The following is a 56485-nucleotide window of genomic DNA, read 5'->3' on the forward strand; positions in this document are numbered from 1 at the left end:
GCCAATGCCGTGCGCGGGCTCGGCGGGCAGATGTTCGATCATTCGCCAGTGGCTCGCCTCGAGCGCATCGGGCAGAACTGGTCGGTGCAAACCGCCCAAGGTTCGGTACTCGCTGAACAAGTGGTCATCGCCTCCAATGCCTATACCGAAGGCGACTGGACCGAGCTCAAGCGCAATTTCTTTCCCGGCTATTACTACCAGGTCGCCTCGGTGCCACTTACCGAAGACGCTGCGCAAGAAATTCTCCCGGGCGGGCAGGGCTCGTGGGACACCCGTCAGGTATTGAGCAGCATCCGTCGCGACAAGGACGGGCGCCTGTTGCTCGGCAGCCTCGGCAATGGCAACCAGAAACCGACCTGGTTTCTCAAGGCCTGGGCTGATCGGGTGCAGCAGCATTACTTCCCCAATCTGAAGCCGGTCGAGTGGCAGTGCACCTGGACCGGGCGCATTGCGTTTACCCCCGATCACCTGATGCGCCTGTTCGAGCCGGCGCCGGGACTGGTGGCCGTCACCGGTTATAACGGTCGCGGCGTCACCACCGGCACGGTCGTCGGCAAAGCCTTCGCCGATTACCTGTGCAACGGCGATCCGCAGGCACTGCCGATTCCCTTCGCACCCATGCAGCCCCTGGCCGGTGTGGGCTTGCGCAGTTGCCTGTACGAGGCCGGGTTTTCCCTGTATCACGCGGGCCAGTGCCTGCGCATCGTTATTTGAGTGTTGAAATTTGTTGCCGCAAGCGGCGCTTTTGCATCCAGCGACTAGCCTGTAATGGTGCGGGTTGTAGCAGTCCCGCACCAGCAGTGTGCAGTTCGGTGACGCGGGCTGTTACAGGCTGGTTGCACGTCGTTTGTCGCTGCGGTTGCAATGATGGCGCGTGCGGGTTGCGCCTGAAAAAACAAATGGTTTCACCTTCCGCGGTTTAGACGGTTGCACGCCCAATGAAAATGGGACCGAAACAGTCGAAATAACAACAATGCAGCGACTTTTTGAAGAATAAAAAACCGATGGCACGGGCCTTGCTCTGAGCTTTGAGTGAAGTGAAGTCGCAGTGCCAACTAAAAAAAACCTTGGAGCACCACCTCATGTCCCAGACGTTTTACAAGAAAGGCTTTCTGGCCCTCGCAGTCGCTACTGCGCTGGGTGTTTCTGCGTTTGCTCAAGCTGATATCAAGATCGGTGTAGCGGGTCCTATGACCGGTGCCAACGCGGCATTCGGCGAGCAGTACATGAAGGGTGCACAGGCGGCGGCCGATGCGGTCAACGCGGCGGGTGGCGTCAACGGGGAAAAAATCGTCCTGGTCAAAGGCGACGACGCCTGCGAACCGAAGCAGGCAGTGACGGTCGCCAAGGACCTCACCAACCAGAAAGTCGCCGGCGTGGTCGGTCACTTCTGCTCCTCTTCGACCATTCCAGCGTCGGAAATCTACGACGAAGCCGGGATCATCGCGATCACTCCGGGCTCGACCAACCCGCAAGTGACCGAACGCGGCCTCAGCGCCATGTTCCGTATGTGCGGACGTGACGACCAGCAAGGCATCGTTGCCGGCGACTACATCGTCGACATGCTCAAGGGCAAGAAAGTCGTCGTGCTGCACGACAAGGACACCTACGGCCAAGGCCTGGCTGACGCCACCAAGGCTCAGCTGGAAAAACGCGGCGTCAAGCCTGTGCTGTACGAAGGCCTGACCCGTGGCGAGAAAGACTTCAGCACCATCGTCACCAAGATCCGTGGCGCCGGCGCCGATGTCGTCTATTTCGGCGGCCTGCACCCGGAAGCCGGTCCGCTGGTTCGTCAGCTGCGTGAACAAGGTCTGAAAGACGTCAAGTTCATGTCCGACGACGGCATCGTGACCGACGAACTGGTGACCACCGCTGGCGGCCCGCAATTCACCGATGGCGTGCTGATGACCTTCGGCGCCGACCCGCGCCTGTTGCCTGAAAGCAAGACCGTAGTGGACGCGTTCCGCAAGGCCGGCACCGAGCCTGAAGGCTACACCCTGTACGCTTACGCCTCGGTTCAGACCCTGGCGGCAGCGTTCAATGGCGCGAAGAAAAACGACGGCGAAGCCGCTGCCAAGTGGCTGAAGGCCAACCCGGTGAAAACCGTGATGGGCGAGAAGACCTGGGACGCCAAAGGCGACCTGAAAGTCTCCGACTACGTGGTTTACCAGTGGGACAAGGACGGCAAATACCACCAGCTGGAAAAGCAGAAGTAAGGGCTGAAGCGATCACTCGGCTCACTTGAAACCCTGTGGGAGCGGGCTTGCCCGCGATGGCGTCAGGTCAATCGACACACAAGTTGGCTGATCCACCGCTATCGCTGGCAAGCCAGCTCCCACAGGATTCAGTGGCGATCGGGCTGATCACGCTCCGACATTGCTCCGACGTACATCTGTATTTTTCCTAGAAGAACCGCGCGTCATGGGCGCGCAGGTTCTCACTGCGTGAGATTGCGTTATGGATGGTATTTTCCTGCAGCAACTGGTCAATGGCCTGACCCTCGGGTCGGTCTATGGCCTGATCGCCATCGGCTACACAATGGTCTACGGCATCATCGGCATGATCAACTTCGCCCACGGCGAGGTTTACATGATTTCCGCTTACCTGGCGGCAATCAGTCTGGCTCTGCTGGCTTACTTCGGTATCGAATCCTTCCCGCTGCTGATGCTCGGCACGCTGATCTTCACCATCGTCGTCACGGCGGTATATGGCTGGGTCATCGAGCGTGTTGCCTACAAACCCCTGCGTAACTCGACCCGCCTGGCGCCGCTGATCAGCGCTATCGGTATTTCGCTGATTCTGCAGAACTACGCACAGATCGCTCAGGGCGCCAAACAACAGGGCGTGCCTACGCTGCTGACCGGTGCCTGGCGTGTTGAAGTCGGCACCGGCTTCGTGCAACTGACCTACACCAAAGTCTTCATCCTGATCGCCGCGTTTGTCGGCATGGGGCTGCTGACCTACATCATCAAATACACCAAGCTCGGCCGCATGTGCCGTGCGACCCAGCAAGACCGCAAGATGGCCTCGATCCTAGGGATCAACACCGACCGGGTGATTTCCTACGTGTTCATCATCGGTGCAGCCATGGCGGCACTGGCCGGTGTGCTGATCACCATGAACTACGGCACGTTCGACTTCTATGCCGGCTTCATCATCGGCATCAAGGCGTTCACCGCAGCGGTGCTGGGCGGCATCGGTTCACTGCCCGGCGCGATGCTCGGCGGGATCATCCTCGGCATCTCCGAGTCGCTGTTCTCCGGTCTGGTCAACTCCGACTACAAAGACGTGTTCAGTTTCTCGCTGCTCGTCCTCGTACTGGTCTTCCGGCCGCAGGGCCTGTTGGGCCGTCCTCTTGTGTCGAAGGTGTAAGCGATGTCTGCAACCACTGAAAAATCCATCGATATCAAAAAAAGTCTGGTCGAGGCGATTCTTGCCGGCCTGATTGCGCTGATCGTGTTCGGGCCGATTGTCGGCGTGGTCCTCGACGGCTACAGCTTCAACCTCGAAGCGACTCGCGTGGCGTGGATCATTGCCATCGTCATGGCCGGTCGCTTTGCCCTCAGCCTGTTCCTGCAAACACCCAAAGGCTTGAAGATCCTCGACGGATTCGAGAGCAGCGGTTCCGGTGTGCACGTGCTGCCGGCGGATTACAAATCACGGCTGCGCTGGATCATCCCGCTGATTATCGTGCTGGCGATCATCGTGCCGTTTGTCTCCAACTCCTATCTGCTGGGGGTGGTCATCCTTGGTTTGATCTACGTGCTGCTGGGGCTGGGGCTGAACATTGTGGTCGGTCTGGCCGGGCTGCTCGATCTCGGTTACGTGGCGTTCTACGCCATCGGCGCCTACGGTCTGGCATTGGGTTACCAGTATCTCGGTCTGGGTTTCTGGACCGTGCTGCCGCTGGCGGCAATCACCGCAGGCCTGGCTGGCTGCATTCTCGGTTTCCCGGTGTTGCGTCTGCACGGTGACTATCTGGCGATCGTGACCCTGGGTTTTGGTGAAATCATTCGTCTGGTGCTGAACAACTGGCTGTCCCTGACCGGCGGCCCGAACGGCATGCCGGCGCCATTGCCGACGTTCTTCGGTCTGGAGTTCGGCAAGCGGGCGAAGGATGGCGGGGTGCCGTTTCATGAGTTCTTCGGCCTGACCTACAACCCCGACGTGAAGTATTACTTCATCTACGCGGTGCTGTTCCTGGTGGTGCTGGCGGTGTTGTACGTCAAGCATCGGCTGGTGAAGATGCCGGTCGGTCGCGCCTGGGAAGCCCTGCGTGAAGATGAAATCGCCTGCCGCTCGATGGGCCTCAACCACGTACTGGTCAAGCTCTCGGCGTTCACCATCGGTGCGTCGACGGCGGGTCTGGCCGGGGTGTTCTTCGCCACCTATCAAGGCTTCGTCAACCCGACCTCGTTCACCTTCTTCGAATCGGCGCTGATCCTCGCCATCGTCGTGCTCGGCGGCATGGGTTCGACCATCGGCGTGGTCATCGCCGCATTCGTGCTCACCGTCGCCCCGGAACTGCTGCGTGGCTTCGCTGAATACCGCGTGCTGCTGTTCGGCATCCTGATGGTGTTGATGATGATCTGGCGACCACGCGGGCTGATCCGCATCAGCCGCACCGGGGTCAAACCACGCAAAGGTGCCATTCACTACGAGAGGACTGCGCCATGAGTGAAGTCGTACTCTCTGTTGAAAAACTGATGATGCATTTCGGTGGCATCAAGGCTTTGAGCGATGTCAGCCTGAAGGTCAAACGCAATTCGATCTTCGCCCTGATCGGCCCCAACGGTGCTGGCAAGACCACGGTGTTCAACTGCCTGACCGGTTTCTACAAGGCCACGGGCGGCAAGATCGAACTCAATGTGCGCGGCCAGCAGACCAACGTCATCCAGTTGCTGGGCGAGTCGTTCAAAGCGACCGATTTCGTCTCGCCGAAATCCTTCCTCAGCCGCATGTACTACAAAATGTTTGGCGGTACTCACCTGGTGAACCGTGCCGGTCTCGCCCGTACGTTCCAGAACATTCGCCTGTTCAAGGAAATGTCGGTGCTGGAAAACCTGCTGGTGGCGCAGCACATGTGGGTCAACCGCAACATGCTCGCCGGCATCCTCAACACCAAGGGCTATCGCAAGGCCGAGAGCGATGCGCTGGATGTCGCGTTCTACTGGCTCGAAGTAGTCGATCTGGTGGACTGCGCCAACCGTCTCGCCGGTGAACTCTCGTACGGCCAGCAACGGCGTCTGGAGATCGCCCGGGCCATGTGCACGCGGCCGCAGATCATCTGCCTCGACGAACCGGCCGCCGGCCTCAATCCTCAGGAAACCGAAGCGCTCAGCGCGATGATCCGGCTGCTGCGCGACGAGCACGATCTGACCGTGGTGCTGATCGAACACGACATGGGCATGGTCATGAGCATTTCCGACCACATCGTGGTGCTGGACCACGGCATCGTCATCGCTGAGGGCGGACCGGAAGCGATCCGTAACGATCCAAAAGTGATCGCGGCCTACCTGGGCGCCGATGAAGAGGAGCTGGTATGAGCCAACCGATCCTCGAACTGCGCAATCTGGACGTGTTCTACGGCCCGATTCAGGCGCTCAAAGGCGTTTCTCTGCAAATCAACGAAGGCGAGACCGTCAGCCTGATCGGCTCAAACGGCGCCGGCAAGTCGACCTTGCTGATGTCGATCTTCGGCCAGCCGAGAGCGGCGGGCGGGCAGATTCTCTATCAGGGCGTCGACATCACGCAGAAGTCCTCGCACTACATCGCCTCCAACGGTATCGCGCAGTCGCCGGAAGGGCGGCGGGTTTTCCCCGACATGACCGTCGAGGAAAACCTGCTGATGGGCACCATCCCGATTGGCGACAAGTACGCCAAAGAGGACATGCAGCGCATGTTCGAGCTGTTTCCACGGCTTGAGGAGCGGCGCAATCAGCGGGCGATGACCATGTCTGGCGGTGAACAGCAGATGCTCGCCATCGCCCGTGCGCTGATGAGCCGGCCGAAGCTGTTGCTGCTCGATGAACCGAGCCTGGGTCTGGCGCCGATCGTGGTGAAGCAGATCTTCGCCACGCTGCGCGAGCTGGCGAAAACCGGGATGACGATTTTCCTCGTCGAGCAGAACGCCAACCATGCGCTGAAGCTGTCGGACCGGGCGTATGTGATGGTCAACGGCGAGATTCGCCTGACCGGCACCGGCAAAGAACTGCTGGTGAATGAGGAGGTGCGTAACGCCTATCTTGGTGGGCACTGATTCTTCTCGCGGTTGCACACAGCCCCGGCGACAAGAGTCCCGGGGCTTTTTTATCCTTCAAACTCACTGTGTAGGAGCTGCTGAAGGCTGCGATCTTTTGATCTTAAAAAAATCAGAAGATCGCAGCCTTCGGAAGCTCCTACATGGAATCAAGACATGACATCAAGCGGAATTCAGAATTGTGGAAAACAAATTCCCCAAGCTGCCAAAGCGCGACATATAGACGCTGCAAATGGCTGTTTTTCCACAGTTTTGACTTGTCCCCGGTTACTGTGGAGCTGGCTGTGAATAACGTGGGTGTATCTGGCTGCAAGCCTTATGAAACGTGGCTTGCAGGGATGTGTTTGTTTTTTGATCAGGCATTTTTGCTGGAGCGCGCGGCGTCGTTGTCAACCTTTTTCTGGGGAGGAGAGACATGGCAATTCCATGTGCGCAAGCCTGTGGATAAGTCTGTGACTAAACTCTGGAAAGACCTCGCGGAGCACCGTAATTGCTGGCCTCGCGCAATCACCCGGTGATACCGTCCGTCGTGCAAAATGCCCTGTCCCGCACATCGCCCGCCTCACGGTCAAGCAAAAAACTTTCCATTTCGCCCGCAAAGCCTTGTGTGGCGCGGCTTTGAACGTTTGAACTTGCCCCCGGAAACTGTGGAGCAGATTGTGGATAACATGCGTGCACATGGCTGCAGGCCACGCAGGCTAAGGTCTTGGCGCACTTGGTTGATTTTTGTACAGCTGGCAAGTGTTGCCCGTATTCGCGAGGGCGGGCATGCTGCCTGCTGATTTTCTATTCCAAGGGCTGCCGTGGCGGCCGAAGCAAGGAGAACACGATGTCCGACACCCTGTTTATCACCGGCGCGACGTCCGGTTTTGGTGAAGCCTGTGCCCGGCGTTTTGCCGAGGCTGGCTGGAAGCTGGTCCTGACCGGCCGTCGTGAAGAACGCCTCAATGCCCTGTGCGCCGAACTGTCGAAGCAGACCGAAGTGCATGGTCTGGTTCTCGATGTGCGCGATCGCAAAGCGATGGAGGAGGCTATCGCCAACCTGCCGCCGTCGTTCGCCAAACTCCGTGGCCTGATCAACAACGCCGGCCTGGCGCTCGGCGTCGATCCGGCGCCCAAGTGCGATCTGGATGACTGGGACACCATGGTCGACACCAACGTCAAAGGCCTGATGTACGCCACTCGCCTGCTGCTGCCACGGCTGATTGCCCACGGCCGTGGCGCCGGTATCGTCAACCTCGGTTCCATCGCCGGTAACTACCCGTACCCGGGCAGCCACGTGTACGGCGCGAGCAAAGCCTTCGTCAAACAGTTCTCGCTGAACCTGCGTTGCGACCTGCAAGGTACTGGCGTGCGGGTCAGCAACATCGAACCCGGCCTGTGCGAAAGCGAGTTCTCGCTGGTACGTTTTGCCGGTGACCAGGAACGCTACAACGCCACTTACGCCGGCGCCGAGCCGATCCAGCCGCAGGACATCGCCGAGACGATTTTCTGGGTGATGAACACCCCCGCGCACATCAACATCAATAGCCTCGAACTGATGCCGGTGAGCCAGACCTGGGCCGGGTTTGCCATCGAGCGTAACAAGGCTTGATACCGCGCTGAGGCCATTCGCGAGCAGGCTCGCTCCCACAGGAGAATGCATTCCAAAATGTGGGAGCGAGCCTGCTCGCGATAGCAATTGTTCGGTCAGCGAAGATACGCAGCCAAGCCGTGGTAGCAAGTCGCCAAATGATAAGGCGTGGTCGAAGGCATGTCCTTGCGACTGACCTCTCCATTCTCATCGCGACACTCATGCCAGCCGCCGGCATGCAGAAACCGCTGCTGCAACGCCTGCAACTGGCGCAGTACCACCGCTTCGCTGTCCGCCCGCAAGGTCAGCGCGCGCAGGTATTCGGCTTGAGCCCAGATCCGTTGGGTCGAATCCCTTGGCCGTCCATTGCTTTCCAGATCAAGCATCGCTCGCACCGCGCCGCAGGACTCCAGCACGCCGTACTGCTCGGTGAAGGCAAACGCCCGATCCAGCGCCCGGTGCAGTTTCGAATCGCGCAACAGCGCCGACGATTCGAGCAGGAAATACCATTCGAACTGGTGCCCCGGCTCGTACCAGTTATCCACAGCACCCAGTGGCTTCTCCATCAACACGCCATATTGCGGATCGACGAATTGCTTGTGCATGGCTGTGCATAACTCAAGCAGGGCCTTCTGCGTTTGCGGGTCTTCGCGCACCGCCAGAGTGGCCAGAAAGGCTTCGGCCAAGTGCATCAGCGGATTTTGCAGTGGCCCGGTTTGCAGGGTGAGCCAGTCACGCTCCAGGCAGGCTTCGTACAAACCGTCGCCGGTGGCGAATCGGCGGCCGATGATTTCCAGCGCGGCGTTCAATGTCGACTCGGCCAGCGAATCCCGGGACTTGTCCCAGTAATGCGCGCAGGCGAACAGGATGAAGGCGTGGGTGTAGAGATCCTTGCGCTGGTCCAGCGGCTTGCCCTGTGCGTCGATGCTGTAGAACCAGCCGCCGTGCTCGGCATCATGGAAATGCCGTTGCAGCGAACGGAACAACGCGGCGGCGCGGACTTCGGCGTTATCCACAACCCCGATCAGGCTGGAGAACAGATACAGCTGCCGTGCGCAGGCCATCGCCCGATAGCGCTGCACTGGCAACGGCTGGTGTGTAGCGTCCAGCGCCTCATAGGGCAACGCCATGTCGGCATTCCAGCCCGGGCCTTGCCACAGCGGCACGATCACGTTGAGGAAATGCTGCTGCACTTGGCCAAACAGGGCGGTCAATTCGGGCAGGGCGGTGGAGCGGGAAGCGTGGGGCATGGGCGGGCGTCACGGGCTGGGGCGATTGCGCGACATGGTAGCAGAGAGGCAGCCTTTAAAGGTTTGGTGTCTGATCGGCCGTCATCGCTGGCAAGCCAGCTCCCACAAGGAAATTGAGTGTTCACACAATTGTGGACTTACCCAATAACCTGTGGGAGCTGGCTTGCCAGCGATGAGGCCGGCTCAGGCGATAGAGATTAGCCTGCGAGCAACCACACCCCAGTCGCCGCCGAAGCCGCACCCGCCAACCGCACCAGCGGCGCCGCTGCCTGCGGAAGAACTCGCACCACGCCATAACCGAGCGCATGCAAAACCGCTGTCGCCGCGACAAACCCGGCCGCATACGCCCACGGGCTGCTCATTTCCGGCAGCTCCAGCCCATGCGCCACGCCATGGAACAGCGCAAACAGCGCCGTCGCTGCCACCGCCATCACCAGCGGCGGACGCACGGCCAGTGCCACGGCCAGGCCCAGCGCCAATACCGAAGCAGCAATCCCGCTTTCCAGCGCCGGCAACTCCAGCCCTTCAAAACCGAGCAGGCCGCCCAGCAGCATGGTGCCGACAAACGTGCACGGCAGCGCCCAGCGCGCCGCGCCTTGTTGCTGCGCGGCCCACAAACCGACGGCGAGCATTGCCAGCAAGTGATCGAGACCGCCGATCGGGTGGCTGATGCCCGCGACGAGGCCGCTGTCGCCATGCCCCGGGTGAGCGAAGGCCAGTGCCGGTGTCAGCAGCAACGCCAGAGCGCCAAGAATGCGTTTGAGTGTCATGGATAAGCTTCCTTGTTGATAAGTGGATCAGGCGGCGGTCAGCAGGCCCTGGCGTTCGATGAAGGCGATGATTTCTTCAAGGCCCTGACCGGTTTTCTGGTTGCTGAAAACGAACGGCTTGCCGTTGCGCATGCGTTTGGTGTCGCTGTCCATCATTTCCAGCGAGGCGCCCACCAGTGGCGCGAGGTCGATCTTGTTGATCACCAGCAGGTCGGACTTGCAGATCCCCGGGCCGCCCTTGCGCGGCAGCTTGTCGCCGGCGGAGACGTCGATCACGTAGATGGTCAGGTCGGACAGCTCCGGGCTGAAGGTCGCCGAGAGGTTGTCGCCACCGGATTCCACCAGAATCAGATCCAGCCCGGGAAAACGCCGGTTCAGTTGATCGACCGCCTCGAGGTTGATCGAGGCGTCTTCGCGGATCGCCGTGTGCGGGCAGCCGCCGGTTTCCACGCCGATGATCCGCTCCGGCGCGAGGGCTTCGTTGCGCACCAGGAAATCGGCGTCTTCGCGGGTGTAGATGTCGTTGGTGACCACGGCGAGGTTGTAACGCTCGCGCAGGGCCAGGCACAGGGCCAGGGTCAGCGCGGTTTTGCCGGAACCGACCGGGCCGCCGATGCCGACGCGCAGAGGTTGTGTATCCATTTCATTCTCCAAAATAAACAGCCCTAAGAGCGGAAGAGACGGCTGTACTGGCGCTCGTGGGCCATGCACGCCAGAGACAGGCCAAACGCGGCGCTGCCGATGTGTTCGGGGTTGAGGTGGGTCGCGTCGTGCTGCGCCTGTTGCAGCAGCGGCAGCAGTTCGCTGGTCAGGCGCTGCGCGGCTTGCTGGCCCAGCGGCAGGGTTTTCATCAGCACGGCGAGCTGGTTTTCCAGCCAGCTCCACAGCCACGCGGCAAGAGCGTCCTGCGGGGTGATGCCCCAGGCGCGTGCCGCCAGTGCCCAGCACAGGGCGAGATGCGGTTCTGTGGTCTGTTCAAGAAAGTCGCGGGCGGGCGCATCGAGTTCCGGCAAACCGTTCAACAACTGCTGCAGGGAGTAGCCCATCTGCCGGCTCTCCAGATGCAACTCGCGGGTTTCGCGACTGGCGCGGTGGCTCTCGCAGAGTTGTCGTAATTCGGCCCAGTTTTCATCTGCTGCGGCCTGGCAATGCGCCAACAGCAGCGGCGCTTCGAAGCGCGCGAGGTTGAGCAGCAGTTGATCGCTGATCCAGCGGCGGGCGGCGTCCGGGTTGTGGACCCGGCCATTATCCACCGCCATTTCCAGACCCTGGGAATAGCTGTAGCCGCCAATCGGCAATTGCGGACTGGCCAGACGCAGCAGCGCCCAGGCCGGATTCACAGGCGCACGCCGAACTGGTGGAGTTTCGGCGCGTAGTTGAAGTCTTCGTCGCCGTGGCGGGAATGATGATGGCCGCCGCCGTAAGCGCCGTGTTCCGGCTGGAACGGCGCTTCGATAGCCTCGACCTGCGCGCCGAGCTGTTCGAGCATCGCCTTGAGCACGTAATCGTCGAGCAGGCGCAGCCAGCCACCGCCGACTTGCAGGGCGACATGGCGGTTGCCGAGGTGATAGGCCGCGCGGGTCAGTTCGAACGCATTGGCGCAAGTGACATGGAGCAGTTGTTCAGGGCGGGCGCAGACGCGCACGACACGGCCGTCTTCAGCCTGCAGGCATTCGCCGTCATACAGCGGTGGCTGGCCGCGCTCCAAAAACAACCCGACGTCTTCGCCTTCGGCACTGAAACAGCGCAAACGGCTTTTGCTGCGCGCTTCGAAGGTCAGGTGCAGCTCGGCGGCCCAGACGGGTTGAGGGTCGATTCTGCGATGAATCACCAGCATCGGAAAGCTTCCAGCAATGAACGTTGAATGGGCTAGAGCAAGCGCCGCGCCAATCGGGTGATCTGTAGGAAATAGCTGTCGGCGCTTGCCTGATCTTTCAACAGGCGCGGCGATTCTGGAAGGTTTTGGTGCATGAAGGATTTGTCATGCACCAATTCGATGCCGTGACGGATGTTCAATGTGGGAGCGAGCCTGCTTGCGAATGCGCCGTGTCAGACAGATGTATTCAGCTGACCCAGCGCTTTCGCGAGCAGGCTCGCTCCCACAGAGGCTTTGCGCTGTGTCAGATAGAGAAGGGGATTACTCGGTACTGCCCAGCCCTTGCCAGTGCTTGAGGCCGATAAAGATGAAGCGCAGTTGCTGGGTGATCTTCGCCTGCGGCGTCAGATGCTCCGGCAAGGCCTCGGCGGGCGGGTCGATGATGTCGGGGAGGGTGGCGAACACCGATTTGACGATCAGGTCGGCGATCACGCTCAGACCGGCGATGTCCAGATGTTGCAGCTTGGGCATCAGCGCCAGGTCCGCCGCGAGGTCGGCGCTGATGTTCTCCCGCAGGCGTCCGATCGCCTGCCGCACCGGCAGCGAGCCGCCATATTGTTCGCGGGCGAGAAACAGGAATTGCGAGCGGTTGGCGTTGACCACATCAAGGAAGATGCGCACCGAAGCGTCGATGATGCCGCCCATGACGAATTCGTTGTGCCGCACCAGGCGGATGGTTTCGCGGAAGGTCTGGCCGACTTCGCTGACCAGTACCAGACCCAACTCGTCCATATCGGCAAAGTGCCGGTAGAAACCGGTGGGCACGATGCCGGCGGTCTTGCTCACTTCGCGCAGGCTCAGGCTGCCGAATCCTCGGCCGCTTTCCATCAGGTGGCGGGCAGCGTCCATCAGGGCGTTGCGGGTCTGTTGTTTCTGTTCGGCGCGGGGCAGCATCGCAGGGTGTGTTCTTCGGCAGGACAAGCGCCGCACTCTAGCAAATCGGCTTTGTCGGCGTCGAACGGGGAGTCATGCAGCGAGGGATTCACAGAAGCTGAAAAGTCAAAAGCCCAATCCGCTGATTGGGCTTTTTCGCTGGGCCGTCATAGGCTCAGCTCACGGCGCTGTTGCGTTCGATTACACGATCACCACCACCTTCGGCGAGGGCTTGACCTTGGGGAGTCTTGTCGTAGCCGTCTTCCACCAGACCTTTTTCTTCGAGACGATTGCGGCCGTTTTCAGCCAGGGTCTGGCCCTGTGGGGTTTTGTCATAGCCGTCTTCAGCCAGAGTCTGACCTTGAGGGGTCTTGTCATAGCCGTCTTCAGCCAGAGTCTGGCCTTGTGGGGTTTTGTCGTAGCCGTCTTCAGCGAGCGTCTGGCTGAACACCGAGTGGCTGTCTTTGACTTGCGGAGTGGCCTGATCGGCAGCGGGCAGGGCAAAAGCAGTGCTGGCTAGCATCGACAGGGTAAGGCTGAGCAGTAATTGGCGTTTCATGATAGTGGCTCCTTGGGAGGGCGATAAAGTGGGTACGAGGGCAATGCTACTCTCGATATGTCGATATAAAAGTTCATAAACGCAATGGTAATAATCAACAGAATTGATTGTTCGGCGCGAAGGCTCTAGATCGGGCCTTTGCGGGCGACGGTTTTGCACCGTCGTGGGTATTTTCGACTCACTCGTGCCTCGCAAAAGTGCGGGTCGCGGTAACACTGCTCGACCGATCGGTCAGTTTTGCTGCGCTTTTTATGGCTTAAACTGCCTTTCGATTAAACCTGCGGGCCTTTCGCCAGTCACAGACTGCATAGGGGCCGCTTAGGTCTGCCGTTTCAGCTGTGCGTCGGGTAATCGGCGTGCGGTCGTGATCAGGAGCTTTGTGCATGACGCGCACTGGAAAAATCTTCAGCTGGACCTTCGCCATCCTCGTGCTGCTGCTGGCAGCCTTGATTCTGATCATCGTGTTCTTCGACTGGAACCGGATCAAACCGACGATCAATGCCAAAGTTTCGGAAGAACTGCACCGGGCGTTTGCCATCAATGGCAACCTCGCGGTGATCTGGCAGCGCGAGCCGGAAGAGGGCGGCTGGCGCTCTTGGGTGCCTTGGCCGCACGTGGTCGCCGAGGATCTGAGCCTGGGTAATCCTGACTGGTCGAAGCAGCCGCAGATGGTCACTCTGAAACGTGTCGAGCTGCGCATTTCGCCGCTGGCCCTGCTGGCCCAGCGCGTGGTGATTCCGCGCATCGACCTGACCGAGCCGAATGCCGAGCTGCAACGTCTGGCCGATGGCCGCGCCAACTGGACGTTCAAATTCGATCCCAAGGACCCGAACGCCGAGCCTTCGAGCTGGGTGGTCGACATCGGCGCGATCGGTTTCGACAAGGGCCACGTGACCCTCGACGATCAGACCCTGAAAACCAATCTCGATGTGTTGATCGACCCGCTCGGCAAGCCGATTCCATTCAGCGAGATCGTCGGCGACAAAGCGGCGAAAACTGCTCAGGACAAGGGCGGCGCACCGCAGGATTACGCCTTTGCGCTCAAGGTCAAAGGCCAGTACCACGGGCAGAACCTCACCGGGCAGGGCAAGATCGGCGGGTTGCTGGCGTTGCAGGACGCGAGCAAGCCGTTCCCGTTGCAGGCCCAGGCGAAGATCGGCGATACCCGTATCGAACTGGCCGGCACCCTGACTGACCCGCTGAATCTTGGCGCTCTTGATCTGCGCCTCAAGCTCGCTGGAGACAGCCTCGGCAATCTCTACCCGCTGACCGGCGTGACCCTACCGGACACGCCACCGTATTCCACCGACGGTCACCTGATCGCCAGGCTGCATGACGAAGCCGGGGCGAAATTCACATATGAAAAATTCAACGGCAAGATCGGCGACAGCGACATTCATGGCGACCTGACCTATGTTGCCAGCCAGCCACGGCCGAAACTCAGCGGTGCGCTGCTCTCCAATCAACTGCTGTTTGCCGACCTCGCGCCACTGATCGGCGCCGACTCCAACACCGAGCAAAAGGCCCGTGGCGGCGCGAGCAAGCAACCGGCGGACAAAGTCCTGCCGGTCGAAGAATTCAAAACCGATCGCTGGCGGGCCATGGACGCCGATGTCGAGTTCACCGGCAAACGCATCGTCCACAGCGAGAAGCTGCCGTTCAACGACCTCTATACCCATCTGAAACTCAACGACGGCGAGCTCAGCCTGGAACCGCTGCGCTTTGGTGTCGCCGGCGGCACGCTGGATGCGCTGATTCGCCTGAATGGCCGCACCGAGCCGCTGGAAGGCCGGGCGCGTTTGACCGCACGCAAATTCAAACTCAAAGAGCTGTTCCCGACCTTCGAACCGATGAAAACCAGTTTCGGTGAGCTCAATGGCGACGCCGACATCAGTGGCCGGGGCAACTCCGTGGCCAAGCTGCTCGGTGGTGCCAACGGTAATCTGAAGATGCTGATCAACGACGGTGCAATCAGCCGTGAGTTGATGGAGCTGGCCGGGCTCAACGTCGGTAACTACGTGGTCGGCAAGATCTTTGGCGACAAGGAAGTGAAGATCAATTGCGCGGCGGCGGACTTCGACATCAAGACCGGCCTGGCCACGACACGGCTGTTTGTCTTCGATACCGAGAACGCAATCATCTACATCGATGGCACGGCGAACATGGCCACCGAACAACTCGATCTGACCGTGACCCCGGAATCCAAAGGCTGGCGTCTGATCTCGCTGCGCTCGCCGCTGTATGTGCGCGGCAAGTTCATCAAACCGGATGCCGGCGTCAAAGCCGTACCGTTGATGCTGCGCGGGGCGGGGATGGTTGCGCTGGGCGTGATTGCCGCACCGGCGGCGGGATTGCTGGCACTGGTGGCGCCGAGCGGGGGCGAGCCGAATCAGTGCGCGCCGTTGCTCGAGCAGATGAAGCAGGGCAAGGCGCCGGTGACCGTTAAACCCAGCAAGTAATGCGGCGTCTCTGAGGGCGCCTTCGCGAGCAGGCTCGCTCCCACATTCGAACGCGTTTCTTCAATCGAAATACGTTCCAGTGTGGGAGCGAGCCTGCTCGCGAAAGCGGTGTGACGGGATTATAGGTCGTTGAGGATATCCGCCATGTCGTCGGCGTGTTCTTCTTCCTGGGCGAGGATGTCTTCGAAGATGCGGCGGGTGGTCGGGTCTTTGTCACCGATGTACTGGATGATTTCGCGATAGCTGTCGATAGCAATGCGCTCGGCCACCAGATCTTCGTAAACCATTTCCTTGAGCGTGTTGCCAGCCACATATTGCGCGTGGGACATCTTGCTCAGCAGGTCAGGGTTGAACTCAGGCTCACCGCCCAGTTGCACGATCCGCTCGGCGAGGCGATCGGCGTGCTCGGCTTCCTGGTTGGCGTGTTCGAGGAATTCGTCGGCGGCGACGTTGGCTTTCAGGCCGCTGGCCATGAAGTAGTGGCGCTTGTAGCGCAAGGTGCACACCAGTTCGGTGGCCAGCGACTCGTTGAGCAAACGCAGTATTTCTTCACGGTTGGCGTTGTAACCCTCGGTGACCGCGCCGTTTTCCACGTGTTGCCGCGCGCGCTCGCGCAGGGTTTGAACATCAGACAAATGCACGTCACTCATTTCATTCTCCTGGAGGCTAATCCGATAGGCGCCACGTTCTGAAGACGCGGTCGCTACCCAGGTTGTGAGTCTTGAGCGAAGCGAAAAGTTTTATGCGATTTACGCCGGACGCGCTGCAGGAACTGCTGAAGACTGCTATGTCGGGAGAGTCAGACCGGTTTCGGTGGAGCGGGTGCTGGCGGACTGGAATAGGCTCATCGTTCAGTTGTCATCGTCACGTTGGATGCTTGGCGGGCGTCTTGCAGGTCTGGCATCCACTCACCGCGCACAAGGATGTAACCCATGTCGACACGTTATCCATTGGTGCTGGTGCCGGGCATGCTCGGCTTTATCCGGCTGGTGCTTTACCCGTATTGGTTCGGCATCATCAAGGCCTTGCGCCGTGGTGGTGCGACGGTGGTCGCGGTGCAGGTTTCGCCGCTCAACTCTACTGAAGTGCGCGGCGAGCAGTTGCTGGCGCGGATCGAGGAAATCCTGCGCGAGAGCGGGGCGCAAAAGGTCAATCTGTTCGGCCACAGCCAAGGCGCGTTGACCGCACGATATGCGGCGGCGAAGCGTCCGGATCTGGTGGCCTCGGTGACTTCGGTGGCCGGTCCGAATCATGGTTCCGAGCTGGCTGATTATCTGGAAAAGCACTATCCCGGTAGCAGTGCCAAGGGCCGCTTGCTCGAAGCGTTGCTGCGCTTGATCGGCTGGGTCATGGCATTGCTCGACACGGGTTATCACGGTCCGAAACTGCCGGTGGATATCCACGCTTCCCACCAATCGCTAACGACGGCGGGCGTTGCATTATTCAATCAGCGTTATCCACAAGGGCTGCCGGAAGTCTGGGGCGGCCAGGGGTCGGAAGAGGTCAACGGTGTGCGCTATTACTCCTGGTCAGGGACGCTGCAACCGGGCAAGACCGATCGTGGCGGCAATCTTTTTGACGGCACCAACCGCAGTTGTCGCTTGTTTGCCAAGACCTTCGTCCGCGAGCCGGGGCAGTGCGATGGCATGGTCGGCCGTTACAGCTCGCATCTGGGCACGGTGATCGGTGATGACTATCCGCTGGATCATTTCGACATCGTCAATCAGTCGCTGGGACTGGTGGGCAAGGGCGCGGATCCGGTAAGGCTGTTTGTCGAGCATGCGGCGCGGCTGGAGGCTGCAGGGTTATAGCCAAACAGACCGCGTCATCGTTCTTCGCGAGCAGGCTCGCTCCCACAGGTGTCTGCATTTCAATGTGGGAGCGAGCCTGCTCGCGAAGGGGCCTTATCAGGCAACGCTGACCCGGCGGCCCAACACGGTGGTCCAGCGCTCCGACAAAACCACCCCGCCCAAGGTCAGCAAACCGCCCACCAGGTGATACATCGCCAACTGTTCCTTCAACACCAGCGCCGCAATCAACGCAGTAATCAATGGCAGCAGATTGAAGAACAACGTCGTCCGGCTCGGCCCCAGTCGCTGCACCGCCTGCATCCACGCCAGCGGCGCGACCATCGAAGCCAGCAGGCATGCATAGAGCACCAGCGGCACGTTCTGCAGATTCAAACCGATCTTCGGCGACACCGCGAACAGCGGAAACAACACCACAATCGCCACCAGCACCTGCAAGTACAGCAGCACCAGCGGCGGCAGGCGCAGTTGCCACTTTTTAAGCAGCGTGCTGTAAACCGCGTAGGCCAGCGTGGCGATCAGCATCATCGCATCGCCCAGATTGACCCCGTGTTGCAGCAGCGCTCCGAGGCTGCCGGATGACACCACCACCAGCACGCCAGCGAACGACAGCACCGCACCGACCAGCGCACCAGCGGTCAGGCGCTGGCCGAGGCTGATGATCGCCATGGCCAGCGACATCAATGGCATCAACGACAGGATGATGCCCATGTTGGTCGCGGTGGTCAGTGTTGCAGCGAAATAGGCGAGGCTCTGATACACCGCCATGCCGAGCACGCCGAGGACGAAAATCCGCCCCAGGTTCGGCCGAATCTGCGGCCAGTGCGCGATGACTTTCTTCAGCATGAATGGCGTGAACAGCACGCCGGCCAGCAGCCAGCGATAGAAACCGATCTCGGCGGGGAAGATCGCGCCGACCGCCAGTTTGTTGATCACGGTGTTGCCGGCCCAGATGAAAATCGCCAGCAGGGGAAACGCGTATTGCATGGGACAAAACCAGAACGTTGATGAAGCGCGATTATCGCCTGTCTGGATGCAGGCCTATACTGCGATCCAGACAACCTGCCTCTGCATCCGGACAGCATGAACAGCAAACACATCGATCTGCTCGATTTCAGCGAACTGCCGTCAGCGGTGTATTTCCGCTACGCCGATTTCAATGCCCACGAATATGCCGCGCCACACCGGCATCCTTGGGGCACGCTGGAATACGCGGCCCATGGCGTGCTGCACATGGATGTCGACGGCAGCCGCTTCATGTCGCCGCCGCAGTACGCGGTGTGGGTGCCGCCCGAGGTCAAGCACAGTTTCTACAGCCATCAACCGGTCAACTACCGCGCGGTGTGTCTTGATCCCGACGTCTGCGCGCGATTGCCGGCGCGGGCCTGCACGCTGGCAATCAGCGACATTCTCAAGGCCATCCTAAAGGACTTCGCCGCCCGCGATGTGAAGATCCCCGAGCATGAAGCCGATCAGCGTCTGGCCCAGGTACTGGTCGATCAACTGCAACAGGCACCGGTGCAGGAATGTTATCTGCCGTACGCGAGCAGCCCGGGCTTGCTGACGATTCTTGACGCCTTGCAGGCCGCGCCGGGCGACAACCAACCGTTGGCGCATTGGGCCGCGCAAGTGCATGTCAGCGAGCGCACGCTGGCGCGGCAGTTCGTTCGTGAGCTGGGCATGAGTTTTGGCGAGTGGCGTCAGCGCTTGCGTTATCTGGCGGCGATCGAGGCGCTTGAGACCTCGCGTTCGGTGCAGGAAATCGCTTTCGACCTCGGCTACAGCAGCGGCTCGGCGTTCATCGCCATGTTCGCCCGCCAGGCCGGTTGCACGCCGGAGCAGTATCGGCGCAGCCACCTCGAGGGCAGGAAGGTGTAACAAGCTTTGACTACACTGCGACAGAGGCCGCATCCATCGGTGCGGCAACAAGGAGAAAACTCCATGAAGATGTTGCGTGTGCCGTTGTTGATGATCGGGCTGCTTGTGTGTTCCCAGGGTTTCGCCGCCACGGCGCAACAGAACAAGATGACCACCTGCAATGCCGATGCGACCGCCAAGAGTTTGAAGGGCGATGAGCGCAAGGCGTTCATGAGCACCTGCCTGAAAGCGGCACCAGCGGCCAACGATGGCAAGGAGCTGACCCCGCAGCAGCAGAAGATGACCACCTGTAATGCCGATGCGAAAACCAAGGCACTGACCGGCGATGCGCGCAAGGCGTTCATGAGTGAGTGTCTGAAGAAAAAATAAGGGGGCGCCATGGGTGTCCGATTGACTCGGTCGGCTTGAGATTTTCCCTCACCCTAACCCTCTCCCGGAGGGAGAGGGGACCGACCGCATTGATGCCGACAGGAACTGGGTCTGAAATACCGGGTCGATTGCGGATTCGGCACTGCACGTTCAGGTCGGAAAATTTTTCGAGCAACCCCCAATCGGTCCCCTCTCCCTCTGGGAGAGGGCTAGGGTGAGGGGGAAATTCGCAAGCCTTGCACGAAAATCCGAAACCCCGCATATCCCTAGTGCTAACCCAGGATCGCTGGCAGACTGCCCATCCTTTCACGCCGTTCGTTTTGAGGCTGTATGCCAACGTTTTCTCAGCGTCATGTTGTGTTCTGGGTCAGCTGCATCATCATTTTTGGCGGTTTGCTGCTGGTGCTGCCGCTGCGCTTGTTGCCCAGCCTTTTGGCCGGGTTGCTGGTGTTCGAGCTGGTCAACATGCTCACCCCGCAACTGCAACGGCTGATCGAAGGGCGCCGTGCGCGCTGGTTGGCGGTGGCGCTGCTCGGCACGCTGGTGGTGAGTGCGCTGGCGCTGATCTTCGCCGGGGCCATCAGTTTCCTCCTGCATGAAGCGGAAAACCCCGGCGCTTCACTCGACAAATTCATGGGCGTAGTCGATCGCGCGCGCGGGCAGTTGCCGCCGTTCATCGATGCCTACCTGCCGGCGAGTGCAGCGGAATTTCGCGTGGCGATCGGCGAGTGGGCGAGCAAGCATCTGGCCGACCTGCAACTGGTCGGCAAGGACGCCGCGCACATGTTCGTCACCCTGCTGATCGGCATGGTGCTCGGCGCGATCATCGCCCTGCAGCGCATCCCCGACGTGACCAAGCGCAAGCCGCTGGCCGCCGCCTTGTTCGACCGTTTGCATCTGCTGGTGCAGGCGTTCCGCAATATCGTCTTCGCGCAGATCAAGATTTCCCTGCTCAACACCGTGTTCACCGGGATCTTCCTCGCGGTGATCCTGCCGATGTTCGGCATCAAGCTGCCGCTGACCAAAACCCTGATCGTGCTGACATTCCTGCTCGGCCTGCTGCCGGTGATCGGCAACCTGATGTCGAACACGCTGATCACCATCGTCGGCCTGTCGCTGTCGATCTGGGTAGCGATCGCCGCGCTGGGCTATCTGATCGTTATCCACAAGCTCGAATACTTCCTCAACGCGCGCATCGTCGGCGGGCAGATCAGTGCCAAGTCGTGGGAGTTGCTCCTGGCGATGCTGGTGTTCGAAGCCGCGTTCGGTTTGCCGGGGGTGGTGGCAGGGCCGATTTATTACGCGTATCTGAAGAGTGAGCTGAAGCTGGGCGGGATGGTCTAAGGCCAAGCAACTGAATTGAATGCATCTGTGGCGAGGGGATTTATCCCCGTTGGCCTGCGCAGCAGGCCCCTGCTTTCATAAATCGGGGGCCGCTTCGCGACCCAACGGGGATAAATCCCCTCGCCACAAAGGCTCTTCGCCACAGAGATTGTGATCAGGCCATCGAACCGTAACGCTTCATCGCTTCGATCGCCAAACCGCTACCAATGCTGCCAAAGATGTTGCCTTCGACATGCCGGGCGTTCGGCAGCATTGCCGAGACGCTGTTGCGCAGGGCCGGGATGCCGCTGGAGCCCCCGGTGAAGAACACCGTATCAACCTGATCGACTGCTACGCCGGCGTCATTCAACAGCTGCGTAACGCTGCCACGCACGCGCTCGAGCAAGGCCTCGATCGCCGATTCGAATAGCGCGCGGCTCAGCTCGACGCTCAGCCCGGCTTCGATGCGGTCCAGCGGCACGTGGCGGCTGTCGGCGTGGGTCAGCTGGATCTTGGTTTCTTCCACTTCCATCGCCAGCCAGTGCCCGGCGCGCTGTTCGATCAGCTTGAACAGGCGATCGATGCCGCCGGTGTCTTCGATGTCGTAACGCATGCTGCCCAGCGCCAGCGTGGATTTCTGCGAGTACACCGAGTTGATCGTGTGCCAGGTCGCCAGGTTCATGTGGTGGCTGGTTGGCATGTACGCGCCGCTCTTCATGCGGCTGCCGTAGCCGAACAGCGGCATCAGGCCTTGCAGACTCAGCTGTTTGTCGAAGTCGGTACCACCGATGTGCACACCGCCGGTGGCGAGGATGTCATCGTGACGGTTGTCGAGACCACGACGCTCGGGCGACAGGCGCACCAGCGAGAAGTCAGAGGTACCACCGCCGATGTCGACGATCAGTACCAGCTCTTCTTTCTCGATGGTCGACTCGTAGTCGAACGCTGCCGCGATCGGTTCGTACTGGAACGACACGTCCTTGAAACCGATTTTGCGCGCCACCTCGACCAGTGTGTCTTCGGCTTCCTGGTCAGCCAGCGGATCGTCGTCGACGAAGAACACCGGGCGGCCCAGCACCACTTGCTCGAATTCCCGACCGGCGGCGGTTTCGGCGCGGCTCTTGAGCTGGCCGATGAACAGCCCGAGCAGATCCTTGAACGGCATCGCCGTGCCGAGGACGCTGGTGTCGTGTTTGATCAGCTTGGAGCCGAGCAGGCTTTTCAGCGAGCGCATCAGTCGGCCTTCGTAGCCTTCCAGATACTCGTGCAGGGCCAGGCGACCGTATACCGGGCGACGTTCCTCGATATTGAAGAAGACCACCGACGGCAGGGTGATCTTGTCGTCTTCCAGCGCAATCATGGTGTCCATGCCGGGGCGCAGCCAGCCGACGGTGGAGTTGGACGTGCCGAAGTCGATGCCGCAGGCACGGGCTGGAGAGGCGTCTTTCATGTCTTTCGGTTTCCGGTCAAAAAAACGGCCGCGCAGTGTATGTCAGTGCGCGGCAGATTCGAAGGCCGGTCATCCGCTATTTCGCCCCCAGACAGTTGAAAACCACCGCATCGCCCCAAACTTGCTGGCATGGGCCGGCAGACACACCGGCGGTCGCAAGAACCGTCGTCCACTGCCGATAAACTTCTGCGGCGCCACCCGGTCACAAACTTGAGATCGGTCAACCCGGCACGTGCCAATCGGCGCATGCTGGTCTCGGCGCGAAATCGATAACGGATGGTGATCCTTCCATGGACTTCAAAGACTATTACAAGATACTCGGCGTGGAGCCGACAGCCGACGACAAGGCCATCAAGGCGGCCTATCGCAAGCTGGCGCGCAAATACCACCCCGACGTCAGCAAGGAAAAAGACGCCGAGGCCAAGTTCAAGGATGCCTCGGAAGCCTATGAAGCGCTGAAAAGCGCCGACAAGCGCGCCGAATACGACGAACTGCGCCGTTATGGCCAGCACGGTCAGCCGTTCCAGGGCCCACCGGGCTGGCAGAGCCGTGGCGGTTTCGGTGGTGGCGGTGGCGACACGGGCGACTTCTCGGACTTCTTCAGTTCGATCTTCGGCAATCGCGGCCCCGGTTTCGGTGGCGCCGAGAGCCGCCAATCACGCGGACGCCGAGGGCAAGACGTGGAAATGGAACTGCCGGTCTTCCTCGAAGAAACCCTGTCGAACGAATCGAAGAAAGTCACCTTTCAGGTGCCGCAATACAACGCGCACGGCCAGCATGTCAGCAACACCAGCAAGAGCCTGAACGTGAAGATTCCGGCCGGCGTGACCGATGGCGAGCGAATTCGCCTGAAGGGCCAGGGCGCACCGGGCATCGGTGGCGGGGCGAATGGCGACCTGTACCTGACCATTCGTTTTGCGCCGCACCCGAAATTCGATGTCGAAGGCGAAAACCTGATCATCACCTTGCCCCTGGCTCCGTGGGAATTGGCATTGGGCACTGAAGTGGCCGTGCCGACCCTGACCGGCAAGATCAACCTCAAGGTCCCGGCCGGCAGCCAGAACGGCCAGCGCATGCGCGCCAAGGGCCATGGCCTGCTGAACAAGGCCGGCGAACGCGGTTACCTGTTCGTGCAGCTCAAGGCCGTGATGCCTAAAGCCTCCGACGATGAGGTCAAGGCGCTGTGGCAGGAACTGGCGAAGAAAGCCGCCTTCAATCCGCGAGAGAACTTCTGAACCCGACGACGGAGTAGCCCATCATGAGCAGCCCCCTGATCGTTCAACTGGACCTGGCAGAATTCTGTGAGGCGGCCGACTTGTCGGACGTCTACGTGATCGAAATCGTCGAGCACGGCATCCTCGAACCTCAGGGCGCGCAGCCCCGGGAATGGCGCTTCACCGATTACGAATTGGCCTTGGCCAAGCGTGCGGCGAAGCTGCGCCGTGATCTGGAACTGGAGTGGGAAGGCGTGGCGCTGGCGCTGGATCTGCTGGACGAGGTGAAGCAGTTGCGTGCCGAGAACCGCATGTTGCGCCAGCGTTTGGGGCGGTTGGTGGTCGAATGAATTGTTTGAGGCCGTGAGGTCCTAGCTGGCCTCATCGCGTGCCGGCCCGCTCCCGCCTGATTAATGTTTGCGGGTGTTTCGTCCGGTATGAACCGGCAGGATGGTCTGATAGTTTTCCGGGCACATGTTGGCAATGGATGCCGACGGTCGTAGCGCCAGCCAGACTGGCCAGCGCTGCGCAATCTTTGCAAGGAAGCCTGTCAATGCCAGTCAGACCCAAGCCGCCCAAGCCGGGCGCAGTCGATATCACCACCCCTGGGCGCACATCCCGGGATCCCGCCGCGCACGGGATCGAGTCGTCGCACCTGACCCCCGGTCCGTTCATTCGCAAGACCCCGCCCGATGCCAGTGAGCCCGGCAGCAACACGCAGCAAATGGAAACTGCAGTTGCCCCGCACAGCGTGCACGTCGACCCGACGCCGTCTACATCTGGTCCCGTCCCGAAGCTTAAAACCTCGGCTCTGGAGCGTTACCTGATTGCCTCGACAGCCCCTCTACCGCAAGCGGACGTTGACGGGTTTCGCGTATTCAAAGGACGCCAATACGCGGACCTGCAGGGCGGTGGTACGGTGCTGATCGGCGTCGATGCCGAGACCGGTCTGCATCGGGCCAGATTGTCCAGCGAGCTGCAGCCGTCCGGCCCTGTGCTTGCCTACGATCCGTTGAACAAGCACTGGTACGCGCTTGAAGAGTCCGGCGCGTCGCCGGACGCTGCCGCTGTCCCGGGTAAAAGCCGCAGGGTGGCGCGCCAGAGCGATGAAGACTATGAGTCTGCCGTTGAGGAGCTGCCCGACGATGGCGGTGTAACGCAGGAACATTTTTATCTGGCGTCCGAGTCGATGCCCGTCAAACCCTTCACCGCTGAGGAATTGCGTGCAATGCGCAGCGAAACACGGTTTTCGTTCCTCACCAATCGGCCCGGGGTCTACGACCGTGCCAATAACGGCAAATACCCTTTCCGGGACATGGCCGGCCGGCCTGTCAGGATAAAGAAGCTCCAGACCCTGGCGCGTTTCGAAGACGGCAGCCGTTATACCTCCGAGCAGATCAAGCCTTACATCAAGTTTGGCGCCTACGAGCATGTCGCGCGGTTGTATGAAGAAAAGCTGCAATGGCGATTGTTCACCGAGGCCGACATGACGGTGCCCGGAGAGCGGGCCCTGGTCGGCCAGTCAATGGTGGTCGCCAACCGGCGCATCACCCGAGGCGAGGTGGTCGGTGTCTATGCTGGCGCGATCATGCCGGGACGTCTTGTGCCGCTGCCCCAGCAGTCATACACCATGAAGGTCGGCGTCCGTTATCAGCCGGGACCTGGATATTTGATCCCCTACGAATTCGCGCTGGTCGGTGACACGATTATTTCCCGGATCAACACGCGCTTTTGGTATGACGCCACGGGCAAGCCGGTTCGTCAGGCTACGGAGGGTTACAACGTCGAGTTCGTACCGTTCGATGTCGAAGCGCAACAGTGGATAGGCAAGGAACTGGTCACCCGCGACTTCATTCTCAACGCTATCTTCGCTACCGAAGACATTCCGGCGGGAACCGAGTTACGCATCGATTACAACTACAGCGATGCGGACATCGCGAAACTGTTCGCGTGATTGCCTGAGCGATCGCGACTGAATACGGACCTGCGCGTCCGTATTCAGCGCACGCCTTCATCAGAACAGAAAATAGCGCTGCGCCATCGGCAGCGTTTCCGCCGGTTCGCACCACAGCAACACGCCATCGGCCTTGACCTGATAGGTCTGTGGATCGACATCGATGTTCGGCAGATAGTCGTTGTGGATCAGGTCGGTTTTCTGCACGTCGCGGCAGCCCTTCACCACAGCGATCTGCTTCTTCAATCCCAAGGCTTCCGGCAATCCGGCCTCCTGCGCCGCCTGGCTGATAAAGGTCAGGCTGGTGGCGTGCAGCGAGCCGCCGTAGCTGGCAAACATCGGGCGGTAATGCACCGGTTGCGGTGTTGGAATCGAAGCGTTGGCGTCGCCCATCAGGCTGGCGGCAATCGCACCGCCCTTGAGGATCAGCGTCGGCTTCACACCAAAGAACGCCGGGCGCCAGAGCACCAGATCGGCCCACTTGCCGACTTCGATCGAGCCGACTTCATGGCTGATGCCATGAGTGATTGCCGGGTTGATCGTGTACTTGGCGATGTAACGCTTGGCGCGGAAGTTGTCGTTGCCTGCGCCGTCCTGCGGCAGCGGGCCGCGCTGTTTTTTCATCTTGTCGGCGGTCTGCCAGGTGCGCGTGATGACTTCGCCGACACGGCCCATGGCCTGACTGTCGGAGCTGATCATCGAGAACGCGCCGAGGTCGTGGAGGATGTCTTCGGCGGCAATGGTTTCGCGGCGGATCCGGCTTTCGGCGAAGGCGACGTCTTCGGCAATGCTCGGGTCGAGGTGATGGCAGACCATCAGCATGTCGAGGTGTTCGTCGATGGTGTTGCGGGTGAACGGCCGGGTCGGGTTGGTCGAGCTTGGCAGCACGTTGGGGAAGCCGCAGGCCTTGATGATGTCTGGCGCGTGGCCGCCACCGGCACCTTCGGTGTGATAGGTGTGGATGGTGCGGCCCTTGAACGCGCCAAGGGTGGTTTCGACGAAGCCGGATTCGTTGAGGGTATCGGTGTGGATCGCCACCTGCACATCGTACTGGTCGGCGACGTTGAGGCAGTTGTCGATGCTCGCCGGAGTGGTGCCCCAGTCCTCGTGCAGCTTGAGACCGATGGCACCGGCCTTGACCTGTTCGATCAACGGCTCCGGCAGGCTGGCGTTGCCCTTGCCGGTCAGGCCGATGTTCATCGGAAAAGCATCGGCGGCCTGGAGCATGCGCGCCAGATGCCACGGGCCGGAGGTGCAGGTGGTGGCGTTGGTGCCGGTGGCAGGCCCGGTGCCGCCGCCGATCATGGTGGTGACGCCGCTCATCAACGCTTCTTCGATCTGCTGTGGGCAAATGAAGTGGATATGCGTGTCGATGCCGCCAGCGGTGAGGATCATGCCTTCGCCGGCAATCACTTCGGTGCCGGCGCCGATGGCGATGGTCACATTGGGCTGCACGTCGGGGTTGCCGGCCTTGCCGATCGCGGCGATGCGCCCGTCCTTGAGGCCGACGTCGGCCTTGACGATGCCCCAGTGGTCGATGATCAGTGCGTTGGTGATCAGCGTGTCGACCACTTCGGCGGCGAGCAACTGGCTCTGGCCCTGGCCGTCGCGGATAACTTTGCCGCCACCGAATTTCACTTCCTCGCCGTAAGTGGTGAAGTCCTTTTCGACTTCGATCCACAGCTCGGTGTCGGCCAGGCGCACCTTGTCGCCGACGGTGGGGCCGAACATGTCGGCGTAGGCTTGGCGGGAGATTTTCATGGGCATGCCTTGAGATTCAATTGGGTCTGAAATCGCTCGCATTACTCGCTTTCGCGAGCAGGCTCGCTCCCACATTTGATCGCGTTCTCATGTGGGAGCGAGCCTGCTCGCGAAGGGGCCAGAGCGGGCACCGTGTTGTTTAGAGATCACCCATGATGCGGCCGGCAAAGCCGAACACCCGGCGATGCCCGGCGTAATCCACCAGTTCGACTTCACGGCTTTGCCCCGGCTCGAAGCGCACCGCCGTGCCGGCGGGAATATTCAGGCGCATGCCGCGACTGGCGGCGCGATCGAAGGTCAGCGCGTCGTTGGTTTCAAAAAAGTGGAAATGCGAGCCGACCTGAATCGGCCGGTCGCCGCTGTTGGCGACTTTCAGGCTGAGGGTGCGGCGGCCGACGTTGAGTTCGATGTCGCCGGGCTGGATCTGGTATTGGCCAGGAATCATCGCTGGGCTCCTTGCAGGACTTTGTAATAGAGAGCGGTCGGGCGATAGGTGCCGTTGGGGTCGCAGGCGTAATCGGGTATTTCGCCGGCGCGCACGTAGCCCAGCGCCTTGTAGAAATCTTCTGCCGGCGAGCCGGCCTCGGTGTCGAGATAGAGCATGCCGCGCTTGTGCTTGGGCGCTTCGAGTTCCAGCGCCTGCATCAGTTGCTGGCCGAGGCCACGGCGCCGCGCGTGTTCGCGCACCAGCAGTTTCTGCACTTCGGCGCGGTTCAGACCATTGGCCTTCTGGCACAGGCCCAGTTGCACGCTGGCCAGCACCTGCTCGTCCTTCACCACCACCCAGAGCAGCGTGCTGCCCTTGTTGATGTTGTCCTGCACCTCATCGAAATATGCGCGCGCCTGCACCTCATCGAGGTCGGCCATAAAACCGACGCTGGCGCCGTAACCGACGGCGTCGAGCAGCAGATCGATCAGGCCCTGGCGATAGTGGGCAAAGCTTTCAGCGTTGACGCGGCGCAACTGGGCGGCGTTCATCGACATCACTCCTTGTGAGTATCCGGCGGCTGTGCGCCGGGATTGAAGGTCAACTGCATGAAGGTCAGATCGAGCCAGCGGCCGAACTTGGTGCCCACTTGCGGCATCTGCCCGGTGACGCTGAAACCGGCGCGCTCGTGCAGGCGAATCGACGCGGCGTTGCCACTCTCGATGGCAGCGACCATGACGTGTTTACCGCAGGCGCGGGCGCGTTCGATCAACGCGGTCATCAGTTGCGGGCCGAGGCCGTTGCCGCGTTGATCGCTGCGCACGTACACCGAGTGCTCGACGGTGTGGCGGAAACCGTCGAACGGCCGCCAGTCGCCGAACGAGGCGTAACCCAGCACCGCGTTGTGGCTGTCGACGATCACCAGAATCGGGTACGCCTGCAACTGACGCGCGTCGAACCATGCCTGGCGATTGCCGAGGTCGACCGCTTGTTCATTCCAGATCGCCGTGGTGTTGAGCACGGCGTCGTTGTAGATGTCGCGGATCGCCGGCAGGTCGGCCCGGGTTGCATCGCGAATGGCGTAAGTCATGGCGCGGCCTCAGACGATCGGCTGGTGAACGGTGACCAGTTTGGTGCCGTCGGGGAACGTCGCCTCGACCTGGATTTCCGGGATCATCTCCGGGATGCCTTCCATCACTTGTTCGCGGCTGAGCAGGGTGGTGCCGTAGTGCATCAGCTCGGCCACGGTCTGGCCGTCGCGGGCACCCTCCAGCAGCGCGGCGGAGATGTAGGCCATGGCTTCCGGGTAGTTGAGTTTCACGCCACGGGCCAGCCGCCGCTCGGCGACGAGGCCGGCGGTGAAGATCAGCAGCTTGTCTTTTTCGCGTGGGGTCAGGTCCATGGTTCGGGTTCCATCAGGGCAGATTCGGGTGGCTCTCGAGAAGTGTGGGGTGCCAGTTGGAGCAGCCCCTCACCCTAGCCCTCTCCCGAGGGAGAGGGGACTGATCTTGGTTGTTTTCAATGGCCAATTCAGTCAGCAATATTCGTTCAGGCAGATAAATTTATTTCAGACGACTCGGTCAGGCTCCCTCTCCCTCCGGGAGAGGGCGGGGGGTGAGGGTCGGGGTTTCAGGTGCTCCATATTCTTGGCGCGATAGCTTCGCGCCCCAGCAGCGCAGGTCTGAGCAATTGCCACAAATCGATGAGCCAGGCGCGGGCGAGCAACGCCTCACTGGCCAGGCACCGTGCCACCAGCAACCCCGGCAACTGAGTCAAATCCCCGCGTACCCCATGCCCCAGCGAGCGGCAGCGCTCCAGCAACCCGGCGTCTATCTCACCGGTCACCAGCATCGTTGCGAACACCGGATTGCCATCCAGGCCGATCGGCGAATCGAGTAAACCGTCTGCACCGACAATGCGCTGCCGTTCGTGCCAGAGCAACCGACCGTCGCGGCGGATGTCCAGGTGCGCCTGAAAATGCCCGAGGTCAAAACGCTCGCCGCTGGCCGGGCGGCCCAGCGCCACCACGTCCCAGTAGAACAGCCGCGCATCGCCTTCAAGCTCGATCGTTGTGGTCAACTCGGCTTGCGCGGCGCTGTAGACGATGGTTTCCTGCGGCAGCCATTCCAGAGTCGCGCCGGCAGCGACTTGCAAGTCGAGCTGTTGATACGCCGGCCCACCCGCGCGATACCACTTGGCGGCACCGGGGCTGGTGATTTGCGCCCAGGCGTTGTGTTCGACGCGGGCGCTGATATCGAGCCGATCACCACCGGCAATTCCGCCCGGCGGATGGACGATGATGTGCTGGCAGACTTGCGGGCCTTCGGCGTACAGATGCTTTTGCACGCGCAGCGGGCCGAGGTGACGGCGCATGACCGGACGCGTGCAATCGCCGAAACGCGCGTACGCCAGTTCCAGCTCGGCGTGCCAGCTCGGGGTAAACAGGGCAGGTGCAACAATCGAATTCATGGTTTGTGATTATCGTTAGGAAGCTACAGATTAGACCGGCGCGTTAGATCGTGACCAGCCCGCGTACACCCTCGGCCTCCATATTTTCACCGCGACCCTGCTGAACGATCTCGCCCCGCGACATCACCAGGTATTGATCGGCCAGTTCTGCAGCAAAGTCGTAGAACTGCTCGACCAGCAGAATCGCCATGTCACCGCGCGCCGCGAGCTGCTTGATCACCGCGCCGATTTCCTTGATCACCGACGGTTGAATGCCTTCGGTGGGCTCATCAAGAATCAGCAGGCGCGGGCGGCTGGCCAATGCCCGGCCGATCGCCAGTTGCTGTTGCTGACCACCGGACAGATCGCCGCCACGGCGCTGCTTCATTTGTAGCAGCACCGGGAACAATTCGTAGATGAAACCTGGAACTTCCTTGGCTTCTGAGCCTGGAAAGCGCGACAGGCCCATCAGCAGATTTTCTTCTACCGTCAGGCGCCCGAAGATCTCACGGCCCTGCGGCACGTAGGCGATACCGGCATGCACACGCTGATGCGGTTTGAACGTGGTGATCGGTTTGCCTTCCCAGTTCACCGCGCCTTCCTTGGCCGGCAGCAGGCCCATCAGACATTTGAGCAGAGTGGTCTTGCCCACGCCGTTACGCCCGAGCAGGCACGTGACTTCGCCGACTTTCACCTCGAAGCTGAGGCCGCGCAGGATGTGGCTACCGCCGTAGTACTGATGCAGCTTGTCGACTTGCAGCATGTTCGAATTCTCCCCCGGTGATCGTTCCCACGCTCTGCGTGGGAACGCATCCCGTGACGCTCCGCGTCACATAACGGCGGACGCAGAGCGTCCATGGCGGCATTCCCACGCAGAGCGTGGGAACGATCTAGGTCTTCAGCGGCCGAGGTAGACCTCGATCACCCGCTCGTTGTCCTGCACTTGCTCAAGCGAGCCCTCGGCCAGCACGCTGCCCTGGTGCAGCACGGTGACGTGGTCGGCAATCGAGCCGACAAAGCCCATGTCGTGCTCGACCACCATCAACGAATGCTTGCCCGCCAGCGATTTGAACAGCTCGGCAGTGAACTCGGTTTCGGCGTCGGTCATGCCCGCCACCGGTTCGTCGAGCAGGAGCAGTTGTGGGTCCTGCATCAGCAGCATGCCGATCTCGAGGAACTGCTTCTGGCCGTGGGACAGTAGGCCGGCCTGGCGATTGACCGAGGTGGTCAGGCGAATCGTCTCGAGCACTTCGCTGATGCGGTCCTTCTGTTCGCCGCTCAGGCGTGCACGCAAACTGGCCCACACCGACTTGTCGGTCTTCTGCGCCAGCTCAAGGTTTTCGAACACGCTCAAGGCTTCGAACACCGTTGGCTTCTGAAACTTGCGGCCGATGCCGGACTGGGCAATCTGCACTTCGCTCATCTGCGTCAGGTCCAGGGTTTCGCCGAACCAGGCCTTGCCGTGGCTGGGCCGGGTCTTGCCGGTGATCACGTCCATCAGCGTGGTCTTGCCCGCGCCGTTGGGGCCGATGATGCAGCGCAGTTCGCCGACGCCGATGTACAGGTTGAGATTGTTCAGCGCACGGAAGCCGTCGAAGCTGACGCTGATGTCTTCCAAAGTCAGGATCGTGCCGTGACGCGTATCGAGGCCCGGGCCGACGCGCTGGCCGAGGCCGATCGAGTCGCGGCTGGTGCCTTCGTCCTTGTTCGGTTCCACGGGGAAAAACGCCGGCTCCAGCATGAATTCAGCACTCGCTGTGACTCTCATTGTTCACCTCTTTTCTTCAGCAGACCGATCACGCCCTTGGGCAGGTACAACGTCACGACGATGAACAGCGCGCCGAGGAAGAACAGCCAGTATTCCGGGAAGGCCACGGTGAACCAGCTCTTCATGCCGTTGACCACGCCGGCACCGAGCAGCGGCCCGATCAGCGTGCCGCGCCCGCCAAGGGCGACCCACACCGCCGCTTCGATCGAGTTGGTCGGCGACATTTCGCTGGGGTTGATGATGCCGACCTGCGGCACATAAAGCGCTCCGGCCAGACCGCACAGCACCGCACTCAGCACCCAGACGAACAGCTTGAAACCGCGCGGGTCGTAGCCGCAGAACATCAAACGGTTTTCCGCATCACGCAGCGCTGTCAGCACGCGACCGAACTTGCTCTGCGCCAGGCGCCAGCCGATGAACAGACTGGTTACCAGCAACAACACCGTGGCCAGAAACAACACCGCGCGCGTGCCCGGCTCAGTGATGCCGAAACCGAGGATGGTGCGGAAATTGGTGAAACCGTTATTACCGCCAAACCCGGTCTCGTTGCGGAAAAACAAGAGCATGCCGGCGAAGGTCAGGGCCTGGGTCATGATCGAGAAATACACGCCCTTGATCCGCGAACGGAAGGCGAAGAAACCGAAGACCAGCGCCAGCAACCCCGGCGCCAGCACCACCAGACACATCGCCCAGAGGAAGCTGCTGGTGCCGGTCCAGTACCACGGCAATTCGCTCCACGACAGGAAAGTCATGAACGCTGGCAAGCCATCGCCGGCCGCCTGACGCATCAGGTACATGCCCATCGCGTACCCGCCGAGGGCGAAGAACAGGCCGTGGCCCAGCGAAAGCAGGCCGGCATAGCCCCAGACCAGATCCAGCGCCAGAGCGACGATGGCGTAGCAGAGGATTTTGCCGACCAGGGTCAGCGTGTAGGCCGAGACGTGCAGGGCATTGTCCGGCGACAACAACGAGAGCAGCGGCAGAACGATCAGCAGCGCGAGGATCACCCCGCCGACCGCGAGCGTGACTTTCGGCCCGGCCTTTTGTGTGGCCGTGACTAACAGAGGCTGGTTCATCAGTCGATCACCCGTCCTTTCAGTGCGAAGAGGCCTTGCGGACGTTTCTGAATGAACAGAATGATCAGCGCGAGGATCAGGATCTTGCCGAGCACCGCACCGATCTGCGGTTCGAGAATCTTGTTGGCGATCCCTAAGCCAAATGCGGCGAGCACGCTACCGGCCAGTTGGCCGACGCCGCCGAGCACCACCACCAGGAACGAGTCGATGATGTAGCTCTGGCCAAGGTCGGGACCGACGTTGCCGATCTGGCTCAGCGCCACGCCGCCCAAGCCGGCGATGCCCGAGCCGAGGCCGAAGGCGAGCATGTCCACGCGCCCGGTCGGCACGCCGCAGCAGGCGGCCATGTTGCGGTTCTGAGTGACGGCGCGGACGTTGAGGCCGAGGCGGGTTTTGTTCAGCAACAGCCAGGTCAGCACCACCACGAACAATGCGAAAGCGATGATGACGATGCGGTTGTACGGCAGCACCAGATTGGGCAGCACTTGGATGCCGCCGGACAACCACGCCGGGTTGGCGACTTCAACGTTCTGCGCGCCGAACAACAAACGCACAAGCTGGATCAGCATCAGGCTGATGCCCCAGGTCGCGAGCAGGGTTTCCAGTGGCCGACCGTAAAGGTGGCGGATGACTGTGCGCTCCAGGGCCATGCCGATGGCGGCGGTGACGAAAAACGCTACCGGCAGCGCGATCAGCGGATAAAACTCGATGGCTTGCGGCGCGTAACGCTGGAACATCAACTGCACCACGTAGGTCGAGTAGGCGCCGAGCATCAGCATCTCGCCGTGCGCCATGTTGATCACCCCGAGCAGGCCGAAGGTGATCGCCAGGCCGAGGGCCGCGAGCAGCAGAATCGAGCCCAGCGACATGCCGCTGAAGGCCTGGCCGAGCACTTCGCCGATCAGCAGCTTGCGCTTGACCTGAGCGAGGCTGGTTTCGGCGGCGGTGCGCACGCCGGCATCGCTTTCCATGCCGGGCTCGAGCAGGCCTTCAAGACGCGTGCGTGCCAGCGGGTCGCCGGTTTCACCGAGCAGACGTACCGCCGCGAGGCGCACCGCCGGGTCGCTGTCGACCAGTTGCAGATTGGCCAGCGCCAGGCTCAGGGCGGCGTGGACGCTTGGGTCTTTTTCCCCAGCGAGTTGCCGGTCGAGAAATTTCAGCTGCGCGGGTTTCGCGCTTTTCTGCAATTGCTGCGCGGCGCTCAGACGGATTTTGCTGTCAGCGGCGAGCAATTGATGGCTGGCCATAGCGGTGTCGATCAGACCCCGCAGGCGATTGTTCAGGCGCAGGGTTTTCGCTTGGCCGTCGATCGTCAGTTCGCCTTGTTGCAGGGCGTTGAGCAATTCGATACGCGCCGGATCGGGCTGCGCGGCCCAGGCTTCCAGCAGTTTGGCCTGTTGCATCGGGTTGGCCGCGACGAAGTCTTCGGCGTCGCCGGCGTGGGCCAGGAGTGGCAGCAACAGTGCTATGGCGAGAAGTACGCGGTGTATGGCAGTGGGCATTAGTGGTGTCCTGTTCAACCGCCCCCTCACCCTGACCCTCTCCCGGAGGGAGAGGGGACTGACCGAGGTGTCTGGACGATGTGCTGCGACCTGCGAACTCGAGTCGAACTCAGGGTCTGAAGAGCATGAAGATCGGCTCCCTTTCCCCCTCTCCCTGAGGGAGAGGGCTGGGGTGAGGGGAAAGTCTCATGCTCGCCTCAAAAACTGAATTCGCCTCAGTTGCTCTTCACCGCATAATCCGGCTTCTTGTCGTTGCCCTGAATGTACGGGCTCCACGGTTGCGCGCGGATCGGGCCTTCGGTCTGCCACACGACGTTGAATTGCCCGTCGCTCTGGATTTCGCCGATCATCACGGGCTTGTGCAGGTGGTGATTGGTCTTGTCCATGGTCAACGTGTAACCGGACGGCGCAGCAAAGGTCTGCCCGGCCAGTGCTTCACGAACCTTGTCGACGTCAGTGGATTTGGCTTTCTCGACCGCTTGCGCCCACATGTGGATACCGACGTAGGTGGCTTCCATCGGGTCGTTGGTCACGGCTTTATCGGCACCCGGCAGGTTGTGTTTCTTCGCATAGGCTTTCCAGTCCGCGACGAATTTCTTGTTCGCAGGATTCTCCACCGACTCGAAGTAGTTCCACGCCGCGAGGTTGCCCACCAGCGGTTTGGTGTCGATGCCGCGCAGTTCTTCTTCGCCGACCGAGAACGCCACCACCGGTACGTCGGTGGCTTTCAGGCCCTGGTTGGCCAGCTCTTTATAGAACGGCACGTTGGAGTCGCCGTTGACGGTGGAAATGACGGCAGTCTTGCCGCCGGCGGAGAATTTTTTGATGTTGGCAACGATGGTCTGGTAATCGCTGTGACCGAACGGCGTGTAGACCTCTTCGATGTCTTTGTCGGCCACGCCTTTGGAATGCAGGAACGCGCGCAGGATCTTGTTGGTGGTGCGCGGGTAGACGTAGTCGGTGCCGAGCAGGAAGTAGCGCTTGGCGCTGCCGCCTTCTTCGCTCATCAGGTATTCAACGGCGGGGATCGCTTGCTGGTTCGGCGCGGCGCCGGTGTAGAAGACGTTCGGCGACATCTCTTCGCCTTCGTACTGCACCGGGTAGAACAGCAGACCGTTGAGCTCTTCGAACACCGGCAGTACCGATTTGCGCGACACCGACGTCCAGCAACCGAACACCACCGCGACCTTGTCCTGGGTCAGCAGCTGCCGGCCTTTTTCGGCGAACAGCGGCCAGTTCGATGCAGGGTCAACGACGACAGGTTCAAGCATCTTGCCGTTCACACCGCCCTTGGCGTTGATCTCGTCGATGGTCATCAGTGCCATGTCCTTGAGCGACGTTTCGGAGATCGCCATGGTCCCGGACAACGAATGCAGAATCCCGACCTTGATGGTCTCGGCGGCCTGGACAGTCCAGGTCATGCCCATCGCGGCAATGGATGCCGTGAGTGTGAAAGCCTTGATCAAACTGCGACGCTTCATTGTGCGATCTCCATGAACATTCGATTTTTTCTGGTTGGCAGATGCGGACGACTGAAGCTGTGTTTTGCAAAGGCTGTGCCCGGTCGCGTTCAGGCAAGAAAATGTCGTGCCAGAGCGCTTGCGTGCTGAATGCGTGCACCAGGAGGGGACGGCAGGCGGCCGATGGTGCGTCGAGTTGCGCCAGATTGGGGCGCCCGCTGGCACTCAGATGCGGATACAAAAGCGATAACCCTGTACCACAGCTCGAGAAAACCGACGGGCCACACTCAGTTGCTCATCCGATTCTCAGCGCAGGTTTTTATGAGTCATGTCTCAGGCCGATCCGGTCGTACCGCAAGTTCTTCAGCAACGTTCAAGCTGCCCCCACTGAGCCCGGCTTTTCTGACTGAAGAAGACGCCGCCTATTGGGTGCACACACGAATTCCACTCAACCCGGACAAAGAGTACGGCAGCGTGATCCTGCTGCGACCGGACGGGAAATTCCTCGCCACCTCTCCCATCGCAGGTGAAGCCACGCGCTTCGACTTCGGCACGATTGTGCAGACCGATGCCCTTGGCGGCATGCTCCATCCGCTGGGCTACCGATGTATCGCCAGCGTACACAGCCATCCGCCGATACATGACCAGTTCCGCAATGGCAATCGGCGTCAGGATGAAACCCTGCTCAGGCTGTTCATGAGCTTCTATTCAGGCGGCGATTTCATTGGCGATGTGTCGGCGCGGGATTTTTTCCGCAGCGCTTACCTTTCAGGCCCGGATGGCAGCTTGCTCAAATACGTCTCGAGCGGCTCGCCCGAGGAACGCGACTACTTCCTCTGGCAGCAGTCCGGCGGGCCGTCGGGCCATCCGGCGGGGGCCTATGACGTGATGGCGGTGATCAACAAGCTGGCGACCGTGGGTGAACTCAAAGTCATTGTTTCGAATGCCGACTGGGGCTACTCGGTGGGGCGCGTACCTGCGGACTGGAAGGCCGGGGCGTCGTTTTCAAAGGGTGCGGTCACCGAACTGCCGCTGATGACCCGGGTATGCGTCAATGCCGAACGCGCCGTGCTTGCCGCCTTGAAATCCAGAGGCGCACAGACGACGGGCCTGATATTGAAAAAATTGATTGGCGAGGAGTATGTCGCCACCCATGCGCGCCCGGCCGGGCTGGCTGCATGGGATCCTGAGCGAATATTTCCGGTTGATGCCCAAGGGCAATTGCAGCTGCCGAGGGGTTATTTGCTGGAGGGCTTCTACTTCGCCTCGCGGCCCGACCCTGCGCAGTTTCCACCCGCTCAGCCGTGGCTCTACGAGAACTTCTTCACGCCCCGGGAGATCGCCGTCGCTATCGAAGCGAATGCCCGCAGCAAACATCTGGCGAAAGCGGGACATGCGTTGTCGCTGTACATGCGGGCGCAGGATCATGCGATGTTGAAGTACCGCTTCAGCGGCGATTCGATCGAAGCGGCACTGAGCGTTACGCAGTCGGACGGCACGGTCAGTGACAATGGTCTGCAGGCAAGGCTGTTGGCCGGCACACTGGATACCCGCGCATTTGTCTCGATGCTGGTACTGGCTGGCACCCTGGAGGTCATTCGCGGCAGTGCGCTGTGGGCGCATCTGGGGCCGGTGGATCTGCAATGGCAACCCTTCGCCAATCTCCCCTGGCCGCGATTGAGCGGCGTGTTTCTGTGCGCTGATGATGCCGTGCGCCATGCCCATGAACTCGCCGGCCTGCGCCGTGACAAACCGTACGCCGGGTATGTTTTTCAGCGCAGCGACAAGCGTTTCGTGGTGACCGAACCGTTGCCGGGAGATATCGACACGCTCAGTCAGGGCAGGCTTTATCCGATGGACAATCATGGGCGTCCGGTCTTTCCCGACGACCATGCGCTGCACGCCCGTTACGTCTCACACACGGCGCTGTCACAACTGTTGCCGGTGGATACGGAGCTTTTTGGCTGGGCGTATCAGGAAGCGGCTGTGAGCTTGCAGATGTTGAGTGTGGCGGAGGTCAGGCAAGTCCTGCTCGACGAGATTGCCCTGTATGTCAGCGCGGCGCCGGACAGTCTCGTCAGGTATGAGGTCATCGGATCTGCGGGCTCCACGGAATTGGCCCGGCGCCTGGGCACGCGCCAGCATCCGGGCGCCCTGGCGCTGGAACTGGACAGCGGCCGTAAACGCCCGCAGGACTTCATACGTGAACAGGCAGCGGCCGGACGTTTAACGGTTCTGATCGATAACGAACTGTGGGGCTATCGCGGGCGGGTGCCGGCTACCTGGTCGCTGCGCACCACGCCCGCGCCTTTGCCCGTGCCGCAGTTGCCGGTGGTGCAACTGCCGCCGCTTCTGTATCCCCAGCCGGACAGAGACAAGCCGATCCTGCCCAAACCCACGCCACTCCCGCAGCCGCAAATACCGTTGCCGCCGCTGACGTTGCCGTTGCCCTGGAAACGCCTGGAAGGTGTGGCATTCGGCGCGATTTTTCCCTCGGCGGATGAGGCTGCACGGGATCGATGCATGGGGGACTTTCGTCCACAGGGCGAAACGCGCGCGTACTTCGGCTTCATTCTCAGGCACAAGAGCCGGCCAGAGTATGTGGCTACCGAGCTGGTGCCCGTCAGTGATCAAGGCAAAAATCTGTTCAGGCTCGATTCGGTTTTCGCCGACCTGCCCTCAGAGCCCTGGCATGCGTTGCCCGAGGGCTTCGAACTGCACGGCAATTTTTATGCATCGCAACGAGCCGGTGATCCGACGAAAAGCCCGGCTGAATGGCTGGCGCATTACTTCATCTCGCCGGACCACCTGACAGCCTCGATGTATTACGGCGGCCGGCGTCCGGTCATGGTGTCGGACGCTCCCGCAGCGCTTTATCTCGCCGTGCGCGATGGTGCTTTGCTCAAATATGTGTGGAGCAGGTCCAGCAAACTGTTTCATGACGCCTCGTCCCAGCGCACGCTTGAACAGATCAAAAGCGATCTGGCCGCTGGCAACCGTCTACCGACCGACTTTATCCATGAGGTCGCCAGCAGCGGCGAGCTCTCCGTCATGCGCACCGGTCTGTGCTGGGACCGGGCGGGGCTGGTGCCAGCCACCTGGCAACCGTACGCAAATCTCGAACGGCGCCGGCTCGGTCCGGTCTTTCTGACGGCTGACGACGCGGCCGTCCACGCCAGGACACTCGTGCCTCTGGTGACCGACAGGGTGCATGGCGGGCTGATTCTGGAGACGGTCGATAAGCGCTACGTCGCCACAGTGCCTGTTGAAGTCAGCCATGAGGATTTTGATTTCACCGATATCTGCCCTGAGGAAAGTCGCGCCGCCGGATTGTTTCCTGCGGGTTGTCGCGTCGTGGCGCGGTACCGCTCGCGCGTCGCCCAAGAGGTGTCATTGGTCTTGGCGCCTGTGCAAAAGCAGGTGTACCAGAACGTGTTTTCGGTCGAGGTGCTGGAGTCGGCGTTCAACAAACGCGGCATCAAAGAGGAATACCGGGTGGCGGCGGACGGTTCGCTGGTTCGCTATACACCCGCCCCACGGGATGAGTACCTGTTCTGTCCGGATGGCGCGGTGATTGGCTATCGGCCGCAAGCCGAACTGCTTTCGCAGCTGCTTGATCAGGGCGAGCGGCTGTCCGTCGTCGATGCAAAAGCGGTAAGACAGCGCCTGCGCAATCGGCAATTGAAACCCGTCGAATGGGTGAACGATCTGGCCAGGGCCGGACGTCTGTGGGTGGTCGCCGCAAGCGCGATCTGGGGGCAACCGCGCCAGATTATCCAGTGGGCACCATACTCCGGGGATCTGTTGCCGGCCGCCGATTATGACAAGGCGTTGAGCAGCCCGGTCGGCAGCCCGCTGTTCATCCAGGCAGACGCTGCCGCGCGGTACGCTCATCAACTGTCGTTGAGCAGGGATACGCAGACCTTCGGCTACGTTTTGAACGGCCCTGAAGACCTGTTGGTGTCCACTCTGCCAGTCGCGGTGCAGCGTTCGGGGTTGGCGCTGGATCGAGTGTTCGAGCAGGGCAAGCTGCCGCCAGGCTTCAGTCTGAGCGCCATTTATTTGCGAGCAGCGCTGCCACCTCTGGGCGCGCGGCCGGACGATATGCGGCACTTTTTTCTGCTGCCCAACGATGTCCAGGCAGCCTGCGCATGGGCCAACACGCCCCAAGGGTACCGGCCGATCTACTTCTCCTGCGCCGATGGCGCGTTGTTGAAATTGCAACTGCATGCATTCGAGCCCGGCACTTTCTACGATGAGTTCGGGCAAGTGCAACTGCGCCCCAATGCCTTTGTGTCGAAGGTGGAAGCGGCGGTCGATGAGCGGGGCATTGCCAGCGGTACGTTCAGATTTGTCGACTATGTCCAACGGATGGCTCATGCCGGCCGACTTGAGGTAATTGAAACGAGTGAATACTGGTCGCGGCATGGTCAGGTGGATGAACACTGGCAGCCACGGCTGACCGAGGTGTCCAGTGAGCAACGCTGGCGCGAGCATCCGGCGCCAGCGCTGGGACCTGTCTTTCATCATCCCGATGATGCCGCCTGCCATGTTCATGGACGGGTAGCCGGCCAGGCGGTAATAGGCACCGGTTATGAGAGTGCGATTCTGGCGAACCCGTCCAGCCTTCGCTTCGTTCCGCTTGAGCCGATCGTGTATTTGGCCAACGAGGACAATCCGCTGTTGCGCATACTGCGTACCGTCGCGGATCCGGCTGTCAGTTGGCGCGATCCGGCGCCGCGTTATCCCGAGGGTTACTCGGTGATGGCCACCCATCAATTGCATGTCTCGGGCAACACCACGCTGGCGGCGGACGTGGATCAGGTCTATGCCAATTACGCTGCGCCTTCGCTGGTGCATGCGCACACCCGTGCACCCACGGAAAAAGGCCTGCATATCCTGCACTACTACTATTCAACGCCGCACGATGTGCTGCTCAAGTACACACCTGTGTATTCAAGGGCGGAAAGAGATCTGTTGCTGACCCGCTCAGCTACTTTCGAGGGCGGACGCTGGATCAGCCGGCTGAGCCCTGGAGAGTTTCTTTCGCGGCTTATGGCGCTGGGTGAGTTTCGGGTGCTGATCGGCGGTTATTACTGGCGCCAGACCGGCCGCATGAACACTACCTGGCGAAGCCGTCGTCAGCAGACCCCGACACCCGGAACCGTGCGCTTGCGCGACGAGTTGTAAGTGAAATGAATGAACAGGCGTGGGCCGCCGCAACGGCCCGCGCCCGTCACATCAACGCTGCACCTGCGCGGAACGCTCGCCAAGTCGGGGCACGAGAAACCGGTCGAGCAACCAGACCACCACCAGCGACGCCCCCACCAGTGGAAACACCACCGCCAGCACCAGCATGATCGCCACGCCGGTTTTCCACTTCGGCAGGTCATGGCGCAGCGGCGGCACACCGAATTTGCCTTCAGGCCGACGCTTCCACCAGATCACCACGCCGCTGACGGCGCTGAGCAGAATCATCAGGCAGATCAGCAGCACGACAATCTGGTTGAAGGTGCCGAACATCTTGCCTTCGTGCAGCATCACGCCGATTTCCGTGGCGCGCGCGACGGTGCCGTAGTGCTCGAAGCGGACATCGGCGAGGACTTTGCCGGTGTACTGATCGACGTGCAGGGTGGCGTCGTTGCGCGGGTCATCGGCGAACACGGCAATGGTGAACACGCCGGTGGCGGTGGTCGGCAGGGTGATGCTGTAGCCCGGTTCAACCTTGCGTTCACTGGCGATGTTCTGCACGTCCTGCAGGCTGATCGCGGGTGCTGCGGGGCCGGCATGGGCATTGCCGTGATTCATGTGTTCGGCGTGGTCGCCGGACATCGGCATCGGCGTATTTTCCATCGCCCATGGCACGGTCTGGCGGGTGGCGCTGTTGAGGCTGCGTGCCTCGATGTCGGAGGTCGGCACGTTGTCCCACATCGCTGCCGGAAACACGTTCCACACCTGCGCGTATTGCTTGCCCCAGAAACCGGTCCAGGTCATGCCACTGAGCAACATCACCAACAGCAATGTCGCGCCCCAGAAACCGGTGACGGCATGCAGATCGCGCCACAACACTCGACCGCGGCTGTTCAAACGCGGCCATAGAATGCCCGCCGCCTGACCACGCGGCCACCACAGGAACAGCCCCGAGACCACCAGCACCACGCCCCAGCCAGCGGCCATTTCGATCAGGCGATCGCCGACTGTGCCGATCATCAATTCGCCGTGGATCGCACGGGCGATGGCTTGCAGGTTCTGCTTGGCATCCTGCTCGCCGAGGATGTCACCGTGGTACGGATCGACGAACACGTTGAGTTCATGACCGGCGTTCTTCACCACGAATTGCGCGCTGCGCTCAGCATTCAACGGCGGCAGATACTGAGTGACCTGGCCTTGTGGGTAAGCGCTTTTCACCCGTTGCAGCAAGTCATCGGCCGGCACCGTGTGGTGCCCGGCCGGCACTTCGAGCAGGCTGCTGTACATCAGCGAATCGAGCTGCGGTTTGAACAGATAAATGATCCCGGTCAGGGCCAGCATCACCATGAACGGCGCGACGAACAGCCCGGCATAGAAATGCCAGCGCCAGGTCAGGTTGTAGAAATTGGGTTGAGGCTTTTGCATCACGTGTGCTCCGCTGGGCTTGGTTCTTTTCGTTGTTTGTTTACCTGTGGGAGCGAGCCTGCTCGCGAAGCGGTTGTTCAGTCGATATCAATGCCGACCGTGGCGCCGTCTTCGCGAGCAGGCTCGCTCCCACATGGGTGGGTGTCAGAAACTCATATCCACTTTGGTCCAGAGCGTGCGCCCCGGTTCATTGAGCGCTTGCGGGTCGTTGGCCGGATAGCCGAAGCCGGCATTGCCGGCCAGATTCAGGTGTTCGGCGTAGGCTTTGCCGAACAGGTTGTCGACGCCGCTGCTGACTTTCCAGTGCTGGTTAATGCGGTACGCGCCGTTGAGCGAGAACACGCCGAAGCCCGAGCTCTGGGCGTAATCCTTGCCGACCACGTTGCCCTTGTTCGCGTCGATGCGGTGCTGCGCGGCGACCACTCGCCACAATGCGCCGGCGCTCCACTTGGCCTCGCTGTAGGTCAGGCCGAAGCGCGCATCCAGCGGCGGCATCTGCGGTAATGCCGAGCCGTCGCTGCTGTTCTTGCCCCAGGCATAGGCCAGGGTCGCATCGGCTTTCCAGTTGTCGGTCAGGTTGTAGGCAGCTCCGAGTTCGCCACCCATGATCCGCGCGTCGATGTTCTCGGCGCGCGAGGTGCTCATGCCCATCATTCCCGGCGTGTAGTCGAACAGGATGTAATCGCGTACCACACCGATGTAACCCGAGGCCCAGGCTTCGAGGTCGGCGCTCTTGTAGTTCACGCCGAAGTCGAACTGCGTGGTCTTTTCCGGTTTGATCGAGTCGAACGCGTTGACCGATCCTGCCGGGCCGGACTTGGGCGAAAACAACTCCCAGTAATCCGGGAAGCGTTGCGCGTGGCCGAGGCCTGCATAAAGCGTGGTCGGGCTATCGGCGAGGTCATGCTCGTAACGGATGAAGCCGCTGGGCAGGGTGTCGGCGCGGGTGTCGTCGGCGGTCGGGTTGGGGCGGGACATCATCCCCGACCCTGTGGTTTGCCGGTAATCCTTCGCCGAAGCACGGTCGACACGGGCGCCAGTGATCAAGCGATCACGCTCGGCGGCGTACCAGGTCATTTCGCTGAACACGCCGTAATTGTGGAAATCGGCGTCCTTGCTGTACGGCAGGTCCTTGTAGGTATCGATGCCCATTGAGCTGCGCTGACGGTGCTCGTTGGTCTGTGCGTCGAGGCCGGTGATCAGCTGAACATCAGCCCAGCGCCAGGTTGCTTTGATCCGTGCACCGAGGGTACGACGGTCGACGTTGGACGCCATCGGTCCCGCCATCATGCCGGTGCCGGACGGGGTGCGCAGGGTGTAGTTGTCCATCACATGGTCGGCGTAGTTGTAGTAGACCTGTGCCTCGAGTTTTTCCAGCACCTCGCTGATGTTGGATTTCTCGAAACGCAGGCCGAGGCTTTCACGCAGGAATTGCGAACCGTCCATGCCGCGCCCGGCATACCGCGCCTCGCCATCACCCTTGCCGGCGGTGAGTTCGATCAGGGTGTCGGCATCCGGCGTCCAGCCCAGTGCGATATCGCCGTTCCACTTGTCGTAACGCGAGGCGACGATGTCGTTGTTGCCGTCGCGATAGTCATCGGAATGCGCAGTGTTGCCGATCACCCGCACGTAACCCAGAGGACCGCCGGCAGCGGCGTCGACAACCTTGTCGAAACGCCCATGCGAGCCGGCCAGGAGGCTGGCGTTGACGCGCGTGCCGAGTTCGCCGAAGTTCTCCGGCTCACGGTCGAACAGCACCGTACCGGCCGATGCGCCCGGACCCCACAGGACGGTTTGCGGGCCTTTGATCACCGTGAGGCTGTCGTAGGTTTCCGGCGAGATGTACGAGGTCGGCGCGTCCATCCGTCCAGGGCAAGCGCCGAGCATCATGCTGCCGTTGGTGAGGATGTTCAGGCGCGAACCGAACATGCCGCGCAGCACCGGATCGCCGTTGGTGCCGCCATTGCGCACCAGAGCGAAGCCGGGAATGGTCTTCAGGTAATCGCCCCCGTCACTGGCCGGCACCGGTTGGCGCGGATCCTTGGGGTTGGTGACGATCGTCAGTGGTGAGCTCGGGGCGATGGCAGTGATCACCGTCGGGCTCAGTTCATGTTCATGGCCGGCGTGAGCGTCGGCCAGCGCCAGCGGTGTCAGCAGTACGCCGCAAAGGACGGCAATAGCGTGCCTGCAACGAATCCGCGATTCGTTCAGGGCAAAGTGCGCGCGGGCAGATTCCGCGCAGGGGACAGCAGTAAACCTGGACATGACAATTTCCATCGAACAGTCGTAAACACCACGGTCGGCAGCCTGGCGCTGTCTTCTCAACCGTGTGCAATCAGAGGTGCGTGTTTACGTGGCGATGGGCGGGGCGCGGGTGCGGGCGCCGGGGAAGAAGGGTTGGCGGGCATGGCCCAGACGCGGGGAGGGTGTGGTGAAGGTGTTGGGTGGCGGGATGTTGAAAGCGACGAAATCGCCGCCGCCGGTCAGTGCCGGGCAATTGAACAGCAGGGTGCAATAGCCGCACTTTTCCCACAGCACGTGATGCGAAGATTGCGGCGGGCAATGCTCGGCAGCAGGTTGGGCGTCATGGCCGCTGTGATCCATGCCGGGCATGTCCATCGACATGTCCATGCTCATTGGCATCGACGTCGAGGCGTGCTGATCCATCGGCATCGACTGAGAAATCAGTGGACCGATGAAGATCATCAACATGGCGAACAGGGCGATCCAGCTGCCACGCGTCAGCGCTTGAGTCTGACGGTGATGCGGGACGGGCCTGGCGCGCAACGGACGCATGGGCGAAGTCAGCCGAAGCAGTTACTGAGCGTGCACGTGGCCCTGGGCGGATTCCGGCGGTTTCTTCTGCACGGCAACTTCAACGCTGACGTCACCTGCCTTTTCGAAATGCAGGGTCATCGGGAAACGCTTGCCGTCACTGAGCAGGCTGCGATCGCTCGGGTTGAGCAGCATCACGTGATAAGCCATCGGCGCGAAGGTCACGGTGCCGCCGGCGGGGATTTGCACGCTTGGCAACTGCTGCATCTTCATCAGATCGCCCTGCATGACGTGCTCATGCAACTGCGCTTGTGCAGCGATGGGCGAGTCGACGCTGAGCAGGCGATCGGCGCTTTTGCCGGTGTTGTGAATGATGAAATAGGCGGCGACGGTCGGCGCATTCGGCGGCAGTTCCTGCGACCACGGATGGGCGATTTCCAGCGCACCCACCTTGTATTCGTGGGCATGGGCAAAGCACGCCGGCAACAACAGCGCAGCGAGGACGAAGAGTTTCTTCAACATGGCAGTTCTCCAGAACGATTTGAAACGCGGATTCAGGGCGCGAACCAATCAGACCAGAGGGGAGGCACGGGGATTGAGACTCGGCCATTGCTGGCGCGGCGTCGGGGCTTGCAGGGAGACGGGCGCAACGCTGCGGTTGCTTTCAAATTGCGCGAAATACAGCTGCGGCGAATGCCCCGGCAGCGCCAGCAATGGCGCCCCGCCTGAGCAACACCAGCAGTGCTGCATGTTCGAATGGTTGTCGTTTTGCGGGGCCTTCTGATCCGAGGCACCGATGTCGATCGCCACCATCTTCATGCCGCTGCCGGTGCAGAAACTGCTCCAGAGTATCTGCTCGGCCGGTGAACTGGCCGCCTGCGCCATCGCCCCGCTCAGCGGCATGGCGAGCATGTTGAACAGCACTGCAAGGCAGGCGATCCAGGCAAATGCTAACCGGCGTCGGTTCATGGGACAGGTCCGTTGGGTGGGCGATCAGGCGCGGCCCATTTAGCCTGATCAGGGCCGATAAGTAAAAAAGCGTCGTGCGGTTTGGTGTCGCATTGAGCTGTTAAAGGAGTGTAGCTACTTGAATTTGCAGTGCCAGACCTGACGCCTTCGCGGGCAAGCCCGCTCCCACAAATTTTGTGAGTGTGCACAGATATCAGCAACATCCACGGTTCCTGTGGGAGCGAGCCTGCTCGCGAAAGCGATTTGTCAGGCACTGATGGGCTACTGGTGCTGACGTCTTCGCGAGCAGGCTCGCTCCCACAAAGGGCCGTGCCGATTCAGTGGGAAAGGGCAGCGAGGACTTCAGCGAATGATCCAAACTCCCGATCAGCCCCCGGCAACTCCGGCCGCTTCAACACCAGCACCGGCACGCCACGCTCGCGCGCCACTTCAAGCTTCGGCTCAGTCGCGGTGCTGCCGCTGTTCTTGCTGATCAGCACATCGATCTGCCTGCGCTCGAACAGCGCGCGCTCGTCTTCCAGCAGAAACGGCCCACGGGCGCCGATCACTTCGCAGCGCGCGTTGCCGGGATAAACGTCGAGGGCGCGCAGGGTCCAGAACTGGTGGGCGGGGATTTCGTCGAGGTGTTGCAGCGGTTCACGGCCGAGGGTGAACAACGGGCGGTGGAACGGTTCCAGGGCGGCGATGAGTTCGGCCCAGTCACTGACCTCGCGCCAGTCATCGCCTGCTTGCGGTTGCCAGGCGGGCCGGCGCAAGGCCCAGCAGGGGATGCCGGCGAGCTGTGCCGCGCGGGCGGCGTTGGCGCTGATTTGTGCGGCGTACGGATGCGTGGCGTCGAGCAGCAGATCGACGCCTTCATCGGCGATGAACTGCGCCAGACCCTCAGCGCCGCCATAGCCGCCGACCCGAACCTGGCAGCGCAAATCGCTCGGCACCCGGCCAACGCCAGCGAGGCTGTAGATATGTTGTGGGCCGAGCGTGCGGGCCATCGCCAGCGCTTCAGTCACGCCGCCGAGCAACAAGATCCGCTTCATACAAAACCTCCGGCATGCCCGACAATCCCGCCCTGACGATCAATGGCAAACACCTCGACCTGGACCTGTGCCGGTACCACGCTGCGGGCGAAATTCAATGCGTGGCGACACACCTCATCCCCTAAAGCGATGCCCGCCGCACTGGCTATGGCCAAGGCTTGTTGGCTGGTATTGGCTTCGCGAATGCCCTGTTGCAATGCCGCATCCGCGCCAATCGCCGCCGCCCACTCGGCCAGTTGCGGCAAATCGATGCTCGAATGCCGTGAGTGCAGATCCATATGCCCGGCGGCGAGTTTGCTGATCTTGCCGAAGCCGCCGCACAGGCTGAGTTTATCCACAGGTACTTTGCGCAGATGCTTGAGCACCGCGCCGACAAAGTCACCCATCTCGATCAGGGCGATTTCCGGCAGGTCATAGACCCGGCGCATGGTGTCTTCGCTGGCGTTGCCGGTGCACGCGGCGATGTGCAGATAACCGTTGGTTTTCGCTACGTCGATGCCCTGATGAATCGAGGCGATGTAAGCGGCGCAGGAAAATGGCCGGACGATGCCGCTGGTGCCGAGAATCGACAGGCCGCCAAGAATGCCCAGCCGTGGATTCATGGTTTTCAGCGCCAGTTCTGCGCCGCCCTCGACATTGACTGTGACTTCGAAGCCGCCGCCGTAACCGGTTTCGGCGGCGAGCAAGGCCAAGTGATCGCTGATCATTTTGCGCGGCACCGGATTGATCGCCGGTTCGCCGACGGCCAATACCAGACCGGGTCGGGTCACCGTGCCGACGCCGACACCGGCGTTGAAGCGAATTCCCGGTTCGGCGGACAGTCGCACCTGTGAATAGAGCAGGGCGCCGTGAGTGACGTCAGGGTCATCGCCGGCATCCTTGATCGTACCGGCCTCGGCGCCGCCCTCGCTCAAGCGGCAGAACTCCAGGCGCATCTGCACCTGTTTGCCCTTGGGCAGCGTGATCTGCACCGCGTCGGCGCTGACGCCGGTGAGCAACAGGCGCGCGGCGGCGAGGCTGGTGGCGGTGGCGCAGCTGCCGGTGGTGAGGCCGCTGCGCAGGGGCGCGGGTTGTTCGGCGGTTTCGTCACGCATCGATGGGTTTGACCAGTTCCAGCAGGGTGATTGGCAACGCCTGACGCCAAGTGTCGAACTCGCCGAGCGGCTGCGCCTGGGCGACATGGATGCGCGTCAGCTCACCGCCGTATTGTTCGCGCCAGTGCATCAGGGTGACTTCGCTTTGCAGGGTCACGGCGTTGGCCACCAATCGGCCGCCGGGCTTGAGCTGTTCCCAGCAGGTCTCGAATACACCCTCACGGGTGACGCCGCCGCCGATGAAAATCGCTTCCGGACGTTCAAGGCCATTGAGCGCTTGCGGCGCCTTGCCGCGAATCAGGTGCAAGCCGGGCACGCCCAGCGCATCGCGGTTGTGTTCGATCAATTGCTGACGGCCCTCGTCGGCCTCGACCGCCATGGCACGACAGCTCGGGTGCGCACGCATCCACTCGATGCCGATCGAGCCGCTGCCGGCGCCGACATCCCAGAGCAGTTCGCCGGGCTTCGGCGCCAGGCGGGCGAGGGTGATGGCGCGCACGTCGCGCTTGGTCAGCTGGCCGTCGTGACGGAACGCCGAATCGGGCAGACCGGCGAGGCGTGACAGGCCGGTAACACCGGGTTCGGCCAGACACTCGACAGCAACAACGTTGAGATCGGCAATCGGCGCATTTTCCCAGTCACTGGCGCGGCGCTCGATACGCCGTTCGGCGTCGCCGCCCAAATGCTCCAGAACAGTCATGCGACTTGGGCCGAAACCACGTTCGCAGAGCAATTGCGCAACGGCGGCCGGGCTGCTGCCGTCATTGCTCAGCAACAACAGACGCACGCCGCTGAACAGATGCGCATTGAGCGCCGCCAACGGACGCGCCACCAGCGACACAATCGTCACCTCCTGCAACGGCCAGCCCAGGCGCGCCGCCGCCAGTGCGCAGGACGAAGGGGCGGGGATGATCGCCATCTCGGCGCTCGGCACATGACGCGCCAGACTGGCACCGACGCCGTAGAACATCGGATCACCGCTGGCCAGCACGCAGACCGGCTCGCCACGCGACTCGAGCACCGGCGCTAGGGAAAACGGACTCGGCCACAATTGCCGCTCGCCGCCGATGCACGGCGGTAGCAGATCCAGCTGACGCTGGCCGCCGACGATCCGCGAGGCGCCCATCAGAGCACGCCGGGCGTTCTTGCCCAGGCCTTTGAAGCCGTCTTCACCAATACCCACAACGGTCAGCCAATCGCCCATTTCATACTCCAGATCCTGCGTCCAGCGAAGCGGGCGACATGATAACGCGACAATCGATAACTGGCTGCTGTCCTTTTTTCAGGAGCGCCGACATTGAATGTTTACATTGTCTTTTGTGATTTTTCGAGTTCTTCGCAAGTATTGAATTGGCGTTCCGCTGGAAGTGCTTGTGGCTATCCGGAAGGTACTTTTTTAGTAAATTGAATAATCGAATGGATAATTGAAATGAGCGATGTTTTGAACAGTATCTCAGCACTGCCCGACCAAGGCAGTGCGACGGTGATGGGGAATAATCTGTTGTCCTACTTTTCCGGGTTGACTGCGGAAGACAAACGATTCGTCAAAGACAGTATGCGCTGGGCAGAATACAGAGCCGATTTGCGTCATGACAGAAACAGTGAGCCAGCTGCTTGGTTCGAATATTATTCCGGGGTGCTCTGGTCTGTCGGCTGGAGCCTGGAGCAAGCTCCGGTAATCCATGTTGACAAGAACTTTACCGGCAATGCGCTGGACGTCTGGGCGCGATCCTTGTCGCAACAACTAAGTCGGGAGAAAGTCGGGCTAATGAAGGAAGCGTTCCATATGCTTGAGACACATTCGGACGCCATAGACGTATTTAGAGGCAGCGCTCGGGAATGGAGCGATTTTCGTTTTTCTCCTGCTCAGTACAATTTCAATAGGGAGTTGGAGATTGTCGTCAGTAATGTTCGCTTGCTTGATGCGAAGTGGTCCTCTACCTATTTGTTCTGGACTATTCAGCATACGGGTTCGGAGCTTGATATCCGCTCCAGGCGCTTTTTGATCAGGTCTGCCGCGATAAATGAAAATCGGCTTCAGTTGGCTGCTGCAGTGCTTGATATGCGCACGCGTGAAATTGAGTTGGCTCGGGGCGCTTGATATTAGTTGTACAGCTTTGTTTGATGGTTTGTATGACGGTCTGAAATTAAATGCATGGATTTTCGATTTGATTAACTCCGGTGCTGTGGTTAGTTTGTTTTCCACACCAAGTCGGTGTTTTAATCATGAAAGGAATTCATTTATGACTGAGCTGAATAAAGATGTAATCTCCGCTGTTGAGCGGTTTAGTTTGATTGCACAAACCAATGAGTTTTTCGCTGCGCAGCCAGTGCTGCGCTCGCGTTCGGCAAGTGTTGGCAGTAGCTTGCCGGTTGATAAAGATGAACTGAATGCTGCAATCATGGGCTCGGGTATTGCAGGCTTTGATGCAAGCATGTCCAAGCGCAGCAAGCGAATCGTTAAAAACACCTACATGTACGCTGATCTGGTTGCCTTGCTCAAATATCCGGCGTCCAACCAAAAAGAACAGCGCTATAACGAGTTTATGCGATTGATGAAACTGGCTGGCTGGTTTGCTTTCAGCCAGCCTTATAATCGATATACCGCTACTTCGCAAAAATTGACCATGGATAATGTTGTCCTGTCTGTTCTGCATACCGCTGTTGGTGCAGCAGTAGGACAGGGCCAGGCAGCCCTTAAAGTATTGTCCTCTGTGGCAGATGCGACCATGGATGCGCTGAAAAATGAACCACAGGCCCTGACGCTGTTCGAGAACAACTCGAAGAAAGCCGAAGGTGGCAACTTTTGCATGAGTGCGGCTTCGCAGGATGATGAGGGTGGTATCACCCTGGCAATCGCTGCTGTGCAATATCTGGCTTCGGCTCAACCTACCAAAGTACTGTTTGTAGAATGGGCAACATCTGCTGTGGAGATTTATAACGCCGGTGCCACGATGTATATGGATGAGGAAGACTATGCAATGGTAGAACCATTGATTGTCAAGGCTCTGACGGAGCAACGTGAGAAAGCGCTCAGCTACGAATTTGGCCAATCGGTCTGAAAGTGATTAATGCCAGAGGCGCAAGCCTCTGGTTTTTTTGTGGGAGATGCAAATGTTCGCGATTTCGAAGGTTTTCGTATGCGCAGGGGCATTAGTGCTGGTGAGTAAAGAGCTGACGGCATCTGACATTGACGACAGTCTCGATGCGCTGCTTTATTCACAAACGGTCGCCTCGCATAAAGTTCCCGATGCTGTTGCATGCGATGCATGGAATGACGCCAATAAAACGGCTTTGAAAGTCACCGGTGCTTTGTTTTTCGACGATCCGGTTATCAGCGCGCCTGTCACAACGCCCGATACTTTTACTTTGCTGGAGTTGACTCAAGAACTCTTGCAAGGTTGGGCGTCGGCAGTTTTGAACCAACAGGTAATTGCCAATCTGACCTCGCAACTGGAGAGCAACGGTGCTGCCCTTGAGTTGCTTCAGCGAAATATTCTGCAAGAGGGCAAGTCGATTCGCTTCATGCTTGGCAGCGTATCTGCGGAATCAACGATTACGATGGTCGTCATTTCGTTTGCCGTCAAAGAGCCTGTTCCGGGCAATGTGCTTGAGCGACGCTTCAATGCCGAGCAGATAGTGGGCAACCTTGCTGTTGATTGCTACAAGGCTCTTATAGATGCCGATGATTACTGTTTCTCGAGAGCCAGGATTATTGCGTTATTGGGTGAGCGGCGTGAAAAGCAGATTATCGCCCTGACCTGAGAGCGCGGCAGAGGCAACAACTGAAGCCTGCCTGCCCCACCGGTCGAGACAGAGGGCAGACTTTTCATACCGGTGGGCAAAGCAGGCATAATACTGCGCCTTCGCCCGCGAAGCGCTTCTGCCACACAACCGGTCAGCCCCTTGAACGAACGCCCGATGTCCACTGCCTTACGCCCCTCGGCCTGCCCGGGGTTGCTGCGTATCGTCCAGGCACTGGACGGCGGTATCTGCCGGATCAAGCTTGATGGCGGTTCGATCAGTGCCGATCAGGCCGATGCGGTGGCCGCTGCCGCCGAAGCGTTTGCGAGCGGAGCGATCGAAGCGACCAATCGCGGCAACCTGCAGATTCGCGGCATCGGTGCGCAATCGGCAGCGCTGATCGAGTGTTTGCTGGCCGCCGGCCTTGGGCCGAAGCACGCCGCCGGCGACGATGTGCGCAATCTGATGCTCAGCCCGGCCGCCGGAATCGATCGGCAGATGCGTATCGATACACGCCCGCTCGCCGGGCAAATCCTCGACACGCTGCAATGCCATCCACGTTTCCATGAGTTGAGCGCCAAGTTCGCCGTGCAACTCGATGGCGGCGAAGCGCTGGCGATGCTCGAACATCCGCATGATCTGTGGCTGTCGGCATTCGAGCGTGACGGCGATGTCCTCTGGGCATTCGGTCTGGCCGGTTGCCCGACCGATCGCCCGCTCGGCGCTGTGACCCAGGACAACGCTCACGCGCTGGTGGTCGCCGCGCTGGAGTTGTTCCTCGACCTGGCCCGGCCAGAGCAAACACGGATGCGCCATCTGCTCGACGAGTTGCCCAGGCTCGCGTTCCTTGAGTCGTTGCGCGAGCGCGTATCGCTCAAGGCGATCAGCAATTGGCAGCGCCCGACGTCGGCAGACGCGCTGCACATCGGCGCTCATCAGCAAAACACGCAAGGTCTCTGCTACGTCGGCGCGGTGCCGCCACTGGGCCGACTTGATCCGGCGATGCTGCGTGGCGCGGCACAACTGGCCCGTCAATTTGGCGATGGCAGTCTGCGCTTCACGCCGTGGCAGAGCCTGCTGCTGCCGAACGTGAAAGCCACTGATACCGACAACGTGCTTGAGCAGTTGCGGGCGTTGGACCTGTTGACGACCGAGGCCGAGCCACTGGCTCGCCTGATCGCCTGCACCGGCGCCGATGGCTGCGGCAAAGGCCTTGCCGACACCAAACAGGATGCCCGGCAACTGGCACCTTTGCTGCCCGCAGAGCTCAGCGTGCACCTGTCGGGTTGCTCGCGCTCCTGCGCCGCCGCCCACTGCGCGCCAGCCACGCTGCTGGCCGTTGCTCCCGGTCATTACGACCTCTATTTTCGCGATGCAGCACAGCCCGGATTCGGCACGCTGCACGCCTGCAATCTTACTATTGAAGCGGCCGCGACCCTGCTCGACGCCCGCTCCCGGAGCCCCCTTGATGCTTGATTACATCCGCGACGGTCAGGAGATCTATCGCAACTCCTTCGCGATCATTCGCCGCGAGGCCAATCTGGCGCGCATTCCCGCCGATCTGGAGAAACTCGCGGTGCGGGTGATCCACGCCTGCGGCATGGTCGAGGCCATCGACGGTCTGCAATTCTCCGAGGGCGCGGGCAAGGCCGGGCGCGATGCACTGGCGGCCGGTGCGCCGATTCTCTGCGACGCGCGGATGGTCTCCGAAGGCGTGACCCGCACGCGCCTGCCGGCCAATAACCAAGTGATCTGCACTTTGCGCGACGACAGCGTGCCGGAGCTCGCCCGCGAGTTGGGCAACACCCGCTCGGCTGCCGCGCTGGAACTGTGGCGCCCGCACCTCGAAGGCAGTGTGGTGGTGATCGGCAACGCACCGACCGCGCTGTTCTACTTGCTGGAAATGCTCGACGCCGGCGCGCCGAAACCGGCACTGATCCTTGGCTTCCCGGTCGGCTTCGTCGGCGCTGCCGAATCGAAAGCGGCACTGGCCGCCGACAGTCGTGGCGTGCCGTTCGTGATCATGCAAGGCCGGCTGGGCGGCAGCGCCATGGCCGCGGCCGCCGTCAATGCCCTCGCCACGGAGATCGAATGATGCAGGCCAAAGGACGTCTGATCGGCCTCGGTGTCGGCCCCGGTGATCCGGAACTGATCACTGTCAAAGCCTTGCGCCTGCTGCGCGAATCGCCGGTGGTCGCGTATTTCGTGGCCAAGGGCAAGAAGGGCAATGCGTTCGGCATCATCGAGGCGCATCTGGTCGAGGCGCAGAACCTGCTCCCGCTGGTGTACCCGGTGACCACCGAGGCGTTGCCGGCGCCGCTGTCGTATGAGCAGGTCATCAGCGATTTCTACGACGAAGCCGCTGTGGCGGTCGCCGAGCATCTGGACGCCGGCCGCGACGTGGCGGTGATCTGCGAAGGCGACCCGTTCTTCTACGGCTCCTACATGTATTTGCATGATCGTCTCGCCAGCCGTTACGAGGCCGAAGTCGTGCCCGGCGTGTGCTCGATGCTCGGCGGCGCTTCGGTGCTCGGCGCGCCGCTGGTGTATCGCAATCAGAGCCTGTCGGTGCTTTCCGGCGTGCTGCCCCACGAAGAACTGAAACGGCGTCTGGCCGATGCCGACGCGGCGGTGATCATGAAACTGGGGCGCAACTTTCCCAAGGTCCGTCAGGTGCTGGAAGAACTCGGCCTCGCCGGGCGCGCGTTGTATGTCGAGCGCGCGACCATGGCCAACCAGAAGATCGTGCCGATGGATCAGGTCGAGCCGATGTCCTCGCCGTACTTCTCGCTGATCATCGTCCCGGGCGAACGGTGGCAAGGTTGATGAGCCAAGCGACTCCCGCCATCGTCATTCTCGGCCAGGGCAGCCTCGCGACGGCGCGGCGCATTCAGCAGGTCTACCCGGCGGCGCAAATCCATGGCCTTGCCGGACGGGTTGAAGGCGCCGACAGCAGCTATCAGGAATTCGGCGCGACCCTGCGCGCGTTGTATCAACAGGACACGCCGATCATTGCCCTGTGCGCGGCGGGGATTGTCATTCGCACCTTGGCGCCGCTGTTGCTGGAGAAAGGCGCCGAACCAGCGGTGCTGGCGGTGGCCGAAGACGGCAGCGCGGTGGTGCCATTGCTGGGTGGACTCGGTGGGGTCAATGTCATGGCCCGGGACATCGCGGCGGCGCTGCAAGTGGCGCCGGCGATCACCACCAGCGGCGAATTACGCTTTGGTACCTGCCTGCTCAATCCGCCAAGCGGCTACGCACTGGCGGATCTGGAATCGGGCAAACGCTTCGTTTCCGACCTGCTCGCCGGGCACAGCGTGCGCATCGAAGGCGCGGCGCCATGGCTCGATCAGGCGCAGTTGCCGCAGGATCCGCAGGCGCAGCGGTCGATTCATGTGAGCAGTGTGCAGCGGGTGGCCAGCGCCGATGAATTGCTGATTTACCCGCGCAGTGTGGCGGTGGCAGTGAGCGCTGACGTGGCGGATCTGCCGAACGCCGTTCGCGCTGCGTTGCAACAGGCCAGTGTCGCCGTGCCGGCACTGGCGTGTCTGGTGGCAGCAGACGCTGAAATGGCCTCATCGAGTTTGCGCGAGGCTGCGCTCGAGTTGGGCGTGCCACTGCGCTTCGTCGCGGCGCAAAACGATCTTCAGACTTTGGCCCGCGTGGCAGTGCCAGCGGCGACCGTGATCTGCGCAGAACATCTGGCGATCGCGATTGCCGAGCAACCGCTGGACGTCGCGCAGATCGGCCGCCCGCGTGGTCGCCTCGCGGTCATTGGTCTTGGCCCCGGCGCCGCCGAACTGATGGTGCCAGCGGTGAAAACCGAACTGGCCCGCGCCACCGATGTGCTGGGCTATGAAACCTACGTGCGCATGGCCGGCCCGTTCCGCGATGATCAGGTGCAGCACTGCACCGACAATCGTGAAGAAATGCAGCGTGCCCGCCATGCCTTCAGGCTCGCCGCCGAAGGCCGCTCGGTGATCGTGGTTTCCTCGGGCGACCCGGGCGTATTCGCCATGGCCGCTGCGGTGCTCGAAGCCCTGCACGAATCGGACGATCCGGCGTGGCACAGCGTTGATCTGGAAATCCTCCCCGGCGTCTCCGCCTCGCTGGCCACTGCGGCTCAGGCCGGTGCGCCGCTGGGCCACGACTTCTGCGTGATGTCCCTGTCGGACAACCTCAAGCCCTGGGCGATCA

General features: G+C 61.2%; 52 protein-coding genes (2 of these 52 only partly in view). 23 read left to right on the top strand and 29 right to left on the bottom strand.

Translation table 11 applies throughout. The features are described from left to right. The 7 genes from AB9L16_RS02435 to AB9L16_RS02465 form a co-directional block, all read left to right on the top strand. A protein-coding gene (locus tag AB9L16_RS02435) for an FAD-binding oxidoreductase (RefSeq protein ID WP_310219186.1) crosses the window boundary here: on the top strand, positions 1–714 show its 3' portion. Its footprint begins 570 nt before the window's first position; 714 of the gene's 1284 nt are visible here — the last part of the coding sequence; the start codon falls outside the window, past its left edge; the stop codon is at positions 712–714. A gap of 368 nt (positions 715–1082) precedes the next feature. Then, positions 1083–2216: an ABC transporter substrate-binding protein gene (locus AB9L16_RS02440; protein WP_041480713.1), complete on the top strand. Its 1134-nt coding sequence runs from the start codon at positions 1083–1085 to the stop codon at positions 2214–2216. Positions 2217–2457: 241 nt separating this feature from the next. Next, positions 2458–3372 carry a branched-chain amino acid ABC transporter permease gene (locus AB9L16_RS02445; RefSeq protein WP_041480712.1) on the top strand — a complete coding sequence of 305 codons (915 nt, stop codon included), beginning with the start codon at positions 2458–2460 and terminating at the stop codon, positions 3370–3372. A gap of 3 nt (positions 3373–3375) precedes the next feature. Beyond that, positions 3376–4677 carry a high-affinity branched-chain amino acid ABC transporter permease LivM gene (gene livM, locus AB9L16_RS02450; protein ID WP_016771917.1) on the top strand — a complete coding sequence of 434 codons (1302 nt, stop codon included), beginning with the start codon at positions 3376–3378 and terminating at the stop codon, positions 4675–4677. Continuing rightward, a complete protein-coding gene (locus tag AB9L16_RS02455) occupies positions 4674–5546 on the top strand; it encodes an ABC transporter ATP-binding protein (RefSeq protein ID WP_041480710.1) in 873 nt (290 codons plus the stop codon). Before livM ends, AB9L16_RS02455 begins: the two co-directional genes overlap by 4 nt. Beyond that, on the top strand, positions 5543–6259 hold the full coding sequence (locus tag AB9L16_RS02460) for an ABC transporter ATP-binding protein (protein ID WP_016771915.1): 717 nt from the start codon (positions 5543–5545) through the stop codon (positions 6257–6259). The genes AB9L16_RS02455 and AB9L16_RS02460 overlap by 4 nt, the downstream gene beginning before the upstream one ends. Positions 6260–7088: 829 nt before the next feature. After that, positions 7089–7853, top strand: a complete 765-nt coding sequence (locus tag AB9L16_RS02465) for an SDR family oxidoreductase (RefSeq protein ID WP_016771914.1) — start codon at positions 7089–7091, stop codon at positions 7851–7853. A gap of 95 nt (positions 7854–7948) precedes the next feature. Here AB9L16_RS02465 and AB9L16_RS02470 read toward each other — a convergent pair whose 3' ends face one another. The 7 genes from AB9L16_RS02470 to AB9L16_RS02500 all read right to left on the bottom strand — a co-directional run bounded on the left by AB9L16_RS02470 (position 7949) and on the right by AB9L16_RS02500 (position 13160). Further along, positions 7949–9082, bottom strand: a complete 1134-nt coding sequence (locus tag AB9L16_RS02470; protein WP_256808248.1) for an AGE family epimerase/isomerase — start codon at positions 9080–9082, stop codon at positions 7949–7951. 197 nt (positions 9083–9279) lie between these two features. Continuing rightward, on the bottom strand, positions 9280–9852 hold the full coding sequence (locus AB9L16_RS02475) for a HupE/UreJ family protein (protein WP_123443929.1): 573 nt from the start codon (positions 9850–9852) through the stop codon (positions 9280–9282). Between the two features lie 27 nt (positions 9853–9879). Next, a complete protein-coding gene (ureG, locus tag AB9L16_RS02480; protein ID WP_016771910.1) occupies positions 9880–10494 on the bottom strand; it encodes an urease accessory protein UreG in 615 nt (204 codons plus the stop codon). Positions 10495–10517: 23 nt separating this feature from the next. Then, complete coding sequence (locus tag AB9L16_RS02485) at positions 10518–11192, bottom strand: urease accessory protein UreF (RefSeq protein WP_315435383.1); 675 nt, start codon at positions 11190–11192, stop codon at positions 10518–10520. Then, positions 11189–11689 carry an urease accessory protein UreE gene (gene ureE, locus AB9L16_RS02490; RefSeq protein WP_056787607.1) on the bottom strand — a complete coding sequence of 167 codons (501 nt, stop codon included), beginning with the start codon at positions 11687–11689 and terminating at the stop codon, positions 11189–11191. The genes AB9L16_RS02485 and ureE overlap by 4 nt, the downstream gene beginning before the upstream one ends. A 300-nt stretch (positions 11690–11989) precedes the next feature. Further along, positions 11990–12622, bottom strand: coding sequence for a TetR family transcriptional regulator (locus AB9L16_RS02495; protein ID WP_056787610.1), 633 nt, complete (start codon positions 12620–12622; stop codon positions 11990–11992). Between the two features lie 154 nt (positions 12623–12776). After that, complete coding sequence (locus AB9L16_RS02500) at positions 12777–13160, bottom strand: hypothetical protein (RefSeq protein ID WP_041480705.1); 384 nt, start codon at positions 13158–13160, stop codon at positions 12777–12779. 383 nt (positions 13161–13543) lie between these two features. On the opposite strand from AB9L16_RS02500, the gene AB9L16_RS02505 reads away from it, so the two are divergent. Then, positions 13544–15619, top strand: coding sequence for an AsmA family protein (locus tag AB9L16_RS02505; protein ID WP_236169790.1), 2076 nt, complete (start codon positions 13544–13546; stop codon positions 15617–15619). Positions 15620–15738: 119 nt separating this feature from the next. Here the strand turns inward: AB9L16_RS02505 and AB9L16_RS02510 are convergent, their stop codons facing one another. Next, positions 15739–16269, bottom strand: coding sequence for a bacterioferritin (locus AB9L16_RS02510; protein WP_041480703.1), 531 nt, complete (start codon positions 16267–16269; stop codon positions 15739–15741). Between the two features lie 282 nt (positions 16270–16551). On the opposite strand from AB9L16_RS02510, the gene AB9L16_RS02515 reads away from it, so the two are divergent. Beyond that, positions 16552–17430, top strand: coding sequence for a triacylglycerol lipase (locus AB9L16_RS02515; protein ID WP_305382106.1), 879 nt, complete (start codon positions 16552–16554; stop codon positions 17428–17430). A 96-nt stretch (positions 17431–17526) separates the two neighbouring features. Here AB9L16_RS02515 and AB9L16_RS02520 read toward each other — a convergent pair whose 3' ends face one another. Beyond that, positions 17527–18414: a DMT family transporter gene (locus AB9L16_RS02520; protein ID WP_305382108.1), complete on the bottom strand. Its 888-nt coding sequence runs from the start codon at positions 18412–18414 to the stop codon at positions 17527–17529. Between the two features lie 96 nt (positions 18415–18510). On the opposite strand from AB9L16_RS02520, the gene AB9L16_RS02525 reads away from it, so the two are divergent. From AB9L16_RS02525 to AB9L16_RS02535, 3 genes are all read left to right on the top strand, one after another. Beyond that, positions 18511–19305 (top strand): helix-turn-helix transcriptional regulator, encoded by a 795-nt coding sequence (locus tag AB9L16_RS02525; protein WP_375123053.1) that lies wholly within the window; start codon positions 18511–18513, stop codon positions 19303–19305. Positions 19306–19368: 63 nt separating this feature from the next. Then, positions 19369–19674, top strand: coding sequence for a PsiF family protein (locus AB9L16_RS02530; RefSeq protein ID WP_016771900.1), 306 nt, complete (start codon positions 19369–19371; stop codon positions 19672–19674). Positions 19675–20004: 330 nt separating this feature from the next. Next, on the top strand, positions 20005–21018 hold the full coding sequence (locus tag AB9L16_RS02535; RefSeq protein ID WP_016771899.1) for an AI-2E family transporter: 1014 nt from the start codon (positions 20005–20007) through the stop codon (positions 21016–21018). Between the two features lie 154 nt (positions 21019–21172). Here AB9L16_RS02535 and AB9L16_RS02540 read toward each other — a convergent pair whose 3' ends face one another. Continuing rightward, the gene (locus AB9L16_RS02540; protein ID WP_016771898.1) at positions 21173–22447 is read right to left on the bottom strand and encodes an Hsp70 family protein; all 1275 of its coding nucleotides are present in this window, start codon (positions 22445–22447) and stop codon (positions 21173–21175) included. Between the two features lie 290 nt (positions 22448–22737). On the opposite strand from AB9L16_RS02540, the gene AB9L16_RS02545 reads away from it, so the two are divergent. From AB9L16_RS02545 to AB9L16_RS02555, 3 genes are all read left to right on the top strand, one after another. Further along, on the top strand, positions 22738–23682 hold the full coding sequence (locus tag AB9L16_RS02545; protein WP_024011397.1) for a DnaJ C-terminal domain-containing protein: 945 nt from the start codon (positions 22738–22740) through the stop codon (positions 23680–23682). Positions 23683–23705: 23 nt separating this feature from the next. Then, positions 23706–24011, top strand: a complete 306-nt coding sequence (locus AB9L16_RS02550) for a chaperone modulator CbpM (protein ID WP_016771896.1) — start codon at positions 23706–23708, stop codon at positions 24009–24011. A gap of 203 nt (positions 24012–24214) precedes the next feature. Further along, positions 24215–25615 (top strand): hypothetical protein, encoded by a 1401-nt coding sequence (locus AB9L16_RS02555; protein WP_375123054.1) that lies wholly within the window; start codon positions 24215–24217, stop codon positions 25613–25615. Positions 25616–25675: 60 nt separating this feature from the next. On the opposite strand, the gene ureC is transcribed toward AB9L16_RS02555, so the two are convergent. The 11 genes from ureC to urtA all read right to left on the bottom strand — a co-directional run bounded on the left by ureC (position 25676) and on the right by urtA (position 36078). Continuing rightward, a complete protein-coding gene (gene ureC / locus AB9L16_RS02560) occupies positions 25676–27376 on the bottom strand; it encodes an urease subunit alpha (protein WP_056787624.1) in 1701 nt (566 codons plus the stop codon). Positions 27377–27515: 139 nt separating this feature from the next. Next, complete coding sequence (locus AB9L16_RS02565) at positions 27516–27821, bottom strand: urease subunit beta (protein WP_095180936.1); 306 nt, start codon at positions 27819–27821, stop codon at positions 27516–27518. Continuing rightward, on the bottom strand, positions 27818–28354 hold the full coding sequence (locus AB9L16_RS02570) for a GNAT family N-acetyltransferase (protein ID WP_095180935.1): 537 nt from the start codon (positions 28352–28354) through the stop codon (positions 27818–27820). The genes AB9L16_RS02565 and AB9L16_RS02570 overlap by 4 nt, the downstream gene beginning before the upstream one ends. 5 nt (positions 28355–28359) lie before the next feature. After that, positions 28360–28893: a GNAT family N-acetyltransferase gene (locus AB9L16_RS02575; RefSeq protein WP_375123055.1), complete on the bottom strand. Its 534-nt coding sequence runs from the start codon at positions 28891–28893 to the stop codon at positions 28360–28362. A 9-nt stretch (positions 28894–28902) separates the two neighbouring features. Continuing rightward, positions 28903–29205 (bottom strand): urease subunit gamma, encoded by a 303-nt coding sequence (gene ureA, locus AB9L16_RS02580; protein WP_003221215.1) that lies wholly within the window; start codon positions 29203–29205, stop codon positions 28903–28905. Between the two features lie 227 nt (positions 29206–29432). Then, positions 29433–30272, bottom strand: a complete 840-nt coding sequence (locus tag AB9L16_RS02585; RefSeq protein ID WP_375123056.1) for an urease accessory protein UreD — start codon at positions 30270–30272, stop codon at positions 29433–29435. Positions 30273–30315: 43 nt separating this feature from the next. Continuing rightward, entirely contained in the window at positions 30316–31014 is a 699-nt protein-coding gene (urtE, locus tag AB9L16_RS02590; RefSeq protein ID WP_150741644.1) for an urea ABC transporter ATP-binding subunit UrtE, read from the bottom strand. 135 nt (positions 31015–31149) lie between these two features. Further along, entirely contained in the window at positions 31150–32019 is an 870-nt protein-coding gene (gene urtD, locus AB9L16_RS02595; protein WP_370695112.1) for an urea ABC transporter ATP-binding protein UrtD, read from the bottom strand. Beyond that, the gene (gene urtC / locus AB9L16_RS02600; RefSeq protein ID WP_095180932.1) at positions 32016–33095 is read right to left on the bottom strand and encodes an urea ABC transporter permease subunit UrtC; all 1080 of its coding nucleotides are present in this window, start codon (positions 33093–33095) and stop codon (positions 32016–32018) included. The genes urtD and urtC overlap by 4 nt, the downstream gene beginning before the upstream one ends. Further along, positions 33095–34597, bottom strand: coding sequence for an urea ABC transporter permease subunit UrtB (urtB, locus tag AB9L16_RS02605; protein ID WP_375123057.1), 1503 nt, complete (start codon positions 34595–34597; stop codon positions 33095–33097). Before urtB ends, urtC begins: the two co-directional genes overlap by 1 nt. A gap of 215 nt (positions 34598–34812) precedes the next feature. Next, positions 34813–36078 (bottom strand): urea ABC transporter substrate-binding protein, encoded by a 1266-nt coding sequence (urtA, locus tag AB9L16_RS02610; RefSeq protein ID WP_016771886.1) that lies wholly within the window; start codon positions 36076–36078, stop codon positions 34813–34815. A gap of 162 nt (positions 36079–36240) precedes the next feature. On the opposite strand from urtA, the gene AB9L16_RS02615 reads away from it, so the two are divergent. Next, positions 36241–41247, top strand: coding sequence for a DUF4329 domain-containing protein (locus tag AB9L16_RS02615; RefSeq protein WP_375123058.1), 5007 nt, complete (start codon positions 36241–36243; stop codon positions 41245–41247). A gap of 51 nt (positions 41248–41298) precedes the next feature. On the opposite strand, the gene AB9L16_RS02620 is transcribed toward AB9L16_RS02615, so the two are convergent. The 8 genes from AB9L16_RS02620 to cbiE all read right to left on the bottom strand — a co-directional run bounded on the left by AB9L16_RS02620 (position 41299) and on the right by cbiE (position 49748). Further along, positions 41299–42672, bottom strand: a complete 1374-nt coding sequence (locus AB9L16_RS02620; protein WP_375123059.1) for a PepSY-associated TM helix domain-containing protein — start codon at positions 42670–42672, stop codon at positions 41299–41301. A gap of 144 nt (positions 42673–42816) precedes the next feature. Then, the gene (locus tag AB9L16_RS02625; protein ID WP_375123060.1) at positions 42817–44937 is read right to left on the bottom strand and encodes a TonB-dependent copper receptor; all 2121 of its coding nucleotides are present in this window, start codon (positions 44935–44937) and stop codon (positions 42817–42819) included. Between the two features lie 84 nt (positions 44938–45021). Then, positions 45022–45468, bottom strand: a complete 447-nt coding sequence (locus AB9L16_RS02630) for a DUF2946 domain-containing protein (protein WP_252879356.1) — start codon at positions 45466–45468, stop codon at positions 45022–45024. A gap of 21 nt (positions 45469–45489) precedes the next feature. Then, the gene (locus AB9L16_RS02635; RefSeq protein ID WP_375123061.1) at positions 45490–45969 is read right to left on the bottom strand and encodes a copper chaperone PCu(A)C; all 480 of its coding nucleotides are present in this window, start codon (positions 45967–45969) and stop codon (positions 45490–45492) included. A gap of 48 nt (positions 45970–46017) precedes the next feature. After that, positions 46018–46416, bottom strand: a complete 399-nt coding sequence (locus tag AB9L16_RS02640) for a DUF2946 domain-containing protein (RefSeq protein ID WP_375123062.1) — start codon at positions 46414–46416, stop codon at positions 46018–46020. A gap of 317 nt (positions 46417–46733) precedes the next feature. After that, complete coding sequence (locus AB9L16_RS02645) at positions 46734–47450, bottom strand: cobalt-precorrin-6A reductase (protein WP_375123063.1); 717 nt, start codon at positions 47448–47450, stop codon at positions 46734–46736. After that, entirely contained in the window at positions 47447–48544 is a 1098-nt protein-coding gene (locus AB9L16_RS02650; protein WP_375123064.1) for a cobalt-precorrin-5B (C(1))-methyltransferase, read from the bottom strand. Before AB9L16_RS02650 ends, AB9L16_RS02645 begins: the two co-directional genes overlap by 4 nt. Next, positions 48537–49748, bottom strand: coding sequence for a precorrin-6y C5,15-methyltransferase (decarboxylating) subunit CbiE (cbiE, locus tag AB9L16_RS02655; protein WP_375123065.1), 1212 nt, complete (start codon positions 49746–49748; stop codon positions 48537–48539). Before cbiE ends, AB9L16_RS02650 begins: the two co-directional genes overlap by 8 nt. Before the next feature lie 225 nt (positions 49749–49973). On the opposite strand from cbiE, the gene AB9L16_RS02660 reads away from it, so the two are divergent. The 7 genes from AB9L16_RS02660 to cobJ all read left to right on the top strand — a co-directional run. Continuing rightward, positions 49974–50645: a hypothetical protein gene (locus AB9L16_RS02660; protein ID WP_252885247.1), complete on the top strand. Its 672-nt coding sequence runs from the start codon at positions 49974–49976 to the stop codon at positions 50643–50645. After that, positions 50569–51606 (top strand): hypothetical protein, encoded by a 1038-nt coding sequence (locus tag AB9L16_RS02665; RefSeq protein ID WP_375123066.1) that lies wholly within the window; start codon positions 50569–50571, stop codon positions 51604–51606. Before AB9L16_RS02660 ends, AB9L16_RS02665 begins: the two co-directional genes overlap by 77 nt. Positions 51607–51658: 52 nt before the next feature. Continuing rightward, positions 51659–52309 (top strand): hypothetical protein, encoded by a 651-nt coding sequence (locus AB9L16_RS02670; RefSeq protein WP_375123067.1) that lies wholly within the window; start codon positions 51659–51661, stop codon positions 52307–52309. Positions 52310–52465: 156 nt separating this feature from the next. Next, entirely contained in the window at positions 52466–53764 is a 1299-nt protein-coding gene (gene cobG, locus AB9L16_RS02675; RefSeq protein ID WP_375123068.1) for a precorrin-3B synthase, read from the top strand. Then, entirely contained in the window at positions 53757–54383 is a 627-nt protein-coding gene (locus AB9L16_RS02680) for a precorrin-8X methylmutase (protein ID WP_056787678.1), read from the top strand. Before cobG ends, AB9L16_RS02680 begins: the two co-directional genes overlap by 8 nt. Further along, positions 54380–55114 carry a precorrin-2 C(20)-methyltransferase gene (locus tag AB9L16_RS02685; RefSeq protein ID WP_375123069.1) on the top strand — a complete coding sequence of 245 codons (735 nt, stop codon included), beginning with the start codon at positions 54380–54382 and terminating at the stop codon, positions 55112–55114. The genes AB9L16_RS02680 and AB9L16_RS02685 overlap by 4 nt, the downstream gene beginning before the upstream one ends. Then, positions 55114–56485, top strand: partial view of a precorrin-3B C(17)-methyltransferase gene (gene cobJ / locus AB9L16_RS02690; protein ID WP_375123070.1) — the 5' portion only. It continues 329 nt past the right edge of the window; only the first 1372 of its 1701 coding nucleotides appear in the window; its start codon is at positions 55114–55116; its stop codon lies beyond the right edge, outside the window. Before AB9L16_RS02685 ends, cobJ begins: the two co-directional genes overlap by 1 nt.

Origin of the sequence: Pseudomonas sp. LW8 (genome assembly GCF_041956865.1) — a bacterium.
In the GTDB taxonomy this organism is placed as follows: domain Bacteria; phylum Pseudomonadota; class Gammaproteobacteria; order Pseudomonadales; family Pseudomonadaceae; genus Aquipseudomonas; species Aquipseudomonas siliginis.

Bases quoted from the DNA above. Each gene is read 5' to 3' on its own strand.
- AB9L16_RS02440 (WP_041480713.1), top strand. From the start codon at position 1,083: ATGTCCCAGACGTTTTACAAGAAAGGCTTTCTGGCCCTCGCAGTCGCT.
- AB9L16_RS02445 (WP_041480712.1), top strand. From the start codon at position 2,458: ATGGATGGTATTTTCCTGCAGCAACTGGTCAATGGCCTGACCCTCGGG.
- livM (WP_016771917.1), top strand. From the start codon at position 3,376: ATGTCTGCAACCACTGAAAAATCCATCGATATCAAAAAAAGTCTGGTC.
- AB9L16_RS02455 (WP_041480710.1), top strand. From the start codon at position 4,674: ATGAGTGAAGTCGTACTCTCTGTTGAAAAACTGATGATGCATTTCGGT.
- AB9L16_RS02460 (WP_016771915.1), top strand. From the start codon at position 5,543: ATGAGCCAACCGATCCTCGAACTGCGCAATCTGGACGTGTTCTACGGC.
- AB9L16_RS02465 (WP_016771914.1), top strand. From the start codon at position 7,089: ATGTCCGACACCCTGTTTATCACCGGCGCGACGTCCGGTTTTGGTGAA.
- AB9L16_RS02470 (WP_256808248.1), bottom strand. From the start codon at position 9,082: ATGCCCCACGCTTCCCGCTCCACCGCCCTGCCCGAATTGACCGCCCTG.
- AB9L16_RS02475 (WP_123443929.1), bottom strand. From the start codon at position 9,852: ATGACACTCAAACGCATTCTTGGCGCTCTGGCGTTGCTGCTGACACCG.
- ureG (WP_016771910.1), bottom strand. From the start codon at position 10,494: ATGGATACACAACCTCTGCGCGTCGGCATCGGCGGCCCGGTCGGTTCC.
- ureE (WP_056787607.1), bottom strand. From the start codon at position 11,689: ATGCTGGTGATTCATCGCAGAATCGACCCTCAACCCGTCTGGGCCGCC.
- AB9L16_RS02495 (WP_056787610.1), bottom strand. From the start codon at position 12,622: ATGCTGCCCCGCGCCGAACAGAAACAACAGACCCGCAACGCCCTGATG.
- AB9L16_RS02500 (WP_041480705.1), bottom strand. From the start codon at position 13,160: ATGAAACGCCAATTACTGCTCAGCCTTACCCTGTCGATGCTAGCCAGC.
- AB9L16_RS02505 (WP_236169790.1), top strand. From the start codon at position 13,544: ATGACGCGCACTGGAAAAATCTTCAGCTGGACCTTCGCCATCCTCGTG.
- AB9L16_RS02510 (WP_041480703.1), bottom strand. From the start codon at position 16,269: ATGAGTGACGTGCATTTGTCTGATGTTCAAACCCTGCGCGAGCGCGCG.
- AB9L16_RS02515 (WP_305382106.1), top strand. From the start codon at position 16,552: ATGTCGACACGTTATCCATTGGTGCTGGTGCCGGGCATGCTCGGCTTT.
- AB9L16_RS02520 (WP_305382108.1), bottom strand. From the start codon at position 18,414: ATGCAATACGCGTTTCCCCTGCTGGCGATTTTCATCTGGGCCGGCAAC.
- AB9L16_RS02525 (WP_375123053.1), top strand. From the start codon at position 18,511: ATGAACAGCAAACACATCGATCTGCTCGATTTCAGCGAACTGCCGTCA.
- AB9L16_RS02530 (WP_016771900.1), top strand. From the start codon at position 19,369: ATGAAGATGTTGCGTGTGCCGTTGTTGATGATCGGGCTGCTTGTGTGT.
- AB9L16_RS02535 (WP_016771899.1), top strand. From the start codon at position 20,005: ATGCCAACGTTTTCTCAGCGTCATGTTGTGTTCTGGGTCAGCTGCATC.
- AB9L16_RS02540 (WP_016771898.1), bottom strand. From the start codon at position 22,447: ATGAAAGACGCCTCTCCAGCCCGTGCCTGCGGCATCGACTTCGGCACG.
- AB9L16_RS02545 (WP_024011397.1), top strand. From the start codon at position 22,738: ATGGACTTCAAAGACTATTACAAGATACTCGGCGTGGAGCCGACAGCC.
- AB9L16_RS02550 (WP_016771896.1), top strand. From the start codon at position 23,706: ATGAGCAGCCCCCTGATCGTTCAACTGGACCTGGCAGAATTCTGTGAG.
- AB9L16_RS02555 (WP_375123054.1), top strand. From the start codon at position 24,215: ATGCCAGTCAGACCCAAGCCGCCCAAGCCGGGCGCAGTCGATATCACC.
- ureC (WP_056787624.1), bottom strand. From the start codon at position 27,376: ATGAAAATCTCCCGCCAAGCCTACGCCGACATGTTCGGCCCCACCGTC.
- AB9L16_RS02565 (WP_095180936.1), bottom strand. From the start codon at position 27,821: ATGATTCCTGGCCAATACCAGATCCAGCCCGGCGACATCGAACTCAAC.
- AB9L16_RS02570 (WP_095180935.1), bottom strand. From the start codon at position 28,354: ATGAACGCCGCCCAGTTGCGCCGCGTCAACGCTGAAAGCTTTGCCCAC.
- AB9L16_RS02575 (WP_375123055.1), bottom strand. From the start codon at position 28,893: ATGACTTACGCCATTCGCGATGCAACCCGGGCCGACCTGCCGGCGATC.
- ureA (WP_003221215.1), bottom strand. From the start codon at position 29,205: ATGGACCTGACCCCACGCGAAAAAGACAAGCTGCTGATCTTCACCGCC.
- AB9L16_RS02585 (WP_375123056.1), bottom strand. From the start codon at position 30,272: ATGAATTCGATTGTTGCACCTGCCCTGTTTACCCCGAGCTGGCACGCC.
- urtE (WP_150741644.1), bottom strand. From the start codon at position 31,014: ATGCTGCAAGTCGACAAGCTGCATCAGTACTACGGCGGTAGCCACATC.
- urtD (WP_370695112.1), bottom strand. From the start codon at position 32,019: ATGAGAGTCACAGCGAGTGCTGAATTCATGCTGGAGCCGGCGTTTTTC.
- urtC (WP_095180932.1), bottom strand. From the start codon at position 33,095: ATGAACCAGCCTCTGTTAGTCACGGCCACACAAAAGGCCGGGCCGAAA.
- urtB (WP_375123057.1), bottom strand. From the start codon at position 34,597: ATGCCCACTGCCATACACCGCGTACTTCTCGCCATAGCACTGTTGCTG.
- urtA (WP_016771886.1), bottom strand. From the start codon at position 36,078: ATGAAGCGTCGCAGTTTGATCAAGGCTTTCACACTCACGGCATCCATT.
- AB9L16_RS02615 (WP_375123058.1), top strand. From the start codon at position 36,241: ATGGTGCGTCGAGTTGCGCCAGATTGGGGCGCCCGCTGGCACTCAGAT.
- AB9L16_RS02620 (WP_375123059.1), bottom strand. From the start codon at position 42,672: ATGCAAAAGCCTCAACCCAATTTCTACAACCTGACCTGGCGCTGGCAT.
- AB9L16_RS02625 (WP_375123060.1), bottom strand. From the start codon at position 44,937: ATGTCCAGGTTTACTGCTGTCCCCTGCGCGGAATCTGCCCGCGCGCAC.
- AB9L16_RS02630 (WP_252879356.1), bottom strand. From the start codon at position 45,468: ATGCGTCCGTTGCGCGCCAGGCCCGTCCCGCATCACCGTCAGACTCAA.
- AB9L16_RS02635 (WP_375123061.1), bottom strand. From the start codon at position 45,969: ATGTTGAAGAAACTCTTCGTCCTCGCTGCGCTGTTGTTGCCGGCGTGC.
- AB9L16_RS02640 (WP_375123062.1), bottom strand. From the start codon at position 46,416: ATGAACCGACGCCGGTTAGCATTTGCCTGGATCGCCTGCCTTGCAGTG.
- AB9L16_RS02645 (WP_375123063.1), bottom strand. From the start codon at position 47,450: ATGAAGCGGATCTTGTTGCTCGGCGGCGTGACTGAAGCGCTGGCGATG.
- AB9L16_RS02650 (WP_375123064.1), bottom strand. From the start codon at position 48,544: ATGCGTGACGAAACCGCCGAACAACCCGCGCCCCTGCGCAGCGGCCTC.
- cbiE (WP_375123065.1), bottom strand. From the start codon at position 49,748: ATGGGCGATTGGCTGACCGTTGTGGGTATTGGTGAAGACGGCTTCAAA.
- AB9L16_RS02660 (WP_252885247.1), top strand. From the start codon at position 49,974: ATGAGCGATGTTTTGAACAGTATCTCAGCACTGCCCGACCAAGGCAGT.
- AB9L16_RS02665 (WP_375123066.1), top strand. From the start codon at position 50,569: ATGAAAATCGGCTTCAGTTGGCTGCTGCAGTGCTTGATATGCGCACGC.
- AB9L16_RS02670 (WP_375123067.1), top strand. From the start codon at position 51,659: ATGTTCGCGATTTCGAAGGTTTTCGTATGCGCAGGGGCATTAGTGCTG.
- cobG (WP_375123068.1), top strand. From the start codon at position 52,466: ATGTCCACTGCCTTACGCCCCTCGGCCTGCCCGGGGTTGCTGCGTATC.
- AB9L16_RS02680 (WP_056787678.1), top strand. From the start codon at position 53,757: ATGCTTGATTACATCCGCGACGGTCAGGAGATCTATCGCAACTCCTTC.
- AB9L16_RS02685 (WP_375123069.1), top strand. From the start codon at position 54,380: ATGATGCAGGCCAAAGGACGTCTGATCGGCCTCGGTGTCGGCCCCGGT.